The following is a 57,671-nucleotide window of genomic DNA, read 5'->3' as shown; positions in this document are numbered from 1 at the left end:
AACAAATATAAGGATGAATCAAAGAAGAGAGAAAAACGAGAATCAACCAATAAGAAAAAGAAAATTTTCTGTTAAAGTATCCGTATAACCCGGCCAAGATGACCCAATGCGCACAAAGGGAATAATGCCCGTGTAATCGCCAAAGAAAACAAGGAGCCAGGCAGAAAAAAAAGGTAAAAAGAAAACGAAGCCGTGAGGAAGATACAAATAAACCTAATAATTTAGAAGCAAAGTAAGACTGCAGCAAAAAGCACAATAGTATCCATATTCCGAAAAATTGGAACTGCGTAGGCAACAAGGAGTTAAATAATTTAAATAAAATAGAAAACAGAGGAATCGAATCGGAATAAACGATAGAACTGGAAATTTCCAATCCATAATAAGGATTGAGACCCCAAGGAATCTGAAACAAATCGGAAGTTCGAAAAAACTGCCAGCCGATCCAAGACATGGCAGGATCTCCATCCAATAACCATGAAACATAGGTTACATCTAAAATTTTCCCCTTAGTCAGAAATAAAAAACAACATAAACCGGGAAAAACTCGAATAAAAAGACGCATTCGTAAATCGTATTCAGTTCAAAGCTTCATACAAAGCTAAATATTGTTTTGCGATCTCTTCAGGTTGGAAAAAAGCGGAGTTCTTCATACCATTTTGTCGATACGCTTCTCTTAAGGAAGGTTTCTCAAGTAAATTTCTAGATTGTTCCAATACTTCTTCCAAGGATTGAGGATCGACAAGCACAGCGCCGTCCTTTCCTGTCACTTCTGGAATGGAAGAAACGTTAGAAGCAATCACTACCGAACCGACCTTCATCGCCTCTAGAACGGGAAGCCCGAAACCTTCATATAAGGATAAATAATAGAAGATCAATGCGTTTTTATAAAGTATAGGAAGGTCTTCCAAACGAAGATAACCGGTAATGATGATATCTTTTTTATATTTATGTTCGGAGAACTCTCTATTGAAATCGGAATTTCCCCAACCGTAATCTCCCGCCAAAACCAACTTAATATCTTTATATTTTGTTTCCTGCTTCAATAATTCGAAAACGCGAAGCACTTGGATCAGATTTTTTCTTGGCTCAATCGTGCAGACGGATAAAAGATAAGGCACGTTTCTTAATTGAAGTTTATCTATGATTTCAGTGGAGAAAGAGGAAGATTCTTTTTCAAAAATTTCATGACAAAAATTATAAATCACATGGGAACGATTCACGAATTCAGGATAATATTCCAATAAATCCTTTTCCGTATGTTTGGAAACGGATACAACTGCGCTTGCGTTTTCCCTTAGGTAGTTCAGCTTTTTTTCGTTTCTAATTATATTCACTTCCGCATGAAACCCAGGAAACTTGACCGTAGTTAAATCATGAATCGTGGAGATATCTCTGGCTTTTCCAGGAATGTCGAATAATAAATCTTGTCCGTGATATACATCGTAATCGTTCGTATTAAATCCACGCAAAGAATTCAGTCTTCTGTCAGCATATCTTAAATAACGATGCAATTTAGGTACAAAAGGAGAAAGGTTTTGAAAGTATTCCTTCTGGAAAATCAAGTTCGATCGACTTTCCTCCAAAGCTTGGAATAAAAATTTAGCTTCCTCATCCTCGATTTTCTTATGATGCCACAAGAAATGAAAATTATGTTTTCCCGAATTTACCTTTAGTAAGGACTTATATAAATTTAAACAATAATATCCGATACCGGAAAGCGGATAATTTAAGGAAGATGCATCTAATAAGATTTCCATTTCTGCTTTGATTCTTTTTCTATATGGGAAATGTTAATTTCAGCATAACCTTGCGATTGTACCAAAAGATGTTCGTAGTTTTTTGAATAGTCTTTAGCAAAGAACATTTTAACGTTCTTTGCTAGATAATAAAAAAATAGAACTATACTTACAATTTCTATACATAAAAATTTATATTGTTTATTTCGAATCCGGTTACGAATTTCTCCTCGTAGACGATCCCACAAAATTCGAGGATAATACCTCCAAATCATGGACAATGAGAATGTTTTTGCAATATTGATCCAAAAATTTCTTACAGTCAACCAATAGCGAAATACTGGCACGGAAGAGGAAGAACCTGAATATTCATGAAAACATTTAGCCTCTGAAACAAAAGTAATGTTCCCATTCAAAATACGCCGATACCTTAAGCAAAACTCTAGATCCTCATAATAGGCGAAATAATCTTTATCTAAATAACCTACGCGGCTCAATATACGGGTTTTGATGAGCATTGATCCCCCGCTCACCGCCAAAACTTCTCCCGTCTGCCTCTTTACATCATCTACATATTCACCGAAATCGCGATCCCAGCAATAGCCTGAAAAATTCATTACAACACCGGTTGAATTATACAACCTCGGCATATTTTTAAATGCGATCGTCGACCCTAAGATATCACTTGTTTCATAACGATCCGCTGCTGCAACGAAAGAACGCAGCCAATTTTCATCGGCAATCATATCATTATTAAACAATATACAGTAAGGAGTTTGTTTTTCTAAAAAGTATTTCAGACCTTGATTGCAAGCTCCTACAAAACCCATGTTTGCTTTATTTTCAAAAATCCGAAGATCAGGAAACCTTGCTTTTAATTTTTCTAACGAACCGTCCTTAGAACCGTTATCGATGACAATAATTTCATATTGAAAACTTTCCGGCTTCTGAATGGATTCTATACAGTGAATTGTTTTAACTCCGGAATTCCAATTGATAAGAACAATTCCTACTTTAGGATTGATATGATTCAAAAGTTTCTTTTGCCGTCCTTTGCCAGTTGAAATTTTTACTTCTTTCGTATGCCTTTTCCGACTTTAGACTTACACTTTCTTTATTTTCCTTCAATTCAATCATAGCATCGACAACAGCGTTCACATCGTTCGGAGCGACAAGCCAACCACAATCCCCTATCACTTCGGGCATAGAGGATGTATTCGAACAGATTACGGGAACTTTTGATTTCATAGCTTCCAAAATGGGAAGACCGAATCCTTCATAGACGGAAAGATAAAGAAAACCGGATGCATAATGATACAATGTAGGCATGTCAGAAAGATCCAAGTAGCCTGTGAAAAATATGGAATCGGAATAAGGATGTCTATTAATGCAATCGCTTAACTCCTTATTTTTCCATCCCCACAAACCGGTGCACACGAGAATGGAATCCGAATCTCCAGTTCTATCTTTATAGTTTTGATAAGACTCCAGAACTTTTATGAAATTTTTTCTCGGTTCGATTGTAGATACGGATAAAAAATAGGGCCGATCCGTAGGGATTGAATATTTAGAAAGGACTGCTTGTTTGTCTAATAATTGAATATCATCAAAGATCGGATCACAGCTTTGATAAACAGTTTTGATCTTATTTTCAGCTACGCCATAATAACGGATTAAATCGTTTTTCGTAGAATCGGAAACGGATAAAAATAAATCAAAAGCGTCCAAATTTTTAGATTTCGCAATTTCTTTACCAACAGACATCCGATCATGAAAACCGGGAAGGATGACGGATGTTAAATCATGAACCGTTAAAATCTTCCTTTTCACTTTAGGAGATACGTGAAAATACCAATCGATTCCATGATACAAATCCAAATCTTCAGTCAACCGAAACAATTCATCTTCCAATCGACTGAAACAAAGTTTAAAATAAGATTCTGAAGACAATATCCCTTGGAAAAATTTGGTTTTGATTTTATTTTCAACTCTTCGAAGGAAACGGTTTCGAAAATAGGAAGAGAGAACGAATCTTTTTTCCTTGTCTCTCAAATAATCGGAAAAGGATCTATCATGAATGTAGTCATCCTTTAAAAAATAACAATATTTGTTCTCAGGATAATATTTCTCTAGATGTTTGGCTAGAGAAAAAGTATAATTACCGATCCCCGTAAGTGGAAAACGCGCTACATATGCGTCGATCCCTATCTTCATCCGATCCAACTAACGCACATAAGATATCAATTTCTTTAGAACAGAACGTAATTTACTCGTCCATCGTTTTTCGTTTAAATAACGTTCCACTCTGATACGATAATCGGAAAACATTTTTTTCCGACGTGTTCCCATATCCGATTTAGAGAAATATTCCTCAGCACTTCGAATTGCTGAATCGATCTTCATCTCCAAGCCAGAATTCTCTTTCGAAAAAGATCGGGACCAAAGTGAAAAAATAAATTCAGGGGACAAATGATTCATACACGCCAAATCGCCTCTTTTACAGACAGAAAGAGTTTCCGCACCTTTGCCTGATTTATGATAACAACCCAAACAATCCAACTCCTCTACGGAAGCGATGAATGTATTTTTCGGGCGAGTCACTCTATAAAGAGGATTTGTGGATCCGAATATAGCTATAGTATTTTTTCCTAATGCCTGGGAAATATGCAACAATCCCGAATCAATTCCGATAAAGGAATCGGAAAGAGAAATGATTCCCGCAACTTCTTCAATGTTCTTTGTTTTTCCTGCCAGATTGATGCAATCAACAAGAGGATTTTTTTTGTCAGACAATACGACTACTTGCATACCAGTCTCACGAATCAAACCAATCAACGACTGAAAATGAGCCATCGGATAGTTTCTAAGAGAATGACCGGATTGTACCTGTAAGGTGACAAATTTCGGAGTACAATTTTCTTTTTCTAATATTTCCTTGCTTCTGACAAGGGAAGACTCATTCAAAGACCAACTAATTGTACGATCTTCCAGGCGAATGTCTGCACAGAAAGCATACGAATCCAGAACATGCACTTCCGGATTCGATTCATAATCCATATAAATGACTCGATCGAAATCCTTCTCGAAATTCTCAAAATCAATATCTGAAAAAGAAATCACTCGATCCAAATACTCATTTGGCCGGATCAGACTGATATCGGTAACCAAATAAGTCTCGTGACCGGGAAAGTTTTTTTTATACTGCTTGATGACGGGAAGAGTTAAAAGCACATCTCCTATAGCAAAATGGCGAATGAAAGCGGTCTTTTTCAAATGAGATTCGATATATCTATTTCAAAATTCGATTCAAAACAGATTGAAAAGAAATTGCAATTCGAACGATTTTCGCGTTTTTCAATGCTTTCCAATCTAGGAATTCCCGATATGATTCGGAAGAAGAAAGTAATTTTTCTTCTGAAACGGGCAACTGCTTGGAAGAAGATCTTGATGCATCGACAATGAATTGATATGTTTCCGATTCTTCAGACAAAGAAATCGCTTCTTGTTGTATTTCAGAATATCTATCTTTTTTAAAATCGAATTCTGTTTCGAATATACCGATCTTTACCCTTTCCAAATGATCAATCTTATATCCAGTTTCCTGAAAAAGAGAGTAAATACTCGACTTAGTGAAAAATCGAATATGAGTGTTATCCAACAATCCTTGACTTTGGTATTCGAATCTACCGTTTAATAGCTGTAAGATAATCGAACCGTGTGCAATGTTTGGGATCGATGCAAGAATTCGACCGTTCTCTTTTAGTAATCGCAATGATTCAGAAAGAGGTTTTTTAGGGAAATATAAGTGTTCCAATACATCTGAAAATATAATGAAGTCGAATGTATGATCCACAGGAAATTCTTTTTTAAAATCAAGATGATCGATATCCCCGATGATCATTCTCTCACAAAAAAGCTTAGCGCTATTGGCTAATTCTTCACTTATCTCCACACATACTATTTTACAGCCCAGATTTTCTTTCAAATAGCGAGTCATATATCCGCCTGCCGGACCGAATTCTAAGACATTTGAACCTGGAGTTATCTTTCCGATAATTTTAGTCAGAGAAGAATTTTCGTTTTGCAGATCGATAAAATTAGAATAATCGTGCTCTTCGTTCCTCATGCAGTTTTGTTCCTTCGCAAAAAACGTTTAAGAATAAATCGAAGTCCTCTCATAAAAATGGGAGGGAAAAAATCTCCGATGGAAATGTTATATCTTCTTTTATGCGAAACCTTGTAAAGGGTTTCACCCGGGGAATAAATCCAACGATCCAAATGAATTACAGAATGAAAAGACAAGTCTTCACTTCTGAAAAGTGAAAAAGGAGAATGATAATAGGCGAACGCAGAATCCAATTCATTTGCAAGTATATTCTTCCTGAAACTTCTATCGATATGACTCAATGCATATTTAAACTTTTCCTTGGAGAAAATCACAAGTGCAGAGTGAGGATTCAGAGCCACTTTTAAAGAATGCCCCTCAAACTGTTTCATTTGCAAAGTCCATCCAGGCAAAGCTTGAATATCTACACAATAGAGATTCCCAGAATCATCTGTTTCCAAGCGGTTAGGAAGAAGTATCTCGTTTACGAAAGAAGTCTTATCGAAACGGACGATATTTTCGAATGTCTCTTTCGTAAGAAAAGTATCATCTTCCAAATTTATGAAATAATCATATTCATCTATTTTATCAGCCATTCTATCGATGGACTCATAGATCATCAGCAAAGGAGTCGATCGAATGTAAGAAAAATCAAGATCGATCGGAACCAAAGAATAGTCTTTCATTCCGCAAACTACAACATCAATACCACCGAACGATTTCATTTGATTGATTACGGATTCGACATGTTTTTTTCTAACGGAAGCTCTTTTAGCTACTTCCTCAGGCTCTACTCCGGGAGGCAAAGATGACTTTCCCGTAAAAAACTCATTTTGCCCGAAGTAATGATTGATATGGCAAAGTATTTTCATGTATTAACTTAACTTATATCCTCGAACAAGTCTGTAAAATTTCTCCATTACGAAGAGCAGAAGTTGTATCGAATGAGACAGAACGGGAATTCTTTTGATTAGATTGGAAAGACGAACCACTCGACTCATTCTATAACGAATGCATTCATTTTCTAATGATAAATATGTTTTGCACATTTCTATCTGCAGAGGAGTAAGGTATTTATTTAACATTCTTTCTCTTTCATCTGCTAATAGTTTTTGATTCGCAGGGGAAGAGCCGAACCCTCCCGTATTGAACTGCGCAATTCTAAGTGGGAAATATCTCCAGGAAGAATCGTTCATTCCTAACGCGCGGAAGAAAAAATCAACATCGGCAACGATGCGAAAAGCTTCATCGTATGTTCCATATTTCGAAAATAATTCTCTTTTGATAAAACAAGTGCAATGCCAAAGAACTTCCAAAGCTAAAAAAGGAAAAGTAAGTCGATCGGGGCTTTTTCCATATTCAATTCGATTGCCATAATCAATGGACATATCTCCGTACAATAGATCCTCATTCGGATTTTTAGAAAAAATATTTTCCAATACCTTCTCATCAAAAAGAAAATCCCCACTGTTTAAAAACTGACAGTATTCTCCTTTCGCAGCAAGTATCCCTTTATTCTGTGCATTATAAATTCCCTTATCTTTTTCACTTACCCAATGAGAAAAATGAGAGGATTCGGATTGAATCAATTCCAAACTACCGTCGGTGGAACCGCCATCTATAATGATGTGTTCGAAATCACGCCAAGTTTGCGACTTAACGGAATCGATGGTCCTTTTAAGACCGACTTTATCGTTGAAATTGATTGTGATAATGGATAGTTTTGGCATTAAATTGAATCTTATTGTGACGATTATTTGATCTTCTTTTCTTGAATGATATACATGGGTCGGGATTTCACCTCTATGAACATTTTACCTATATACTCTCCCAAAATCCCCAACATCATCAACTGAACCCCACCTAACAATAAAACACTAACGAGAAGAGAAGTCCAACCGGATATAGCGATATCCGTAAAAAAATAAACATATACCGCATAAAGGGAATAAGCAATTGAAAATGCAAAAAGAGAAAATCCGAGGATCGTAGCCAAATGCAGAGGCTTAGTACTAAAAGAGGTAATACCTTCTAAAGCAAACTGGAACATTTTCTTAAATGTATATTTGGTTTGCCCATGTTCCCTTTTTGCCGGAGTGTAATCGATCGGAAATTGATTAAAGCCTATGTAGGAAATCATACCTCTGATAAAAAGAAACTCCTCCTTCAATGAGGCGACTACATCTACAACCTTCCGATCCAGTAAACGAAAGTCTGCCGCACCAGAATCAATATTTACGCCAGATAAATAATTCAAAGAATGATAAAACACTTTAGCTGTGATTTTCTTAAAAAAAGAAACTGATTCATTGTCGATTCTTCTGGTGTATACAATATCGAATCCCTCTTCCCATTTACGAATCATTTCAGGAATCAATTCGGGAGGTTGCTGCATATCTGCATCAATAGAAATTACCGCATCACCTGTAGAATGATCTAAACCAGCTTTGAGTGCTTTTTGATGACCGTAATTTCTGGAAAAGGAAATATAAAAAACCTCTTTAGGATATTTTTGCTGTAACTCCCTTATTTTTTTCAAAGTGGCATCTTTAGACCCGTCGTCCACAAAAATCAAACGCAAATCATATACAGGCGGACATACATTATGAATACGCTCGTATATACGCCACACATTGTCTTCCTCGTTCATACAAGGAATCACAATATCTATTGATTTCTTCTTTACCATTTGATTATTACACTCTTATATGTTTTGCATCTTTTATTCAAATTTTCCGGAATTATATCGGTATTAAATTGAGTAAAAATACAGTTATATGTTCCTGTTTCAAACTGCCGACGTGGAATTACATTATATTCTTCGATTCCAGTTTCCGATCGAAGATTCAAATCGGAGACAAGGCCTGCTTCATGTTCGTTTCCGGAAGAAACATTCTCCATCCATAATACTTTAGGAATATCAATCCTCAACTGCTTGCTATATCTCAATGAGGAATCAAAAAATTCGAAATCATAAGGTTGATTCACTGCGATCACCCAAACAGAGTCAGGTTCTTTATTTGCATAAGAAGACACAGAATTCAACTGATTCCAAAATTGAGAAGTCCTTATCGCATTCTTCTCAGATTCCTTGCGCACAGAGAGAGCATCTAAAGGGCGAATCAAAAGAATCATCAATATTGATAAGAAGACTTGGAGGGCCAGTTTTCTATCTGAAAAAAAGGAGGCGGGGTATCTTAACAACGAATACAAAGCTACCAAAAGTGTCATTTGAATCAATATAATTCCCGGAAAATCATAACGATTGTATTGCGGCCAATAACCGGAATAAAAAATAATATTAAAAATAACAGTTAAAAAGAAAAAGATCATCAGAAATAAGCTTTTCCAATCCATTTTTCTATGAGAAACAAGTCGATACAATCGGAGCACATAAAACGTAACGACTAAAACCGAAAAACTAAAGATCACATACGAATTTAAAAACAATCTTTTCAATAAGGAAGATTTTTGCTGAGGATCTTCCATTCCGTATATATCTGCAGTTTTAAGAATGTAAATCGCAACGGAGGAGAAAACAATCAAATTGAAAAATACGGAAAGAATCAGAAGTAAAAAGTTCCAATTCCATTTATGTCTATGCCGCCAAAGATAATACAACAAAACGGGAGTTAAAAATATAAAGTTTTCTTTGGAACCAGCAGCAATGATATCGCCAAGTGAAATCAAATACACCCAGAGATGAGAATGTTTCATTCTTGACTCGCATATAATTCCATATAAAAACAACGAAACTCCCAAGGTGCAATAAATTTCACCGGGACCTAATCGAGTGAATATATCCCCCCAGTAACCGAAAGAAACAAACCAAATAACAATTAACAAGGAGTTGAATACGGAAAAATATTCGGAAAGCAATAACATACAGACAAAAAGAAAAAAGGCAAAAATAAACAAACGAAACAGATACCAACCGAATACATCTGGTTGCAAAAGAGTCTCTGCCATACGGATCATATAATATGCCGGTCTATATCGGGGGAAGTCACCGAATTTTCCGACTTCTGAATAAGTCCAAACAGTATCAAAAAACGACCCTTTCTCCGATATATATTTATCGTTTAAATAGAATACTTCATGGTCATCAATGATTCCCCAACTTGCTTTGAGATTTTGACCGAATAAAAACAAAGTTAGAATGACAGAAAAAAAGATAAAAATAAATCTATTAAGCTTCATTTGGGAGGTATTGCTGGAATGTGAAAACAAATAGATTAACATCGCAAACGTTACCTTAAAGTTTCTCTCAAGGATTCGAAATCGGAAATTACCTTACTTCTGTATTTCGATTTCAATCGAATGAGTAAATCGGGAAGTCTTTCCAAAATGTAAGAAATTGATTTTTCATCTAAATCAATTTTACTCATTACATGAAAATCGGGAGAAAAAGAATATATCTTACGATTATATATCTCGGCGAGTTTTTCCAAAGTAGTTCGATTATAAAAAGCAATATGCTGCCCTGTCTCGAATCCATAATACCACCAAGAAGAGTCAGGAATCGTATCACCATAAAGTAATGTGGAAAAAAGGAAAACATCGGGATCATACAGACGCATGATAGAATCTATCTGCTGCCTAGGCTCAGAAAAATGTTCCAATACTTCAAAGGCAATCAGGGCAGGGTATTTTTTCTGAGAAGACTCAAACCCTTTTGCCACCAAATTCTGCGAATAAGGATCGCTCCAATAGGCATCCAATCCTATATCACGTAACATTCGTACCATAATTCCGTATCCTCCTCCAAAATCCAAAATCGGAGAAAGATAAGGCTTAAGTATCCTACTGAGTATTCTTTTCACAAGAAAGAACGGAAGTTTTGTCCATACGGAGAAGAAACGGAATGAAGAGGAGATCGCAGTCAACACTGCAAGAACCCTCTCCGCTAAAATAAAATTTCTTTCCAAAATTCCTGTATCGGTGATTGCAATCGAATCCTTGTATGCCTCTTCTAACCAAAAATAGGATTCTGTCTGAATCAAATCACAAGAAGTGCATCGATGGTAATCGATTTCATACTTATTTAAAATCCTTCCTCTGAATTTTTTTTCAGTAGAAGAACCGCAGAGCCTACAATCCAAAGATCCTCCTCAAACGTGAAAACAAGCGCACAACAAAAGCTTTTCTGGGAGGTAAAAAAGTATCTCTTGAAAATCGATCGAACATTTCATTGATCCTTAATTTAGAAGGATGAACCAACGGAAAAACAAGTTTTTCCCTTTTCATATTTGCAAAAGCGCTTTCGGAAGAAGAAACTGTCGTATGTGTTGCATTTTCACCGAAACCTAAATTAGACACCAAATTTACGTTAGGCATGATTGACATACGTCTCAATTTGAAATTCGTATAAGTCCATTGATGATCCCATGTATCTATTTTTCCTTCCTTTACGGAATCAAAAATATTTTTCCAATAATAGAATTCGTAAGGAGTGAGATAGGAGCGGATACTTTCCAGTCCGGAGGAATAATCGGAAAGATTGACATCATAATCTTTCCAGGATCTTCTCCAAGAACCCCACCCCCAGATATGATTGTATCTTGAAAAATAATAACTTTCCTTCAATTGAATCTTTCCGAATGAAAAATTATCTCCGCTTACCATAGAGATTCGCTCTTCATCTTTATATCTCACCAACATCTCTTCCATAAAAGGGAAAAAACTGGGATCAGGTAGACAATCGTCTTCAAGAATGATACCCGTCTCTTCCTGCTCAAAAAACCATGTAATGGCGGAACTTACGGCATTTTTACAGCCTAAGTTGGATGTATTGTATTTTGTTTTTACATCGCAATCCCAAGCGATCTTATTAAAAATACTTTTTACCGATTCACAAAGTTCAAAATCAGTCTCTCTTGTTTGGCGAGGACCATCTACAGCAATGTAAAGTTTCTCAGGTGCATATTCAGAAATGGATTGAAATACTATCTTTGTTTCTTTCGGGCGATTGAATGCGATTAAGAGTATTGGTATTTTTTTTAAAGACAGAAGAGAAGCTCCAGTTTAGGATTTCAAATAATCGAAAATATCATTTATTGTTTCTTGCAAAGGGATTGTATTTATATCCAAACTTGCACCGGTATAATATCTCTCTAAAACAAGATTTTCCCTTCCCTTCCTCAACTCATCTTTAATCTCAGGAGGATAAAAACCCAACATATTTTCAACAATTGATTTTGGGTAAGGAATGAAACGTCCGTAATGATTGCCGTTACTGATGCAAACAACCTTATCCACTCCCGTTGCCACGGCAATATGTACTCCGCTACTGTCATAACAAATGGAGGCGGTTGAGTTTCCGATTTGATCGATCAATTGAACTAAACTTGTTTTTCCACACATATTTTCCAGATTAGGAAAATCAGAAAAAGGAAAAAGCTCTAACATTTGTTTTTCCTTCGGTGAACCGAGTAAAACAAACTTCAGGTTTCGATCATGGCTTGCTAATTCCTTAAGGAAAAGAAAAAGTTTTTCTTTTTCAAATTGTTTTAAGGAACTGCTTGCACCTAAAAAAATAGAAACATAAGGTTTCCCATCTATTTTAGAAAACGAGATGGACGGTTTCGAAATTTTAATCTCCTTTTCTAAAAGAAGCGAGAAAAACTCCCTATTTCTGAGGAATTCGAATTCATACAAAAACTTTACAGGAAGCAAAACATCAAAAAAGTCATCCGAGCGTTTTTTTGCGTCCGTCCCGATATTCGTATCATCTCCGAAAGAACTGATCTTTTTGCGAGCTGGAGTTCTTCTCGAAAAGAAATCGCACCAAAAATCCCTGGAATGAGTCGGTTGAAGAAAAAGATCTGCGGAAATCAAAGAAAGACGAATCAAAAGCCAGAAAAGATACAAATGATTCTTATGCCGGCTACGATCGAACCAAATTGCTTTTATCGCAAAATCAGCATCATACGCTTCATAAATTTCTTTCCATTGAATATTTCCGAATATATAAAAATCATAATCTTTATATGCAATATCGGCTTTCAACACAGAGAGAAAATTTCTGAATAGGATATAATCTCCGATCGCATCAATTTTCATCACCAAAAGTCTTTGTTTTTTGCGGCCGACTCTAAAAATAGAAACGAACTTAAAGAGAAAAAGTAAAAGAGATGATTTCATGAATATAAAACTCTTTTAATTCAAACTCCACTCTTGGTGCAAAAGGATATAACCATGCCCTCTATCGAATGTCCTGCCTGTACCGAAAAAGTCCCCTTCTTCTATGTGAAAATTACCTGCGGTAAGGACAAAATCTTGAATGATATTATCTGTTCTCAAAATAACATGATGATTATAACTTCCAGGCATAAGAGGAATATTCGGAAGTTTGCATCTAAGAACGGCAGAATCTCTGTCTGTGGGAACATCAAATTCGATAGCTTTTGATTGAGTGTTTAGATCCGTTAGGGTATAATCGTTTTGATCCTGAACTTGAAATGCAGCTGAAATTTTCTTATAGGGAATTTTATTTCTAATCCTGATTTTCGCAGCGATCACAAGACTCTCTCCGGAAAGAAAAGTTGTTTTTCTTTTCCCTGCTTCGTCTTCGGTCCAAGTTTCTTCGAAGATAATTTGACCTTCCCCTTCTCGATCTTTTCTTTCGGATAAATTCTCTTCTAGTATCGATTGATTGTCCTGAAGGTATTTAGAAATCGTATCTTCCGTTTTTCCATCGTAATGAATTTGACCCTTTTTTAAATAAATCGTTCTGGTACAAAGACTAGAGATTGCCGCCATATTATGACTGACAAATAATATAGTTCTACCGGATTTTTTGGAAACTGACTCCATCTTTCCCAGACATTTTTTTTGGAACTCTAAGTCTCCGACTGCCAATACTTCATCAACAACAAGTATATCCGGCTCTAAATGTGCCGCTACGGCGAATGCTAACCTAACATACATTCCACTTGAATATCTTTTAACGGGAGTATCGATAAATTTAGAAACTCCCGCAAATTCCACAATCTCATCGAATTTAGCGAATATTTCTTTTCTGCTCATCCCCAGAATAGCGCCATTCAAAAAAATATTCTCTCTTCCTGTCAGATCGGGATGAAAGCCTGTGCCTACTTCTAAAAGGCTGGCGATCTTACCGTTGATCTTAATTTTACCATTGCTCGGAGAAGTCACTCTGGAAAGAAGTTTCAATAGTGTCGATTTTCCCGCACCGTTTCTTCCAATGATTCCTATAACTTCTCCTTTTTGAATCGAGAAGTTAATATCCTTTAGCGCATAAAATTCAGAAGTATCTGAGGTTTGCTTCTCTTTAGTTGCATCAATCAAAGAGTTAGGATCTTGTTTTCCTCTCAGCTTCGCCCACCAAGATTGTAAATCTTTGGTAATCATTCCGTGAGACATCTGCCCTAAAATATAACGTTTGCTTACTTTCTCAAATTGAATTGATAGCGATTCAGAATTCATAATTATTAAACCGTATCCATAAATGATTTTTCAACTCTATTAAAAAGAAGGATACTCAAAACAAGAACAGTTCCATTGATGATAAAATTACAAAGTAAATCATCAAGAGTCAAAAGAGTATTTTGAAAGTAAATGAAACGAAACCCTTCAATAACCGGAGTGATAGGGTTCAACATATAAATACTTAAGTAATGTTTAGGAACCTGTTGGATAGAATAAGCAATCGGAGATGCAAACATCCACAATTGAATTCCGAACCTCAGAATGAATCGCAAATCCCTGTATTTGGTCGTCAAAGAAGAGATCATAATTCCGAAAGAAAAACTAATCAATGCTAAATATAAAACAGCAAATGGAGTTAAAAAGATCCAAACGGTAAAAAAAGGAACTTGATTTTGAAAGTAATAATACGCATAAACTGACAAAAACAAAGCGTATTGAATAAAAAAAGAAATCAAACCGGAAAGAGTTGTACTGATAGGAACGGTCAATCTGGGAAAATAGACTTTTCCAAAGATGGAAGAATTTACGATGAATGTGTCAGAGGTTCGATTCAAATTCTCTGCAAAATACATCCACAAAATGTTTCCACTTAAATAAAAGAGAAAAGGAGGAACGGTTCCTGTAGGTAACTTTGCGATTTTAGTAAATACTACGAACAAAACGACTGAAGAGACAATCGGCTGCACTAAATACCATAAGGGACCTAAAATCGTTTGTTTGTAAAATGATACGAAATCTCTTTTTACGAAATAATAGATTAAATCTTTATACTGCCATAATTCGGACAGATTTAGATGAAAGATTCTTGTTTTAGAATCAATCAAACTAAAGGATTCACTTTCGAGTTTATTAGACATTGAACACCGTGTTGCGGATAAAATTTGAGATCTTCTGTAAGTTAAGCTTATAAAATAGGATGATTAAAAAAATTGAAGGTAAGATTGGTCCTGTTGTAACAGGTTGAAAAATACCATATATCCCGATAAAGGAAAGAGCGCTTAAAATCGACAAATGAAACGGATTTTTAGAAACCAGTCCGTTTGAAAAATAACTTAAACAACACCCGAAAAGAATTCCGTAAAGTATTACAAAGAGAACTCCGCCGTCTCTATACATAGAATAAAACATGGAACCGAATGCATTGTAATATTTACCTTCCCATTTTTGATTCCAGCCGACCACTCTGTTTACCATCAATTCGCCTCCAATGACATCGGATTGAGAATTGACCTTATAATTAAAACTTCTTAGGATTACCGCTGCATATTTTTCAAGCCCACTGAATGTAGAGCGACCGTAAGTGTATTTATGAATTCCCGACTCAGGATTATCCAGTTCTTGGCTAAAGATTGTGAAAGAATTCGTATGATAATCGATTACGAAACGTTCCATAAACCCGGAAATAGGAGAAGTGCTTTTATTTCTCTTAATGGAAACGGATACGGAAAGTAAAAAAATACTTAAAAAGACAAAAGCACCTAGCAATAAAGATTTCCAGCTCAAAACTTTTTTCTTAATGAACATCTGATACAAAACAATTAAAATCAAACTGTATAAAATATAATGATAACCGAATCTTCCTGCACTCATCACCGAATCCATAACAATGAGAATATAGGAAATAGCCAAAACCCGGCTTCTTTTTAGATAAATATAAAACGAAAAACCTAAGAACAAACCGAGTAACAACAACGGCCCCGCTAGTAATTCGTAAATAGAAGAAATTACATGGCTATTAAAAAACAATGCGGAGGAACCGGTGTTTAGGCCATAAACCTCAGAGCGATAAAAATTAATCTCATAAACATACAGGAGCAGATATAAACCTCGAATGCAAAAGAATACAAACAGAGGGAAAAGAAGAAAAATCTGGAATTTAAAAAATAAAGATTCTTTATTGAGAACTTCCTTTTTCAAAAAAGTCTCTGCATCTATCGAGAAATAACGATAGATTTTCTTTGAATTAAAAAGAACCGCAAAAGAAGTTAAAAAGAAGAAAAAAACAAGGTACAATAATTTTGCATAATCCGAAGGAGGAAAAAGACCTGTTAAGGAAAACTCGGAAAGGGCGAGCCAAAAATACCACCAAACGAGAATTACAACAATGACCAGGGATTTTTTTCCCATTTGAGTTACGGTTAAGGTAACACAGAAAACAAAAGATAAAAATATCCAGAATAAAGACAGATCCATTCTTACTGCAACTCAGACTTTAAGTGCGATTACCTTGCGCCGAACCCGGTTAATATAGTCTTTACTGTTTTAAATACGATCAATAGATCCAACCAGAATGAGAAATTTTTAATATAATAAAAATCATACTGAAGTTTAATTTTCATTCCGTCGACTTCTGCAGCATACCCCTGCTCCACCTGAGCCCAGCCGGTGATGCCGGGCCTTACGATATGCCTGTATGCGAAAAAAGGAACATCTCTCTCGTACCACTGGGAAAGTTCGTAAGATTCTGGCCTTGGACCGATAAAACTCATTTGCCCAAGGAAGATGTTGAAAATTTGAGGTAGCTCATCAATGCGATATTTTCTTAATATTTTTCCGAATTTCGTGATTCGAGGATCTTCCTTTTCGTTCGTGAAACCGCTCCCTCGAAGTTCAGTGTACATACTTCTAAATTTAATCATCTTGAAGATACGACCCCTGTATCCCATTCTCTCCTGCACAAAAAAAGCATTCCCTTTTGATTCCAATCGAATGATAAGCGATATCAAAATAAAAAAAGGAAGGAGCAGCGGAATCAGAATCAGGGCTCCTAAAAAATCGAAACAACGTTTGGTAATTTCATAGAAGGAAGATGGAAGCAAACTTCCGAATTCATTTTCGCTCAAATGATCGATCTTCACTCTTCCCAAAACGGCTTCCCTGATTTTTTTAGTAGAATAAACGGGAATGCGGGAAAGAGTGCAAGCGGCTAAGAACTTTTCCCAACTGGGAGTCATCTCACTCGAATTTAAATCCGCAACGATCGCATTAAACCTTTGGCTTTCTAAATCCGGCTTTTCGATTACCTGAAACAGAGCACCGTGAGTGTGTTCGAATTCCTTCGGTTCACCAAACGGAAGCAAGGCGTATCTTACCAAACGATATCTTCTTCCTAAAAAATATCCGATATAACACCATAAAAGTGAAATACAAAAGCCGACCACAAACACCTGAATCGAATAAGTTGCCCTAAAAACGAGAATGAGCCCGATAGGAATGGCAAAACAAATGGTGGTTACAGGAAGAATATAGGCGACCGTTTCCGAGCCAGGAAGCCGAAATAAATTTCTCAAAGATATAGTGGAAATGAGAAAGGAAAGTAAACATGCAACCAAGGAAGTGATGATATTAGGATCTTCAGAATCCCAAAAACGCCAACCCCAAATGGGCACTGCAGTACAAAGAATTAATACAAAACCGCCGGACAAAAATTGGAAGCTATAACTCAGTAAGATGCGTTCAAACCAACGAGAATGCCGTCTTGTATATTCTTTCACTTCCATTCGAACCAGCTTACTTTAAAATTGTCCTGATCACGTTATCTACGGAGAACTTCGACTCAAGCAATGAGAATGATTTTTTTCCCATCTTTTCCCTTTTGGAAGCATCAAGAAGAATGTTTGCATTATGATAAAAAGAATCGATATCTCCTGATTCACACACAAGGCCTGCACCGGCCTCCTCTAAAACGTCCTTCAGATCATTTCCGGAATTTACAGCACCTAATATAGGTTTACCTTGCTCCATATACCCCAAGATTTTCCCCGGAAAATTATGAGTTTTATGATCTTTATGCAAGGTAAACAAACCTATATCGAACTCGGCCAGCATTCTTCTATATTCCTCTTGAGATACAGATTCCAAAAGAATTAAATTTGTTAGATTTTCAGTTTTAATTGAATTTTGAACTAAAGAAAATTCATCACCGGAACCTACCAAGACAAACGCAACGGAAGAGTTTGTAGAAAATCTTTTTGCCAGAGAAATGATGTTCGTCATATCTTGCGCCAAACCGATGTTACCACCATAAAAGAAAACAACTTTACCTTTCAAACCTAACCGTGTGCGATAAAAACTAGGAAAAAATTTTTGTTCTTCGATTTTTACCCAATTAAAAAGAACCTCTGCATTCGAATAAGAAGGAAAATATTTTCTAAACCATTCTAAATTTTTAGGGGACTGCACACCGATACGAGAAGCCGCTGAATAATTTTTCTTTTCCCAGTATTTGAAAAAACGAATCAGTAAGGAGGATTCTTTTAGCATCCCTTGGTCAATCACCCATTGAGGGAAAAAATCTCTTAATATCAAATAAGAAGGACAATTCCATTTTTTCTTTAATTTTGATACGAGACCGGACCAGAAGATTGTAGGAGAATAATAGATAATGAGGTCTTGTTTCTCCGAATTAAAATTTCCTTTTAAATAAGACCAAGAACGAAAGGACAATAATAACTCATTGATCAGCCGAATCGGTTTGGATGCATTTTTCAAAAGACCGGAAGGAAATCTGAGAACATTTATGCCTTCATAATCTTCTTTTACAACGGGTGTATAATGATCTCCGCCCGGAGTAACCACAGTTACATTATGACCATTTTCTTTCAATCCAAGAGCAAGATCGTGCATCATTTTAGCCGCAACTTTCCTACTGTGCGGTAGATAATCGTCAACGATAAGACAAATTTTCACGATTTAGGATTTATGCCAAACGGTTCGATTGATATAACCTGTATAACTTTGGACCAGTTTAACGATCTTTTGAGAAACATTTTCTACCATATAGTCGGAAACATAAGCATGGCTTTTAGAGTTTTTTTGATTCTCTATTGTAATCCGAACGGAATCTAAAATCTCTTCTCTTTTGAGCCCGGACATGATCAAAGTCCCTACATCCATACCTTCCGGACGTTCATGGGTATTACGAATCGTTACTGCAGGTAAATTTAAAATAGAAGCTTCTTCCGTGATGGTTCCACTGTCGGAAAGAATACAAAGTGCATTCTTTTGAAGAAAAATATAGTCCAAAAAACCGAATGGTTTAAGAAATAAAATTTTAGGATTCCACTCTTTTGTATCCAAAGCTTCCAATCTCTTTTTAGTTCTTGGGTGAGTGGAGACGACTACCGGCAGATTATATTTTTCCACAAGACCTTGTATGGACTCCAATAGCTGCACTAAATTCTCAGCAGAATCCACATTCTCTTCCCTATGAGCGCTCATTAAAAAATATGAATTAGGTGATATCTTCAGTTCGGATAAGATCCGAGAGGAGTCTATTTTCGTTTTATAATAATTCAAGACCTCAAACATATGAGATCCGGTTTTAATGACTGTCTCCGGTTTGATTCCTTCGTTCAATAGATAACGTCTTGCATGTTCCGTTAAAACAAGATTGATATCACTCAAATGATCGACTACTTTCCGATTCAATTCCTCCGGAACTCTTTGGTCAAAACATCGATTGCCTGCCTCCATGTGGAATACCGGAATTTTTCTTCTTTTCGCTGTAATAACCGCTAAACAAGTATTTGTATCTCCGTATAACAAAAGAGCGTCAGGATTTTCTTTCTCGAAAAGTTCATCCGATTTCTGAATGACTTCTGAAATCGTCTTTGCTACCGTTTCAGATGCAACATTCAAAAAATAGTCAGGTTTCCGAATTTCCAAATCTTGGAAAAATACCTGATTCAGCTCATAATCATAATTTTGCCCGGAATGAACGAATATATGATGAAAGTTTTTATCTAATGCGTCAATGACCCGACTCATTTTAATGAGCTCCGGCCTAGTTCCTACGATTGTCATTACCTTAAGCATTCAAACTTTCCTGAATGTAATCCAATTTCGTAAGCAGCTCTTTTATCTCCGTCACGTTTAATCTTTTTGTATTATGAGAAGTGTAATCATCCAGCTCGGAAAGTTTTTCTTCGCCTTCTACAAAATATTTTTTATAATTCAAATCGCGATTATCCGCCGGAATACGAAAATACCTTCCCATATCCTCAACCTTTGCCATCTCCTCTCTAGAAACCAAGGATTCATAAAGCTTCTCTCCATGTCTGGTTCCGATTACCTTGATCACATTCTGCTTATTGAATAATTGTTTTAATGCAATGGCAAGATCTTGAATTGTAGATGCAGGAGATTTTTGAACAAAAATATCTCCTTGTTTCGCATTTTCAAATGCGTGAATCACCAAATCAACGGAGTCTTCCAAGGACATAAGAAACCTGGTCATATTAGGATCGGTAACAGTCAGAGGTTCATTCGACTTTAACTGTCCTATAAATAAAGGAATAACGGAGCCTCTGGAAGCCATAACATTCCCATATCGTGTAGCACACAAAATAGTCTCGTTGGTCTCAATCATCCTGGATCGAGCAACCATTACCTTTTCAGCCATTGCTTTGGATATACCCATCGCATTAATGGGATATACCGCCTTATCCGTACTAAGAACTACAACCCGTTTTACTTTATTTGCAATTGCGGCATTAATAACATTTTCCGTTCCGATTACATTCGTCTTAAGGGCTTCCATAGGATAGAATTCGCAAGAAGGAACCTGCTTTAATGCGGCAGCATGGAACACATAATCAACGCCGACTAATGCCTGAGAGATGCTATCCGGATCTCGAACATCTCCTATATAAAACTTTAATTTGTCATTTCCGATGGAGATGCGCATATCTTCTTGCTTTTTTTCATCCCGGCTGAATACTCTGATCTCTTTCACATTCGTATTCAAAAAACGCTTTAACACAGTGTTACCGAAAGAGCCCGTCCCACCTGTGATCAATAAAACTTTATTATCGAACATAAACATTTCCTATGTATTTTTCTCCAGATGATTTAAGTTCTTTCACTAAAGTTTTCCAATCCTTAGGACGAAACCCTGTTGCGTTTTTGAATTTATCGCAATTTAAAGAACGGTCAATGACAACATGTTCGCTGGCGATAATCTCGTTTTTCTTATTATATTCTTTCGCAAGCAAAGCTAGTAAATCGTATTTAGAGATTGGATCCGCTGATACATGATAAAGTCCCGATAAACCAGGATTAGGAATGATCCATGTATCGATGATTCTCCCTATCTCATAAGTAGGAAAACCTGAGAAGATAGCTTTCTTATAACCTTGCACACTACCAGACTGACTGAGAAACCAGTTTACCAAAGAATAGGAAGAACTCAATTCATGCCCAATGATTGAAGTACGTATTGTAAACACATGATTTTCGGAAGAAATTTCTCCAATTTCTTTGGATTTTCCATACAAATCTTCGGCATTAGAAAAATCCGTTTCTGAATAATTTCCTTTTTTTCCGTCAAAGACACAATCCGTACTGAATAGAATCAATCTTGCGTTAACCAATTTACATAATTTGGAAAGCCGATGAGGAAAAATAGAATTGATAGGTAAAACAACAAGAGGATCATTAACTGTATCTTTATGCTGTTTTATTAAGCCGATACAATTGATTACTATATCAGGACGCACATGATTAAAAACGGAAACCAACTCATCAACATTCAAAACATCTATATTGGTGATAATCCGCCGTCCCTCTTGCTCGGAAAAATAGCGCAAATTAGATGAATTCCTTGCAGTCCCTAATACATGATAATCAAAATTCTCAGATAGGACTCGAAATATGGCATTTCCCAACATTCCTGTAACACCAAGAATGAGAATTTTTTTTGTATCTTTTGCGGATTTTATATTATTCATATCGACTTATGACTTCTAAACGAAGGCCTTCATGGTCAGAGTCAAACCTTCCACCAAACTAATAGAAGGTTCCCAGTTCAATTTTTTTCTGGCTTTCGAAATGTCCGCAACTACATTCGATATTTCCTGTTTTCTTTCCACTGCTTCTGAAGAAACAGGCAAATCCGTGTTTTGAATTTTCTGAATGGTCTGAATCACTTCTTGAACTGAATAAGACTCTCCTGAGCCTATATTAAAAATATCAAAACCATTCCGAATAGGGATACATTTCATAATAGCGTCAACAACATCATTTATATAAATAAAATCACGTTTCGGTTTCAGATCCAATACCCTAATTTCTTTTTTACCTAAAGCTTGTTTGATTAAAGAAGGAATCAAAAACTCAATTCTCTGCTGAGGACCATATACATTAAATAACCTCAGCACAGTCACATCTTGTTGAAAGTATTTCGATCGAAATGCGCAAACCTGTTCTGCTAAGAATTTTGACAATGCATAAGGATTATTCGGTTCCACAGGATGTTCTTCATCAACAGGAAGACTTTTGGGTATTCCATAAAGATAAGCGCTAATATAAATCAGATGTGCATTTACTTTTTTCGCATAATCCAAAGCAAGGCTAGTTCCCATCACATTCGTATCAAGAAAATGAGAACTATTCTTCCAACTATCAGGAACGAAATTCTGACCCGCTAAATGAACAACACAATCAACATCGTTCGGAAGGTTTTCCCATGTAGAAGGAGATAACATATCTCCTTGCGAACGAGTCAGCATATAATATGGAATTTTATCTTGATCCAGTCTTGCCACTAAGGCTTTTCCAATAAAGCCGTTTGCACCGGTCAGTAATATCTTATTCATGAAAGAATTTTGGCTTCATCATATCAAAATCATCGATTGCTTTCTCATAATCGTCCGGTCTACCGATATCCATCCAGTATCCCGAATGAGAAATCACAGAAACCTGCTTCTTTAACTCGATCAATTTTAACATCAAATGATCGAACCCGAAAACTTCTCCCTTGGGAACGAAAGTAAGGGCTTCTTTATTTACTATATAGACTCCCATACTTACCTCGAACAATTGACGTGGCTTTTCTCTAAAACCGATGAGATGAGAATTTTCGTTCGTATCCAATACACCATAATCAATCAACTGTTCTCTTTTCTTAGATGAGATTGTAAAAATAGATTTTGATGCAATATGCCGATTCATTAGTTCCTGAAAATTTAGATCCGTTAATACATCTCCATTCATTACTAAAAAATTTTCAGGTAAATCCGGAATTAACTTTAATGGCCCCATTGTTCCCAACGGAGAATCTTCCAAAGAATAATCGATTTTAGTGTTCCACTTTTTCCCATCTTGAAAGAAAGCTTGAATCAAATGAGCTTGGTGATTTACCGCCATTGTTATATGGTCAAAACCGGACTGAACCAACTGTCTCACAATAACTTCAAGTATAGGGTAATCTCCGATAGGCATTAAAGGCTTAGGAAGAACCGTAGTATAAGGTCTCAAGCGGGTTCCCTTCCCTCCCGCCAAAATGACAGCTCTCTTAGACATTATAAATATCCGCCTTATATCCTTTTCTATTTTCAGGATTTTTAAACCATTCAATGGTTTCTGTTAAACCTTTTTTGAATCCATCCAATCCTTTATACTCGGGCTCCCAGCCAAATAATTGTTTGGCTTTACCATTTGCAGCCCACAGTCTTTCTACTTCACTCTTATCTGGACGAAGTCTTGCTTCGTCAGTTTGGATTGTGATAGTAGTTCCGATGATTTCTGAGATAAACTTGGCAGTATCACCCATAGTTATCTCAAAACCGTTTCCGATATTCACGACTTCACCGAAACCTTGCGAAGCATTCAGAGCAGAAAGAAAACCTCTAACTGTATCCCCTACGTAATTAAAATCCCTAGTGGGAGATACGGAGCCTAATCGAATTTCTTTTTTTCCGCTCAATATTTGTGTAATGATAGTAGGAATAATCGCTCTCGCAGATTGTCTTGGCCCATAAGTATTAAAAGGCCTTACCGTAATCACTGGAGTTTGAAAGGATGTATAAAAAGAATATGCGATTTGATCCGCACCGATTTTGGAAGCGGAATAAGGAGATTGTCCTCTTACAGGGTGTTCTTCAGTAATAGGGACAAACTGTGCGGTTCCATACACTTCACTCGTAGAAGTATGAATCACTTTACTTAAATCAAAATCACGGGCAGCCTGCAGGACATTCAAAGTTCCCTTTATATTCGTATCAATATAGGCGTCAGGAGAATGATAAGAAAAAGGGATTCCTATCAAAGCAGCCAAATGCAAAACTGCATCTGTTCCCTTAATAGCAGATCTAACTCCGTTAGGATCTCTTATATCTCCCACAAATACTTCAAATTTACCCCTTACATCATCAGCGCAATGATCCAACCAGCCCCAAGAATTAAAGGAATTATAATATACAAATGCTTTAACATCGTAGCCAAGTCGAACCAATGTTTCAGTTAAGTGAGAGCCAATGAAACCGTCGGCACCGGTAACAAGTATTTTTTTCAAGGTAAGTTCCTTACTATTAAATTTTGATAGAAAGACAATACGTCGACTTAGTCGGCACCGATAGCAGTGCGAATTCGATTCACATAATGTTCCACTCGATATTCTTTTCGAGCTAAACTCAAATTCGATCCGGCAATTTCAGCCAATCGTTCTTTTTGATTCAATAAATTAGCCAAAGCTTGTGAAATAGATGAAGTAGAATTTTCCTGAATCAAGAATCCATTTACATCATCTTTAAAAACATCCAAGATACCGCTTTGTCCTGTTGTAATAACAACACAACCTGTAGAATATGCTTCTAAAATCGAAACAGGCTGACCTTCAAAAAACATAGTAGGCAGAATAAAAATATGTGCCTCTTGAAAAAGCTGCTTTTTTTGATCGTCACTGATTACTCCGTGATATTTCACCCGAACATTGTCTTTAATCTTTTCTTCAAAAGAAAGTCTCTCTTCTTCCGAATCAAATCTCCCAGCAAAGTCCAACGAAAAATGTTGAGCGATAGAATCATCAAGAGCTAAAAATGCCTCTACTAAAAGAAGATAACCTTTCAAGGGAATCATATTACTTATGAATAAAAGCCGTAATTTATCGGTATCTGCAAACTTCCTGGTTACAGCGGACGGCTCTATAAATAGTTCGTCTTTCGCAAAATTTGGTATAATATGAATTTTGTTTCTAGCAGTCAAACTGCCAAAAATCTCAAGATGAGATTCTCCCGATATGATCACTCCAGCCATCTTACTAATAAAAAAAGAATTCAATTTATGAAGCAGCGGGTATTTATCAAATAATAACTTTTTTATACTTCCTCCATGTAGATGGATAAAGCATTTGGATAATAGATTATAACAGATAAGATAAATGATAATATCTTTTAAATTTCCTGCTAAAGATTCAGATATCGTAAAATATACGACATTAGCATTCCTTTTTCTCTTAAACGCTTCGATAAAGACTCTAAAAATTTCCTTCATTCTCATCCAAGAAACAAGACCGTCTTTTAAACCTTGTTTCTTCAAATCGACGGTAAGAAGATGATTTGTCCGAGAAAGACCATTGTGTAGAACCCCACAAACAAGGGAATGACCATTGATAGGAGGAGGGAGAGGACCTATGAATAAAATGTTCATTTATTAAAAAAGTAAAAATTTATTTTTGATTCTTATTCTGATAAACATCTACTTTTCCTAACCCACGAGGAATGATGATCCTTACAAAATTTCTCAAATGTTTATCCAAATAAGAATATATTCTTCTCAATTTCTGTTCAGGCCTTGCGCTGAAACTAGTAACGTTAAAATACTCTTCACCAATTGGAGAAGTTGGAGAAAAGTAATAGTTGGACACGCAAATTCGATTTTGATCAGCAGTGACAGGACTCACTGAATGCCATGACCACGGATTTGTCTCCATAATAACAAGCCTATTGAATTTACTGATAATAGTTACTTGTTTTTTAACCGATTTATCCCATAATTCCAGATTACCGCCACTATCCAATTTCCAATCTGGATTTACATAATATAAAAGGTTCAATGTTCGATAAAGAGTACGAGTTAGCTCATGGGAATTATCAATATGAGGATTCAAGTAATTTCCTTTTTCCATAAGGCTCAAACCCCCTGCATAAAGTGAAGGATCTGGTTTTTGATGGACTATATCTGTAATTTCTTCAACGACCCTGATTACTTTTTGATCTTGAATAGCAAAGGTAATATCACGCAATAAAGGATCGAAATCATCAAACTTCTTTGATGTATATTTTTTCTCCCGAAAGCTGGACATAAACCTCATTTTCTCTTTCGTGGGAAAACGATTATAAATTTCTCTGGCGATTGAATCAGGAAGAAGATCGTCTAAATAACAATATCTCACTCCGACTTCTTTGTTTGAATTGAGAAAAAAATTCTTTAGTTCTGCTTTAGATTTTTCCAATCTTTGAACAATCAGCTGCACCAGTTCGTTTAATTCTATGTCCACTTTCCGAGCCCTCTTCTCTTATATAAAACTTTATTAACCATAATTATTATATAAATCCGTTTTGACTTCCCGATTCGGATAATTGATTAATACAGCCTTATGTACACCTTTATATATAAACAAACTACCTGCAGCAACACCGACAATTCCCAGTTTTGCTATAGCTTCTCGTATATGATCAATCGAACCAGCTCCTCCTAAAATTGTCATCGGAACAGTACAATGCGATTGAATATTTACAAGTAAGTCCAGGTCATAACCTTCCATCATTCCATCTCGATCAATGGAATTGATTAAAATTTCGCCAGCACCTAGTTCGATCGCAGTCCGAACCAGTTCCTCTGAAAATCTCCCCGTTTTTTTCTTTCCATTATAAATAGAAAATTCGTATTTTTTCGAAAACATAGGCTTTTTAAGATCCAAAGCAACTACAACACTTTGATTGCCTAAGTAAGCCGCCATTTTGGAAATCATATCAGGATTTTCAATTAACAAAGAACTGACGATGATTTTCTCCACTCCGAAACCAAGGATTCGATTTGCTTGATCTAAATTCTTAATGCCTCCTCCATAACAAAGCGGCATTCTACATTCATTAGCCAATCTTTCAATCAAGCGGTAATCAGGCTCTTTGTGTTGTGTGCTTGCATCGATATCAATGACGGTGAGCTCATCCGCCTCTTTTTCATTGAAAATTTTAACTGCATTGATAGGGTCGCCGATATATCTCGGTTCGCCGAATCGAGTGGTTTTTACAAGACCGCCTTCCTGAACTAATAATGATGGGATAATTCTAGGTTTAAGCATAATATCAAATAGATGCGAAATTCTTCAGTAACTGAACGCCGTTATGGTGACTTTTTTCAGGATGGAATTGAGTTCCAAATATATTATCTTGGTTTACTGCGCATGTAAAATCAATGCCATAGTTGGCACTTGCAATTTCATTCTCCGAATTTTCACACTCAATATAATAAGAGTGCAAAAAATAGAAATGAGGATCTTCTTCCATACCTTTAAACAAAATAGAGGCAGGTTTCGTTTTGATATTGTTCCATCCTATTTGAGGAACAGTCAATCGATTCGAGATTGTTTCAAACTGAAACTTTTTGACTTTGGAATGAATCCAACCCAAACCTCTTTTTTTACCTTCCTCACTGGAATCTGCAAGGATTTGCATCCCAACACAAACACCTAAGATAGGAATTTTACGAACCAAAGCTGCTTTAGAAAGAGAATCTAATACGTTTGAGTTTTCGAGTTTTTCCATTACACTGTCAAAGGAACCCACTCCAGGTAGTATGATTTTACTTGCAGATTCTATTTCTGATTGAGATTTTATGACTTGGTAACTAAAACCTAAATTTTTTAGAATATTCGCAAATGCTTTTAAATTGCCTACGCCGTAATCCAATATCCCAATCATCTACTGTATAACTCTCTTTTCAATACCCAAAAATCTCATAATTTTTGTTCCAAGTGCAATGATCCCGCTTGTTGATTTATAATCTCTGTAGGATTTATTTTCTGACTCTTCTAACTTTCGAAGCTCTTCCACTGTAATATCCAATTTGGAAGCTATGTATTCGAAATCTCTGCGAGCAGTTTCCTCATCAAATGGAAGATGAGATATTTCTTTCAAAGCATCGTGTCTCGACTTTTGGCCAGTAAGGATCAAACTAGAATAATGCGCTTTTCTCTTATCAAACCCAAACTTTTTAGGAAGCCAATAACCTTCATAAAACTTTGTAAATCTGGATTCATAATGCTTATGACTGTATCTTTGCCATTGAAATCTGGTTTCCAATTCCTGGATCGCACCTTCTTTAGTATAAGGCATATAATTCAAAGGCTGAACTACTTTTAAACCTTTAAAATAACGATAGTAAAGTTTATACTTAAAGATACCAGCCAAAGGGAATGTTTTTAATTTTCTATTTCCAAATTTTTTATGTATATCTTTCAGTTGTCGCAAATCAGAAGCATGATAATGCCAGTCAAGAGGCTCTCGGATACATTCAGTGGAGTAATTACCTCCATTTAGAATATATTTAAAACCATGTTTAGCCGCATAATTGTATAAAGACGCAAAAAAGACATGATCCTGGGGGGTGTCCAAATGAGGAACACCAGCCTTAAAAAAAGCCAATTGTAGATCTTTCATCTCTTCCCAATTGACAACTTCAGTGATCAGGTCCAGTTTCAATCCATCAACAATCTTTTCTATATTGTTCACTGCTTCTTGGGAATTCCAACCCGCATCCACGTGAAACAAAAGGGGCTTTAATCCGAATTTTTCCTTAGCCAAATAAGCAAGATACGAACTATCTACCCCACCACTGATACCAAGAATACAATCATATTCTTTTCCTTTGCCTGATCGTTTGATCTCCTCAATCATCGTGGATAAAAGTTCGCTCTCGTTTAACTTTTTATCCCACTCAGGCTTAATATTCTCATAAAAATTACGGCAATGATTACAAACACCTTTTTCATCGAATTCGATGTTAGGATCTGTAGTATCCATCGCACAATTAGTGCAAACTTGAAATTTTCTATTGTCCAAAGAAGACTCCTTTACATCTATAACAGATGCTATTTTCAAAACATTGTCCGCGTCTTGACGAGCAACATTAGTATATATTTTTTTATGGAATGATTCAAAGAATCTGTTTCGATTTTGTTTAATTCAATTAAAGAAAGATCGTATTTTCTTTGCGAATAGTACACTTTGGCCCGCGTATAAGGTATCCACCAAGGTTTCAACCTTACGAGATCGGTAGGAAATTTTTCCTCTATTTGAGTCAAAATATCCAAAGTTCTTTTATCATTGGAAACATTGCCACCACCCGCCCAATAATTCCCCAAAGTCAAAGGGATCCGATAAAATTTCTTCTCATGACGTGCAATAGACAACCAAAAATCATAATCTTCCCAGGCAATATATTCTTTTCCTTCATTCAAAACACCGACCTCTTCAATGATCGATCTCTTAAATAAAACACTGGAATTAATAATAGCATTACCGTTAGATAAAAGATCATCAAAACTCTGTTTTGATAGTTCTTTGGTTTTCACTTTCTTGAATCGAAATTTTTGCGAAGAGGACGTAATTAAATATAGATCATGATAAACAATATCGACTTTATTTTTAACTGCGGATTCAATTGAAATTTTAAGTTTCTCCGATTCCCACCAATCGTCTGAATCAAGAAATGCAATCCACTCCCCTTTTGCCTTCGAAACACCTAGATTCCTGGACTTGGCGATAATTCCATCATTGTTGATTTTAAAAAGTCGGATGCGTTCATCTGAAAATTGATGGATCACTTCGTCCGTAGAATCTGTTGAATGGTTATCAACCACCAAAACTTCAAAATTTGTATATGTTTGAGAAATTACGGAAGTTAATGCACGATGCAAATCATCGGCTCTATTGTATGTAGGAATCACTACACTGATTAGCGGGAACTCAGCCATTATGAACTTTTAACGAAATTTTGGGAACAATAGTCGATTAATTCGTATATTTCAGGAACCTTATCCTTATGAGGAAGATATCCCAACGACTTAATCTTTTCTATAGAATATTTTAACTTACTAATTTTTGCATCCGGGTGAGGAGCAAGCCTTTCTAAAGTTAATTTTTTATTTAATCTTTCTTCTGCGAGATCCTTGATTAAGTTAGCCAATTCCCAAACGGATACTGCCCAATCTCCGCCTAGATTACAAAGTAAATGAGTTAAAGAATCATCGTTAATCACCCATTCCATTGCATTCAGAACTTCTGACATGGAAATAAAGTCTCTTTCCGTCATGCCGTCAGACCTAAGCACCAATTTATCGCTTAAGACAGCCTGCTTACATAGATCGTTCACTAGTAAAGCCCAACAATCCGTCTCGGGCAATAAAGGTGCTCCGAATGTATTCGAAAGCCTAACGATAACAGCATTTAATTTATTTTGATGTGAATGGAAAAGAATATAATCTTCTGCTGCCTTATGACTTGCTGCATAAGGATGCAGATTCGCAGTAAGCATCGATTCATCAACTGTCCCTTCTAAAGGACTTCCGTAAACATGTGCTGTTGAAAAATAGATAATCTTTTTTTTGGGATATTTAACACAAAGATCAACAAGCTTTGCAGTCTGCATTAAATTAATCTGATATGCATTAAACGGCTGTTCACCGCTATTTTTTGCATTCATTCCCGCAGTATGAATGATCACGTCTACTGATGGAAGTATATCTTCTATCGATCTAAAATCGTTCCAATCGGATAGAATTAATTTTTCATCTGGTATAAATCGACTAAGCGAGGAATTTCTGGTTACCAAATAGGAATCATATTTAGAACTCATTGCATTGAAGATTCTACCTGCTAAATAACCGGAGCCGCCCGTTATTAAAACCTTTTTCACGATTTATTTACCAAACATAAGGGATCTTCACGTCATTCTGATCCAATTTCGTGCTTTCTTTCGGATCATGGGGAGTATCGGTAAAATTGACAATTAAAGCGGTCTCTTTAGAAATTCCCTGGAAACCATAATAAATTCCCGATGGAATTTTAATTCTAGAATAACAATCAGGGCGTCCCAATTCAATTACACTGACTAAACCGTGAGATTTAGAATTTTCTCGTAAATCACAAAGAACTAATTTTATTTTTCCTACCGGAACAATAAAATTCTGCGTTTGTATTTGATGCAATTTCCACGCTTTCACAACGCCAGGCTTTACTTCCGAAAAATAACATTCTCCAAAAGCAGAAAAATCAGCGTCATCATTTCTAAAAAAATGCAGAACCGATCCTTTGGGATCGATAATTTCCCGCATAGAAACAATTTTTACGCCTTCTATACTTTGTTCCACATTATACCCAATTCATATTTCTTTCTGTAGCAAATTGACTGTATTGAAGTATTTGTTTCTTAGTAAAATCATAAACTGAGCCTTTAGGATGCAACCAATTCCGATACCACTCAACAGTGAAGGAAACGGTTTCCTCAATTTTTAAAACAGGCTTCCAACCTAAATAAAATAACGCTTTATCACAAGATAGCTTGAGTAATTTTGCTTCTTTTCCCAGATCCTTTATATTCTCAGGAACAAACCATTCAATTTCAGGCCATATCATTTTAATCTTCTTTAATAAATCTTCTACAGTTTCATTTACAATAGCATCAGGGCCGAAATTAAAGGCTTCCCCATTCAAACCACTTTGTCTTAAGTAAAGTTTTTGACCTAAATTAAGATAACCGCTCAGGGGCTCTAAAACATGCTGCCAAGGTCTTGTTGCCAAAGGACTACGGATTTCTACCGGCTTATTCGAGGACCATGCTTTTATGCAATCAGGAATGATTCGATCCAAAGCCCAGTCCCCTCCTCCAATTACGTTCCCAGCCCTTGCGATTCCGATACGTAAATCGGTATTTTGCAAAAAAGAATCGAAGAAAGAGGAAGCGATAATATCAGCACAACTTTTAGAAGCACTGTAAGGATCATGACCGGCTAACACATCGGTCTCGCGATACCCAAAGCACCATTCGTCATTTCGATATGCTTTGTCACTTGTAATTAAAACTGCAGTCTCTACGAAATTGCGTGTTTGCAAAATGGATAATAGATTCACCATACCCATAACATTAGTTTCAAATGTAGCAACAGGATCTAAATAAGATTTCCGAACCAAAGCTTGCGCAGCGAGATGAAAAATAATTTCAGGACGAAACTCATCGATTACTTTTGTTAACTGGGATAGATTACGAATATCTCCGAAATGGCTTTCCATTTTTGATGAAAGCCCCAAAAGTTCAAAATGATTCGGATCCGTAGGTATATCTAAAGAAAAACCAGCAACCTCAGCACCAAGCTCCAACAACCAAGCACTCAACCAAGATCCTTTAAAGCCAGTGTGCCCGGTGACTAATACCTTTTTTCCTTTATATACATTTTCAAACATAAGATTTCCTTATTTCCAAGGAGCGTTCCCAGCTGCCCATAAATCTTCTAACGTATGTTTATCTCTTATAGTATCCATACATTGCCAGAAACCATCGTGATAATATGCCATCAATTCTCCTGCTTTAGATAAACCCTCCAATGGAGCCCTCTCTAACATAGTCGAATCACCCTCAATAAAGTCGAAAATTTCAGGTTCAAAAACGAAAAATCCGCCGTTAATCCAACCCTCTCCTGCTTGAGGTTTTTCCTGGAACGCGGTCACCTGATTTGATTCAATTTTTAATTCACCAAAACGAACAGGAGGACGAACCGCAGTAACGGTTGCGATTTTTTTATGCGACTTATGATACTGAACTAATTTTTCAATATTAACATTGCTTACGCCATCCCCATAAGTCAGCATAAATGTTCCTGATTTTTTCAAATGATCCTTCAATCGGAGCAATCTTCCTCCGGTCATAGTGTTCGCTCCGGTATCAATTAAGCCGATATTCCAATCTTCAGCAGTCGGGTTAGAATATGTAATCGCACCGGACTTCAATCGGATGCTTAAATCACTCATTCTTGCATGATAGTTTAAAAAATAATCTTTGATAACTTCCCCTTTATAACCTAGGGCAAGAAAAAAATCATTATATCCATACTTCTCATATATTTTTAGAATATGCCAAAGAATAGGTTTCCCTCCGATTTCCACCATAGGCTTCGGTCGAACAGTTGTTTCTTCACTAAGGCGAGTGCCTAATCCACCGCATAAAATTACAGTATTCATGTATTGACCTTATCGTTCTCCAAATTCAATAGTCCTCGCCACTCTTTAAAATCAGAATGGAAATTAAAAATATCACTTTGACGCTTTTTCATCTTCAAAAATTCGGGATCGCCTAACGCAATAGATAGCTCTTCAGTAGAAGAAACAAATGCTACATCCTTATATCCGAATAAAGGACTTAAATTAAGGCTTTCCGGATCAAGTGAAGATATAACAGGAATGCCTAAATAATAGGCTTCAATGCCGGCAGAGGTAATGTTACTCGAATACACAACGTCCATAGTTTCCAGCAAAAGACTTACGTCTTGATGAGATACAGAGTAAATCATGCCTGGGAAATCTTTGGTTTCAACGGGACATGCAGGATGAGCTTTCACTATAATTTCAAAATCAAATTTATGGGCAACATCCTCAAGGATCTTCATTTGAAATTGTGCAGCAGAAAGCAGGTAATCCGTTAAAACTAATAATCTCTTTTTAGCATTCTTTACAGTTTTTTGAGAAATCGTTTGCAACCCTAAAAACCTCAATGCCTCAACAACTCTCAGTTGCCTATCTTTATAGCCGGACTGAATCAGCATATTCTCGGCAATGTGCCCATTTACAGCAATGTAATCGGGCATAACCGCATCGATTGCAGAATCTTTTGATTCTGGTAATACATAACGAAGATCCCAGAATCTTACAGTAGAATGGGAAACTCCGATAATTCTCCCAAGCTGACGTTTTTTCCAATGATAGACCAAGGCTTTCTCCCATCCTTGATTTTCCAAAAGATAAATACAGGCTTCAGAAGAACTTTTTATCTCAACTTGCTTTTTAATAAAGTAATAGAAAAATAAATTTTGGATGCAGATGGATCCGAATAAGGATGATTGAAACCCCTCTCTAAGCGGGAGTAAAACAGGCAACAGACCAAGTTCGCTCCGAACTTTTATTAAATTAAACTTATAGATAAGTCCCTGGAGATAAAGACGAATATAAGAGCAAATAACATTCAGTAAAAGAATGATAGAAATGTTTTCTATGAGAACATGAGACTCTGTTTTGGAATGTAAAGAATTAAAGGTATCGACATTCTTCACTGCAGAATTAGCATCAGGTATTGCCTTATGAGGAATAAAAATGTGATCGTATTGGACTTTTTTTCCGGAATCTCGAAAGATTTGTAACAATTCGCTCCAATAATTTGACTCGAACCGATCAGGCGCATTCGGATCCTTTTTTAAATGAAATAGATAATCGAAAACATGAAAAGAAGGCTGTTTATCTTCTGTTTTTCGCTGTCGATTGATACCTCCATATAATAGAACGAAACGAACTAAAGCAGCGAAAGCTTTTAAAAATTCCGGTAAATAAGAATAAATGGTTCTAAATAAAGAAACGGATGTATGTCCTATTTTTATGTCCAACCGACCTATTCTTTTCCCGTTTTCTGAAGCATACACTTTGAGCAAACGAACAATAGAGGAAGGTGCGCTCGGAGAATACTTTATTAAAGTATATGTTTTATTCTTTAAAAAGTCTTCCAGTACGAAAGTTTTAACTGCATTTGTCAGTTCAGTCGATTTGCCATAATTTTTTTCATAAGGTAAGCTCATCCACCAAAGACTGAAAGTATCAGTTATATAAAGCAACTCTTCAAGAGTTTTACCCAAGATACGTTTTTTACCAACTGAGTGAATAAAGTTTACATAAAGTGATCTATATTTTTTCGGCTCTTTTTCTAATTCGGAAGGAATAGAAAAAAAATCTTTGTCATTTGTTTGAGAAAACGAGTTCCATAAAACAACTTGTCCGTCAAATTCAGGCGGAGGTGTGCGTTCGAACCAAATAAGAAGATTCAATTTTTCTAAGCTTATAATTGATTTTGATATTCTTCTTCGGGAACGGGATTAAGAAGCGGCTCCCCATTAAAAAATCGAATTACTTCCATGGCTGAACCGGACTCCATAAGCAATCGACAATCAAAAGAACATGAGCCCATATGTTCCGTAAGTATAATATCCTCTAGTTCCAGCAGATTACCTTTATAAGGCTCTTTTTCAAAAACATCAATCGCTGCGCCACTTATAACCTTCTCTTTCACCGCATGATATAAATCGTCTTCATTGACAATGCCTCCTCTTGCGGTATTGATCAGAAAGCTGTCTTTTCTCATTTGGGAAAACTCTTTATGAGTGATCATATTTTTTGTTTTCCGACTGAGCGGAACATGAAGACTGATTATATCAGACTGCGCATAAATTTCATCCTTACCCACAAATGAAAAGTCGACACCTGTGCCGGAGAGGAGAGATGTTATCTCGCTTGTTTTATCTTTCAAATCATTTAATAATAACTTTTTAGGTTTAAACTCTTTCAATAAACGGATAACATTAGAACCGACCCGACCTAGACCGATCAAACCAATTGTAGATTCGCCTAAACGTTTGCCAGTAAAACGAGACCACCCGCCCTTTCTCAGCTCAAAGTTTGCTAAATGAACTTTTCTAGTTAAAGAAACCATAAGCCCGATTGTAAGCTCTACGACCGCCATAGTTACAGCGTCTGGAGTATAAGCTACAGTAATGTTTCTCTCTCTACAAAGAGCCAGTGGAACAGAATCCAAACCGATCCCAACTCTGGAAATTATTTTCAAATTCGGATTCTTTCGAATTAGAGGAGTTAAATCTTCTGTGCCGGCGATAATGCCATCTACATCTTGAGCGATTTCAGCGACTTCCTCAGAAGTCAATTTGCGTTTTAATGGATTAAGCTGAACTTCCCAGCCTGTTTTTTCCAAAAGTTGGAGAGGAGTCGAATCGTGTAATCCGAAGGGATATGTAGATATAAAAATTTTTTTCATAATCATTAAGTAAGAATTTATTATAATTTTGCAATTACCCAAGTATGGGAGCTAAGTTTATTGCGTCTTAAAAAATCCTGAAACTCGGCAATGGTCTTATCTCCTCGTTTGGAAATTAATCTTGTGAATTCAGTAACTAACCCACTCCCCAAAACAATATCTATATCAAGCTCTCCCGGAGTTATAATTTCAACTTCAGAAAAACCCACTTTTTTAAATAACTTTTCGAAACCTTCAATACTAAGGAAATTAATATGATGAGGAGGAAAAATACTATTGGATCTTTCTTGAAGGGTTAAAATATCAAAGCCTTCATATCCTAAACCAGTCAACAATGCATAGCCTCCACTCTTAACAAGTCGATGAATAGATATTACGAATTGTTCGGGAGAAAAAACATGCTCTATCACTTCGGAAGATATAACCAAGTCAAAACGATGGCTCCATTCCGCTGAAGATTCTGCAGATGCATTTAATGTAATAATACCTTTTTCGTTTGAGATTTTTGCCATTTCAGGTGAAGGCTCAATTCCATATAGCTCTGCTTTTTCAAAGTTTTTTTTCAACTCTTCAAGAAAGATTCCATATCCAGAACCAACATCGCATATATTTCGAGGAAAGAATCCTTTCTCCGAAAAAATATTAAAGATTCTATTTGCTTTAGGCTTGAACAACTTCTCTCTTCTTGGTTCAGCGACATGGGGGAAAAATTCGTTAGACCAAAACTTTGAAGATTCTGCCGAATCATAAAAACGATCCAATACTTCTCCATCTGGCCTCGGATTACAAAATAAAGTACCGCAATCATGACATAAATCGTATTTATAATTATTTTTCGTTATATGGAGCTGGCAATTATCGGAAAAACAAGCAGGACAAGCAATTTTCACAAATTTTGTTACATCAAGTTGCCTAGAATCTATCTCTGCCAACCGTAGGTATTCCTGTAAGAGCGCTTTGGGACGAATTTCACTTTCTTTCATATTTTCCTTTTGCTCACCTCTTTCGGAAAGATACTTTTTTTTACCGTTGCAGGTACTCCGCCTGCAATCGAATTTTCAGGGATAGAACGAGTCACGACGCTTCCTGCGGCAATGACTGAATTATCGCCGATTGTGACTCCTTTAAGTATAACCGCTCTTGTACCAATCCAAACATTCTTTCCGATGATAACATCTGAATCTAATTCCAGACCAGGATTTGTAAGACGATTTTCTGGCGGGAAAATCGAGTGAAAATCGGAATCCATAATACAAACGTTTGCAGCAATGATCGTTCCATCTCCAATGGAAATCGTTTTCGTTCTTGCTGTTATTGATACCCCGTTCACACCTACACCGTTACCAATCTTAATTTGAGCGGAAGGAGAAAAAGTCTTCAAACATGTAGGTGCCATAATCGTAGAGGCGCTAGCTCGAAAAGAATTACTAACCGAGCCGAAATGATCTCCGATTTCGATTTTGCTACCTGGCGATTTATATATAATTATCTTTCCAAAAATTCGATATCCTTTTCCGACCTCAACTCTCCAAAAGAAAGATTTCAACAGGAAAGTTAGATTGCTTACCAACAAAAGAATCTTGATATATATTAGAGACACCGCATAAGAAAATATCTCAAATAGATTGTATCTAGTTAGCTTAGACATATATAAGTTTCGTATCAAGAATGAATACTATGCAAAATTGGATGCAAAATAACCACGAACCAATAACTTATTCTTTTCATCAAAAATAAGTTCATATAAAAAAAGATTCCCCTTCCCTTTTGTAAGAATACATGTTACATTCTCATTCGTATTTTTCTTATCCTTACTTAATAATTGAAGATATTTATCAAAAGACTCTAGTGGAAACCGGAATTCGGGGAAATTAATTTCTAATTCTTTCCTCATGATATCATACTGAAGTTGATCAATAAAACCAAGATTCAAAGAAATATAATTGGCAAGATCCATTCCGATTGTTACGGCCTGGCCATGATTCAAATAATAATCCGTTAATGCTTCCAAGGCATGCCCAAATGTATGCCCATAATTAAATACTCTTCTCGGCCCTTTATCAAATTCATCCTTTTCTACCATTTCTTTTTTTATGGAGAGACTTTCTTTAATATATGGTTCAATCAAGCCTCTATTGGCTAATATTTCATGATACTGGGAAACCATACGAGGAATGTAATCTGAATTTTTGTAATAATAATAATGAAAAATTTCACCTATGCCCGATTTAATATCAGATACGGAAAGAGTATTTAGAAAGCTAGTATTGATATAAATTTCTGAAGGAGGATTAAATGTTCCCAGCAAGTTTTTAACTTGGTCAAAATTAATAGAAGACTTACTACCAATGCAGCTATCCGCTTGTGCGAGCAAAGTAGTAGGAAAGAAAATCCAATCAATACCCCTAAACAAAATCGAAGAAATAAACGAAGCAATATCTTGTATTACTCCTCCGCCTACTGCGACCAACTTAGAGGATTTTTTAATACCATTATCAACCATGATCTTAATAAGGGTAAGGCAGAATTCTGGAGTTTTGTTCAATTCATTCGCTTCAATTAAAATCACATTTTTTTGTTTCGCTGGCAAAAGATCGGAAAGGAACTTTTCATGAACATTTTTATCAACGAAAAAAAAAGTATTGTTTGTTTGAAATTGAGAGATTAAACTATCTGTATCTTCTGAAAAATAAACAGAATAAGATCTCAGAATGGATTGAATTTTTAAATATTCAAACAACTGTGTACCCGCCATCAACGATTATGTTTTGTCCGGCAATATAAGTATTGAACCCACTAGCTAAAAAAAGAGCAACATTCGATATTTCTTTCGGTTCGGCCATTCGCTTTGCAGGAACTAAATCAGATAAATTCTGTCTTTCTTCTGGCGATAAATTCTTTTTCGTAAGATCGGTCATTACAAAACCAGGAGAAAGAGTATTTACTAATACTCCAAATTTAGCTAATTCAATAGCGGAAGATACAGTCAAGCCTTTGATGCCAAATTTTGTAACGGAATAAACTGATCTTTTTTCCTTACTCAGTTTACCGAAAATTGAAGATATATTTATAATGCGACCGTATCCGGCTGTTTTCATTTTCTTCGCAACAAGTTTTGTAATTAAAAAAGGGATCTCCAGATTCACCCGCATCATCTCTGAAAAATCTATTTCCTCAACATCTTCCAAATAATTCAAACGATTAATGCCAGCATTATTAATGCAGACATCGATTTTATTTTTTGATTCAAGAAATTCAGTAAAACCTTGTTTCTGTTTATTATTACAAAAATCAACATTATAATATTCAAAATTACCATTTTTCACGAAACCGGGAGAATCTTTGCCAGTACCGGTAACGATCACAGAACCACCTAACGATTCAAAATCGACAGCGAGTTGACGACCGATACCTCTCGTGGCTCCCGTAACCAAAATAGTCTGTTGATCAAATCTAATATTCATGTCTTCTTTATATATTTATCATCCCAAACTTTATCAGCGGAATAAATATCATACACCAATTTCATAGTATTATATGCATCCGTACTAGATCCGGTTACTACTTGTTCATTTCTCAAAATGACATCAGTAAATTCATTGATTTCGTCTCTCCATGAGTTATCTTCCAGATACTGTATAGTTTCCGTCCTTGGATTTCCACCAGACTCTAGTTCTTTACGATAGATAGTTAATAATTCCTGCCCGTAAGATTTGGAACCAGAAAGAATTCCCGATAGAACCAATGCGCCTTCCGATAGGTTAATTTGAAGATTAAATTGATGTCTCCACTCCGTTGCCGTGGATTGAAATTGTACAATCACATCTGATTCCGATTTCATCAAAGCGAATGCATTATCTTCCACAGTCAAATTCCAATAGTCGTTCGAAATGAAACTCTTCACTTCTTTCATCTCTCCTGCGAAGAGACGAATCAAATCAACCATATGAATGCCTTGATCAAGTAAAATTCCCCCGCCAGCAATCTCCCTTTGTGCTCTCCAACCATTTGCAACATTTACTATCATGGATTTACCATAAATACCACGTATATTGATCACTCTTCCCATATCACCAGAAGCAACGATCTTCAAAGCTTCTCTCACAGAATCATGATATCTGTGATTAAAGCCATACTTCAACTTTAACGAAGAGTTCTTTTGCTCTGCGGCAATTACTTCGGAAACTTCTTTTAAATTCCTACCTGGAGGTTTTTCGCAGAAAACATGAAAACCTTTATTCAAACCGAGAATAGTTGCCTCTGCAGCAACATCATTAGTAAGACAGACGAATAAAACGTCCAAGCTTTCCTCAGATATCATCTCGTGAAAGTTGGTATATACTTTTATAGAATTGTTTTCAATAAACCCTTTTTGCAATGTGATATCGCATACAGATACAACTTGCAAATGAGGGTTCAAATTAATAAAATGATGTCGTCTTTTTCCGACAACACCGTAACCGGCAATGCCTACTTTTAACTTTTCCATGAAACTACTTTAAATATTCCTTTAGGAAAGAATCTTTTTTAAGCACTTCTTCCACACGAGCAACATCTCCAGGCACATCAACTCCGATCATTTGACCTTCCGTTAAAACCATACGTACCTTATATCCGTGTTCTACTGCGCGATTCATATCTACAGATTCGATCAATTCAAGGGGAGTCGGTTCTAATTTTGCAAACACATCCAAAAATTCTTTTCGGAAGGCGATGATTCCCAGTTGTTTTAATTTCAAAAAGGAATCATCGGAAGTTTTTTTTCGAGAGGGAATAGGCTCTCTTGAGGCATAAAGTAAATCCCAATTCTTATCTATAACCACCTTAGGAGCATTAGGGCTTTGAAATTCATCTTCATCAACGATTTTAGTCACCAAATTAGTGCAATAAATGGCAGGATCTTCCAACATCGGCCTTACCAGATCATCAATCATCTTCGGCAATATCAACGGCTCATCCCCCTGGATAACAAGGATTATATCACCGGTAAGATAGTTAGCTGCTTCAGCCACACGATCAATACAACCTCGATGAGTATCGGCAGTCATTACTGCCTTACCGCCAAATGACTCAACTCGATCTTTAATGACTTGGTCACACGTAGCGATCACCACTTCATTTACTGCCTTCGACATCTCTGTTCTTCGTCGAACGTGCTCAATCATTTCCAAACCTAAAATAGGCATCAAAGGTTTATTGGGAAATCGGGATGATGCCATCCTTGCAGGAAGAACCGCAGTAATTTTCATAAGGATATACCTTTCAAATTTAATTTAGATTTTTCATTTAACATAACTGCATCCGTTGAGTATGCGATGAATTTTTTTCCACTTTGAATTTCCATATCTAATTTTTCTGGATCAGGTGAAATGAGATGTGTACCTAAAGGTAATTTTGACTTTGCCGCTGCTTCCAGAAACTTTCGAACGACTTCCAAAAATTCAGGATGATCAAATTGTCCCGTCAAATTCATCGATCCCGACAAATCATAGGGGCCAATCATTGCTGCATCAATTCCCGGAACAGAAAAAATTTCATCAATTTCGCGTAATGCGTTAATATTCTCAATTTGAATCACCCGAACTAAGTCTGTATTTATTTCATTTATATATGTAGAGAAAAAGTTTCCATATAGATTCGACTGGGAATACCCAACTCCCCTAGTTCCATCAGGCGGATAACTGCTCCATTTCACAAAATCAACAACTGCTTGTTTGGATTCTATCATAGGAACAATTACACCTCTAGCTCCCGCATCTAAGGCTTGTTTAATGTCTTTCGGATGATTTTGAGCGACTCTTACCATTGGAAGGGAATTGTGTAGAGATATAGCCCTGAAGATATCTGGTAATTGATTTAAAGAATAGGATCCATGCTCTAAATCGAGTGCAATCCAATCGAATCCATTTGCCGCTAAAATTTCAGCGATTATCGGGTTAGGAATTTGCATCCAGGTACCAACTGTATGACGACCGCTACCTAATTTTTGTTTAACTAGATTCATTTAATTAGTTTGTTCGAGTTGTATCGCATACTCGTAGAGTAAATGATGAATCACTTCATGCACACCCTCTACTAAACCGTATTTGCCTTTTTCCGTTTTGACAAAGAGAACCTCGTCTGCAATTTTTAGTGCTTCTCCACCGTCAAAGCCAACCATTGCAACAGTCTTACATCCCTTTTGTTTTGCAAATAACAGGCCATTCACGACATTAGGACTGTTTCCGGAACTGGATATCCCGAAAGCAATATCCCCTTCTCCTATAAAATTTTCCATCTGTCCGACAAAAACACCATCATAACCATGTTGGTATTTTCCTGGATAATCCCCTTCGGTAAACGGCTCTTTGCCGTCATTTGCCTGCGCAGTCAGCCAAGCAGGGTTATCTAGACCAAAAACTTTATAAAATTTTTGGTTTTTCTTTCCGGTAATTTTAGTTCCTTTCCCAAAATCACAAGCCAAGTGAGATGCAATTCCATGGCTTCCGCCATTGCCAAAGAAAAAAATGTTTTTTCCGTTTTCCTTTGCTTCGTATAACATTAAACTTACACGAGAAATAGCGTCAAGATCTAAGTCTTGAATCAAGGCAAGGACTTCTTTTTGAAACGATAACGAGAATTCTTTTGCTTTTTGAAATGATGTCATTTACGATCCTTTTTTAAATGATAATAATAAGGGAATAATTTCAACGTGTCTCAGTGATATAATGGATTCCAAGGGTTATTGTATAGATCAACTCTACAGATGCAATCTCCCCATTTTAAGAGCTTTCTAATTTATTCTTCCATCTCACTTGCTAAATCGCAAGGTAATAAAGTTCCAAAGCTTTTTTAGGAGAAAGAGAAGTAACAGGAAGTGGTTTTCCTTCTTTAATATTCTGAACAACTTCTTCTTTTTTTTTCCCTTTTGCAATCAGTAGAATAAAATCGGAAGAGTTGATTCGTTCCTTAGACAAGCTAATCCTTTCTTTTGGAAGCTTGGGAGAGTCAAAAACAGGAACGACCGATTGATCTGCCGGATGATCTTTTCCAGGAAAAAGACTGGCAACATGCCCATCTTCTCCTAAACCAAGAAGGATTAAATCCAGAGGTACAGAAAAATCAATAATTTTCGAATATTCTAAAGCACCTTTCTTCGGACCCAAATAGGAAGGCATTATGAATACTTGCTGTTTTTTTATAGGTATGTGATCTAATAAAGTTTCCTTAGCCATTAGGCTGTTTAAATCGGGATGGTTTTCAGGAACACACCTCTCGTCTCCGAAATAAAAATACCATTTAGACCAATCAGTATGCAATGAACGCAATCTGGAATAAATTAATTTCGCAGTATCTCCACCAGTCAGAACAATATGAAAGGATTGTTTTTCTTCTAATTTGGCTTTCGAGATGGATTCAATTCTAGCAATACAATTCGACAGGAATTCTTCTTCATTTAAAAAAGTATGAATTTTCATTGTGATAGTGAACGAGAGGAAAATGCCTCACTCCAATCAGAAAACCAGTTCGTATCCATTTTGCCATATTCATTTAAAAAATGAATTCTGGCATTTTGCACTTCTTCAGAATTCCACCACACGTCAATCTTCGAGTATTCTTCTTTTAAAAAATTTACTGCAGAGAGGTAATGATTATGATAAATTCCAACGTTCTGTAGAATCAAAAGATACTGTCTAAATTTTTTAGAGTAACCGAAGTGATTTTCCTCGAAACACAACAACAAAGGAATATTTGCAGCTAAACATTCAATATACGAAGTAGCCAAATGGTCAATCACAACAATTTTCGACCGAAACATTAAATCAGTTAAAGTTCCACCGGAAGAAATTTTTGGCAAGTAAGCATGATTTTTGAGAAATTCAAGATTATTCCAACCAAAGCCGACTGATGCACGAAAAACTAAATTTTTTTTTAAGTCTTCTGGTAATTCTAAAATGAAATTTGCCTGCGATTTCAGATATTCTAACTGAGATTCCGGCCTTAAGGTGCTATGATAACGAATATAATATGCAAAATGTTCCGTCGAAACATACAGAATATCCTTTTTGTCTATATCCGAATATTCTTTTCTAAGCAAATTCAACTTTGTCAAATAAGGAGATGGCAAAGAAATGATTTTATTTGATTTCGAATTCTTCCATCCCCAAGATACAAAACCATTACTTGATTCAAATTCTATTTTTTCGTGAGGAAAAATCAGATATTGATCATAACCTCCTCCATGTTGCACGGAAAACCATTTTCCATTATTTCCAGTATAACGGGAAATTAAATCGGCAAACCTAGAATTATGGACATCAAAACCTACCCAAACACCGCCCTTTTCTAAAGAAGGCCTATTTGTGAAAATATCGGATGGTATGTGCTTAAGAATATTTTCCTGAACACATATCTCAAATTCATTCTGAGGAGAAAATGAATCCAACGTAAGCGAAATACCGGGATAAATTCTTTTTTTTAAGAATAAAAATGAGAAGGTAGAAAAAAATCTAACTAAAGAAAAACTAGAAAGAGAAAGACCCAGCTTATCTTTCCAACTTAATCCTTTACATTCTCCGAAAACAATACCAAAAAAAAGAAAGAAAAGTTGATAATGTAAAAAATAATGAATTCGCTCTTTTAAAGTAATTTCTCTTGTAGCAGTTTCCACAACCGAAAGAGAAATTTCTTCAAGCTGTAGCTCGGGTAAGTTTAATTTCTTTGCCAATTCAGAGTATAAGATCAAATTATATTCATGATCTTTTAATTTCTCCATGGCAGACTCACAACTTTCAGGGCGGAAGTTACCAGAGGGCCTGATTAGCTTTACTTTAAGATTCTTTTGATCTATTTTTTTTAGATTTAAATAACGATCATGATAACAGCACAACCAATGCACTAGCCAGTATGTTGTTCGAATCTTCCAGAATTTTTCGGATTCACTTAAACCGCAAAATTCATTCAAAAATGCAGATAATTGTTTTATAAGTCTGTCATGTAAATCGGAAATATAATTCCAATATTTCTTAACATCTTTCCAATCGTTGTAAGGTGAAGGAAGAAGTTCGAAACTCTCCTGTTCATAGAACTTTCTAAATTCGTTTTTGCTAAAACACCAAGGCCCGAGGTAAATAGCATTTTTTTCGTCAGATTCTGACTTTGGCCAAAAATCCGCATAGCCAGTTAAAATAAGCGAACGCAAACCTAAGTTTTCCATAAAACAAAAAACAGTTTGTCTATTTTCTTTTCCAAAAGGAATCGCTATAGCCTTTTAAAGTTCCGAACGCAGTTAAAGAATCTTCAATTTGCACTAGCTTAAAATTACTTAAATTTTCCTTATAGTCTTCTAAAGTAGTAGCTTTTAAAACACCATGTTCCCCTTTTTTAGAAGCGGTTTCTTTGCCTTCCATTCTTTGCTGCAAAAATACAGTCTTTGCAGACATATTCACAATAGAAAGATAATTGGAAACAACATCAGGTTCCATCTCCTGGAAACTTGCGGCATTCCAAAACAAATCTATTTTATGATTCTTTAATATTGGAAACTTCCAATTACCAAAAAAATAAATTTTCCCCTTTTTTGCTAAATCAATGTTATCCATTGAAAGGGTATCTTGAAAAGGAACTACATCGTTAGGAAACAAAGTAGATAGATATGTTTGAGATACATATAACTGAGGAGGGATATCGAATAGAAGAAAGATCATATCCGGATAAAGTTTTTTTAATACTTCTACTTGTTTTCCGGCACCGCTTCCCAACTCGGCGATCACTTTCACTTTTGATAAATCAATATTTTTCTGGCAAAATAGATAGCGCAGATAATAATAAAGGACGGTTAAAGTATAGTTTTTCCCATCAACGGAAATTACATCTTCCGGATTTCCAATCAAAGAAGACGAGAAAGAAGCTAAGGGCTTTGCCTTAATCTTCTTTGCCAAAAGATCCACCCTTTCCCACAAAATCACCTTTAGTTGAGAATAATCAATATTATATGCAGGAATAATAGGAAACGCAAGATTCAACTTGCGATTTATGAATTCAATAAACTTAGCCCAAAAAGGCAAAGATCGAACATAACGATTATTAAAATACTTATTCGCTCTTACATCAATTGCACCATTCTTAAAATCATAATCCGTTGCACCAAACGTTTCCAAGATGGAGTATTTTCTTCTTCTAAAATCGAATAACCCCGTTTTACTTAACTCATTCAAAAAAACTTTTTGGTGAAGATACCAATAATTTGTAGGGCGATATATCTCAGGAGCTTTTTCCAGCTCCTCCAACATCAATTTAAGAACTTCCGGTTTATCAATCACTTGCATATTTTTTCCTGACAAATATTAAAACTCAATTATTTCATCCGCATACTGAAGCGTTGATTTACGATGCGTGACGAAGATAATTCCCACTTTTCCTTTCAATGAAGAAGCTAAATCTTTCATGAAAGATTCTTCCGTATCCGCATCCAATGCCGATGTAGGCTCATCCATTAATATAAAATCATAATTTCCCAAAAGAACTCTTGCGATCGAAATTCTTTGCTTTTGACCACCGGATAGATTTGTACCGCTTTGTAAAAGCTCTTCATGAATATCTCTGGATGAAACGAAATTAGATGCCTGAGAAATATTTAAAGCGTAATCGATATCTTTTTCATCGATTACGCGATCAATTCCCCATACTAAATTCTCATAAATAGAGCCATTCAGTATCAAATTCTCTTGCGTTAAATAACCTAATTTCTTATGAATTTCTGCCATATTAAAGCTACTCATCTCAGCATCATTGATCCAGATGGATCCTGAATTCGGCAGCAAGATGCCGGATATTAAATCGAGCAAGGTTGATTTACCTACTCCCGTTTGACCGGTAATCGCATAAAACTTTCCTTTTTGAAACTCGTAATCGAAGTTTTTTAGAAGATCTCTCTCTGAATTAAAACCGAATGTAACTTTCTCAAGACGGATAGTTTGAATTTCATTTCGAGAAAGACTGGATGTAGATCCCACTGCCGTCCGTTTATCTGCAGAAAGATTTTCCAACATCGACTCAATCGCAATTCTGGACACAGAGGAATGCACAGCACGATTGATATTATCAGTCAAAAGTTTTACTTCAGGCAATGTTCTAACTAAGATTGCAAAAATTACGGAAAGACTTTCTATGGGAGTCTTAAAGACAACAACACTGATGTAAATGATAGCAGCGAATATAAAAACAATCAATACCTCAGAAAGTCTTGCAGTAAAATCGGATAGAATCATGGACTTAAAATAAAGTCGAGGCAGTGAATTTACATATCTATCCAAATAAGAAAGAATTTTATTCTCATTAGAATTTGTTTTAATATACTTAAAAGCTTTTGCAATTTCTATCAAAATCGAGTTATAAGAAGAAAATTCTTTTACGTTTACCTGCCCTAATGCCATAAGAATCTTATAGAAAGGGAAAAATACAACAGTATTCAAGAGAACAAGCCCGACAGTAACCGAAATTACCCTCCAATCCACAAAAAAGGAAAATGTCAAAAAGAAGATAATATTGATTAGATTGGCGAGAATCATAAAATCATATTTGATAAGAATTTTATAATTCTCAATCTCTCTTGCCCCTATGCTAACGAACTCCCCGTGATTCAATGTAGACAAGGAAGACCACGAAGAATTTAGAACTTTCTTAAAAAAATCAATTCTGAGACTTACATCCAATTTTCGGAGAAAATTATGCTGATAGTATTGAGACAGCAAAAGGAAAAAGGAGGAGAGCAAAACAGAGGCAACTATAGCTAAGATAACATTAGGAAGGTTAAAATCAAAACCCAAAGTTGTAAATGCAAATTGCACCTTCTCCAAAAGAGCATCATTGTTTGCAACCGGCTTTCCTTGATTCAATGCAAGCAGAGTAGCAGGATAAACTAATCCGAACCCAAGCAATTGCGTGCTGCCAGAAATTACGATTCCAAACAGAAAGATGATAGAACTGAAAGGATATTTGATTACAACATAAACAAATTCCAAAAGAATTTGTTTATAATTTGAAAATTGAATCATTCTATTTTTTGAAATGTCCAAACACTTTCTTAATCGCAGTAACTACGTCTTCTACGTCCTGCATTGTCATTACAGTAGAAAGAGGTATGGAGAAAATTCTTTTCGATACTCTCTCACAATTAGGAAAGTCATTAGGATTAAAACCGTATTTTTCCTTATAAAATTGTTGTTCATAGATAGCTCGATAATGCGTAGCGACACCGATGTTTTCTTGAATCAATGCAGTCATAATTTCTTCTCTACTCGCACTCAAAACTTCAGGATTGATTAAAATAGGAAATATATGCCAAGTGCATAAATCCCCTTCGTTTTGTTCCTTTAAGGAATGAGGAAGCTCCAACCCTGTTTCATCTGCAAGAAGCTTAAAATAAGCATCGGCAATCACTTTTCTCTTTTCAGTAAACTGCTCAAGCTTTTTCAACTGCTGGATTGCCATACTTGCGTTGATGTCCGGCATATTGTACTTATAACCCGGCACAACTATATCATAATGAATTTGTGAACTTTTCGTATAACGCTGCCAAGCCCCCCTACTCATTCCATGAAGTCCGTAAACACGAATGGTATCTGCAAGTTCCTCATCATTCGTAGTAAGAACGCCCCCTTCTCCAGCTGCTATGTTCTTTGTCACATACAAACTAAAAGACGTTAGATTCTCTCCTGTTCCGATTTTTTTGCCCTTATATTTTGTTCCAATCGCATGAGCGGCATCTTCGATGACAGCGATACCGAATTCTTTAGCCAAAGCGTTAATCTCATCCATCTGACAAGGAGAACCAGCATAGTGTACAGGTAAAATTGCCTTTGTTTTGGAAGTAATTTTAGAGCGAATAGAACTCGGATCTATATGAAAACTATTAGGCAGCAAATCAGCCAAAACCACTTTCGCACCGACATGCTCAATAACATTTGCAGTGGCTCCGAATGTCATTGGTGTAGTAATTACTTCATCCCCAGGGCCGATTTTATGCGCAATCAAGCTCAAATGCAAAAGCGCAGTACAACTGTTTGCTGCAATGGCAAATTTAGCTCCGGAGTATGCTTTTATGTCTGCCTCAAATTGTTGTACGCTTGGCCCGGTACTAAGCCAACCGGACTTCAGACAACTCACGACAGCTTGGATTTCCTCTTCTCCTAAATCAGGAGCGCCATATACCAAAAAAGACTTACGTACCGGTTCCCCACCATGAATGGCAAGTTTAGACATTTTTTTCTTCCTTAAAGATAAATTTACGGCTATCTTTACCGCAGTTAAATAAAAGATCCAATATAGTTACATTCCCGACAAACTCACCATTTAACTGAGGATAATCGGGATACTCATATTCCTGATAAATCAAAGAAATGTTTTCTGATTCAAATTTCTCAGGGACAATATAATTTTTGGCACTGGGGCCGGAGATATAAGTGGTGATTCCAACAGATTTGCAAATACTAATCAGCTTATCTTGTCTTTGACCCTCGTTATTAATTTGCGAAGACCGAACAAACTTCGTTTTTATGCCTAAATAATTAGAAATCCATTCTATAGATAAAATATCTAATTCAGAAAGATTACTTAATTTCCCCTCATACAATAAATCGAGAAGTTCCTTGAACTCTTTAAAGTAAGGAGCTTTTGCATAATTATGCGTAATCGCATTTAAATGTTTCTCGAACCATTTTGAGGAATTATCGATTTCAACTTCATGAATCAATTGTCCGAATTTGCTGGTCTGAAATACAGGAATTGTCAGCCATTGCAATCCGGTTTTAGTCTTGATCTGATTTCGATTTCTCCAATCTCTAGGAGTGTATTGAACATCGTCTAGAAAAACAAAAACGTCCGCCTTACCGATTAGTTCGAAGTAACCTCTCCAAGGGATGTAGTTTGGTTGAAGAATCACCCCAATCATTTTGCCACCGCAGACTCAATCAATTGAATCACTCTATTTAACCCATTCCCATCAACTAATAAAGAAGCAGCTTTTCCAAGTTGTTCTCTTAAAGTATGATTCAATAATAATTTTTTTATTGAGGATTCTATTTCCGAATCACTCACATCATCAAAAGTACCAAGCAAGATGAATGCATCTTGAGACATTTCAAGCGCTGTTTCTTTCTGATGCTGATATTGACAAATCACAATGGAGGGAAGTCCCTCTGATAAACATTGAAAAAAAGTAAGTCCTCCTGCAACAATGGCAAGATCGGAATTAGCTAAAATTTCATTAAAATGATCCGGATTAGAAAACAATTGAACTCTGGAATCTTTCAGCAAAAGATCGGAAACTTCCTCTTTTACAAAAGAAGAACCTACTATCAAATTGATTTGAAATTCACCGGGAATATTTCCTAAAACGGAAAGAACTCGTTTTGAAATTCCGCCGAAATCAAATCCCCCAAAGGAAAGAAATATTTTCTTTATAGATTGCCCTTTAGTAGGCTTGAGCGGTGAAGGAATTACAGTATAGTTCAATCCATCATATTTTCCTTTACCTTGAAGCAAAACAGGATTGATACAGAATGTAGAAAATTCTTTTGAATCGTCGAAATGATCGAAACTTAAAGTTTCAATATTTCTGGAGAAAAAAGGATATAGCTCACTTCGAGAATATTCATATAAATCAACTACAGCGAATTTAGGTTTCAAATCATCCAATAAGCTGTTCATTTCTTCTTTATCTTTAATTAATAAAAGAGAATACCCTCTTCTGTTAATTTCATTATGTCCGGGTGAAAAATCGGAATGATCCAGAGAAACAAAAACTAACCGATACTTATTTCGAAGCTGATCGGCAATCAAACAAGAGCGATAAATATGACCCATTGCCACATCCGCTCTTGTTCCTCCGTCGACACGAAACAAAATCAGATTCATTTATTTGCGTCGTAAACTATCTCTGTATTCTATCTCTTCCTGTTCCGAAGCTTGTGGCTCCAACTTACCATGCCCTAAAATTTTACGAATCTTTTCGGATTCGGTCACAATTTGACCCAGTTCTTTTGGTTCCGCAGAAATTTCCCAATCAATACCTTTCAAGCCGCGATCGACTGTATAATGTTTTTCGATCACTTCCGCCCCCGCAGCCACCGCCAAAAGCGGGACTTGAACACCTATACTGTGATCAGAATAACCGATAGGAAAATTATACTTGGATTTGAGTGTTCCGATTGCTGCCAAATTTGCATCTTCATCCTTCATTGGATAAGAAGAAACGCAATGAAGCAATATAAACGGGGATTTATTTTTTGTAAAAATAGAAACTGCAGTTTCAATCTCAGATTCACTAGCTGTTCCCCGAGAAAGAATAACAACTAATCCCGATTTTGCGGCAGCTTCTAATAAAGTAGTATTGCAGACATCGCAAGAAGCGATCTTCAAAATTGGGACCCCCACTTCTTTTAGCATATTCAAATTCTCTACATCAAAAGGAGTCGCAAAAAACAAAATATTCTGTTTCTCTGCTCTCTCTTTCAGCGCTAAAAATTCTTTTTTACCGAATTCTGCGGGCTTCACCAGAGTAATTGCTTCTTGATTGTCCCCGAATCTCTCAGTACTATCATAAGCCTGAAATTTAATTGCGCTTGCTCCTACCTTTGCAGCTTCATCAATCATCTTAAGCGCCAAATTGAGATCGCCTCCGTGATTTAAGCCAGCTTCTGCAATGACAAAAACAGGATTGTTTCCACCGATTGTTATATTTCCTACTTTAATTTCTTGGCTCATATTTTACTTATTCCTTATTTAAAAATTTCACTGATTCGAGAATGCATATCTTCGGTTAAATTGATTTCCAAGCTGGAGATTTGATCAGAAAGCTGAACCTGAGTCCTTGCCCCCAAAATAACAGAAGTTAATTGTTTAAGTTTTAAAATCCATGCGATGGAAAGTGCGGAAGTAGAGACGCCTAAATCCATTGCAATTTCATGCAATAGACTCACTCTGTCTAAATTCTTTTCAAATCTGTCTCCAGAAAAATGATCATTCCCGGAACGATTATCATCTTTTGAGAATTGGCTGTCTTTTTTAAATTTTCCAGACAACAAACCTTTAGATAAGGCACCGTATGCAAGAAAACCGAGCCCAGACTCAAAGGCTAATTTTAAGTTACCTGTCTCTGCTTCTCTTTGTATTAAATTCAATTCATCTTGAAGGCAACAAAGCTCTATCTTCTTATGAAAAGATTCAATCAAAGGAGCAGTAAAATTAGACAACCCTATGTAACGTATTTTTCCTTGAGACTTTAAGATTTGTAATGCTTCGATTGTTTCGTCAATGGGAGTGTTAGGGTCAGGTTCATGAAGAAAGTAAAGGTCGATTTTATCCAAATTCAAGCGGGATAAACTTTTTTCAGCAGCCGACAGTATATAGTTTTTAGAAAGATCAATTCGCCTTGTACCGTCAGGATTCCAAACAACCCCTACTTTAGTTGCAATAACTAAATTGTCTTTTCTATCTTTAGTTAAACGGGCAACAAATTCTTCCGATTTTCCTTTCCCATAAGCATCTGCTGTATCGATAAAGTTAATTCCCGAATCAATTGCGGAGAGGAATGTTTTTTCACTTTCTCTTTCATCTACCTCTCCCCACCTAAGACCGCCAAACAACCAAGTTCCGATTGCTAGTCTGGATATGTTTAGGTCGGTTCCGGGAAGAGTGATATAGGATTCAATCGCCAATGGTAAATCCGCCATCAACCAATAGATTTTGTCCTGTGATGTAACCCGACATAGAAGAAGTAAGAAAAAAGATAGCGCCGATCAAATCAGTAGGCTCGCCCATCCTTCCTAAAGGAGTTTTATATACATAGTTTTTGATAAAGTCTGGATGCTGGTTATCAAAAATCCCACCTGGACTAATGCAATTCACTCTAATTCCATAAGGAGCTGCATATCGTGCTAAGTATTTGGTAAAGTGAATGATTCCCGCTTTAGTAATAGCATAAACTTCCGGACTATTTCTACCGGAATCTCCGTAAATTCTCATATCAGCAATGGAAACACCATAAATAGATCCAAAGTTTAATATGATTCCCTTGATATTTCGTTCTTTCCAAATACGAAAGATTGCCTGAGACAAAAGAAAAGTCCCGTTCAAATTTACCTGCACAACTCCATTAAATTGTTCCTCTGTTCTTTCTTCAAAGGGAGAGAACACTGAAATACCTGCGCAATTGATTAAGATATCAGGAATAGAGTTTTTTTCGATTAACTTTGCAAAGAAGGACTCAACTTCTTTTTTATCAGTGATATCCGTTTTAATCCATTCGAAACGATTGGGATCGTGCTGTTTTTGAGGTGGTTCAGGATCCAAACAAATTACTTTTGCAGAAGCTTGCAGATAAGATTCCACAATTTCAGATCCGATTTGGCCATTACCACCCGTAATTAGGATTAATTTACCGTTGAACTCTTCTGAAAAATTTTTAAAAATCATTACTTTGTGATTCCTTCTAGTTTTGGAAAGTATTCTTCAGCAAATGCTCTGTCATTTCTATCCCAGGGCATGATATGATAATCTTTCAAAGTTTTCTGCATCTTTGGCTTCAAATGCAAAGCAAGATTATAACAAGAACGAGTGTATTCCATCAGTCGAGTCATAGGAAAAGATTTATGATTATTTTTCTTTCTGTCACGAATCAGTGCATCGATTTCCTTCGCTAATCGGAAAGAAGAAGGTTCGGATTTAGGATAACCGAAATAATCTGAAAGTATTTTCTTAAGCTTAGGACTATTAGAAGGAGACGCCTTCAAAGAAAGATTACCGTCATTTGCTTTCTTTGCCAAATCAACGAATTCTTCCATTGATTTAGGTTTGTATGTATAATCATAGATTTCGCCTCTTACATCGATCAATTCTTTTCTAGGTTGATGATATTCCAGTCGTTCTTCAATCAAACCTTGAACACAGATATAAGGAACTTTACTGATAATGGATTCAATTACGGAGCTTGAGTAACAAAAAACATTTCCACCTCTTTTTTGCAACCAGCCTGCAAAAGGGGTGTCTTTATCTAAGGATAGATAAGGTTTATATTTTTCCTTAAAGTAAAGTATATCATTAAAATTTTCAAGTGTATAAGATCGGAAATGAACCGGTAATTTTAGATCGAAGCACCAAATATCCAAAAACTCCAAATAGACCCTTGCAAATGCGGCAGAAGTCCAAAATAGATCCTCATACCCTCCTTTAACGGAATAGTATGTCCCTCCTAAATTTCTACCCTGATCCAAAAGCAAAAAAACATTTCTATTATCGAAAGTAGTGATTCCTGTGAAAGAACTCATCATGGCAAGTCCGGATCGACTGCCATGACCGGAATCATCTAAATAAAAATCGTATCTAGGACAACCGATTGCCTCGACAGATTCTTTAGGATAAAGTTTGGCTCCTACGACCCAATCCTTTAGCTGCTCTCCCCAAGTGAATACTTTGGAGATGTTTTTAGTATATGCATTTCCAATGGATGCATCTCCCCCTCTCATATGATCGATCATTGCATGTTTCAACATGCCTGAACTTTCAGGGTGCAATAATACGAATACAGTATGTTTGGCGGCCTCTTCCATCTCCTCTGGAGTGAATAATCCTCCCGGGTGAGTCAGCAAAACCAATTCCGGTCGAAATAAATAATAAAGAGATTTGGAAGTCAATCTACTTCCTAAAATAGTATTGTATCCTAATTTTCTTAAAAAGAATGCGATTAAGAATGCAGAACCGGAATCTCTTCTTTTATGATCACAATGAATCAAAACAGTTTTGGAAGAGAAAGAGTTAAAAATTATATTGTTTAGGATCATTCTGTATAAGCTTTATGATGAACGGATTGATTTTGAATTAACTCTGGCTTGGTTTCAACCAAACGAATCAAATCGGAGTAGGAAAAATGCGGAGAGGATAAAGAAGACAAAACCAATTTTAAAGTTTCGTAATCCTCCATAGTATCAATAGTTAAGCGGAACTTGGAATCGTCTTTATGATTTGGATATTCGAAAAACAAAAACTCTTGAGTGTTTTCCTCTACATACGGAACAATATGTTCTCTTTCATGAGGAAGTTTACAAACAGAATCAAGCCTACGCAGAAGATCGAAGCTCAAAATCTCTATGTCCATTCCTCTTGCGAAAGTCCTTTGGAAACAATTCGTAAAAAACTCTACTCTTCCCTTATTATAAAGATAAAAATCGACCATATAATCGACAATGGAAGGATCTATAAAAGGACAATCTCCCGTCAAACGAACGATCACGTCCAAATTATGAAGTTTCGCGGCATCTAAATATCTTTTGATAAGATCATTGCTAGAACCGCGAAAAAAAGAAACAGAATTCTCTTCCGCTATTTGAACGGTTCGATTATCGATTTCCTCCTCCGTAGTAAGGACAACTAAACTCTGTTTGTATTTGGAGCGTTTCAACCTTTCCAACATCAAACCTAAAACCGTAGTATTTCCCAAAGGAAGTGCGATTTTTCCGGGCAACCTTGAGGAACCCATGCGAGCTTGAATTAAAATCCCTACCTTCAAATTTTCGCCTCTACATAACGATACTTTTCCAGAATCGCAAAGAATGATTCAAAGGAAGAAAATAAATTTTTGCTTTTATAGTGATGATCCACAAGCCAAGTAATCTCCAGCAAAGAATAACCTAACGTAAGATAATTTAAGGAAAGTTCTGATTTAGCGAAAAAAAGAGGGTCTTTTGAGGAAAAAGAAAGTAACAGTTCCTTTTCTTTTTCGGATATCGTAGAGAAAAGTTGATTTCTGTACAAAGGTCCTAAATATGTTTTTTGATATTTAGGAGTCTTGGTATTTGTTTTAACTTCTAAAGCAGAACCGAAACTTTTCTTATAGAGTAGATCGGCAAGTTCGAACATTTTATTTTTCTCGAAAGAAACATCACCGAAGGCTCTTCTTTCAAAATGATTCAAAAAGTGAGAGATGATGAAACTATCCTTCTCTTTGTTTCTTCCTAAGACCGCAGACTCCTGATCATCTAAAAAGCCGAATAAATCTTTTTGAACGGACAAACCATTTAATAAAACAGCCCGATCACTCTTTCCGTTCAAAGAAAGAGCATATTCAGGTAACGACTGTACAACGACAGAAAAAAAGAATTCCAAGGTTTCTTTTGAAATCTTATCGGGAGTATCTTCCGGCCTATGATAAAAACGATCCGGGTAAGTGTTGAGACATGTGGAAGGAATTTTTACAGTAGAATCATTTAAAATATAATGATCACTTCCTCCCGTATAAAAAACCTTTTGAGCCCTTGCCCAATAAACGGGCTCCCCTACCATACGATACTTGCCAGCACGAGCCAAACGATCCATTTGATCATGTAAAAATAAATCCAGATCGCAAACCAAATGGTGAGGAATTTCGTCTACGATCATGGTAGATCCGGCCAAATTTTGATCCCCACCTACCATATCCAAGGAAATACCCGCAACAGCCTTTCTTGTGTTTTCTATAAATTTAGAAAAATATGCGATTGTTCCCCAATACTCGACAGTAAACAAAAATCTCAAAGACAAGGCAGGAGTATTTTTTGTGAAAAAACGAATGAGCTCGATGAACATCGCAGGCCCGGAAGCATTGTCATTCGCAGAAGGTTTAGGATGGCATAGATGAGTAACAAAAAAAACTTCTCTTTCATCTTCTCCTGAAATGCTTACTTCCAAGACTTTCAAAGTCCGATTTTGATTGAAGGCTATCTTCGCATCTTCTCGATTATCTTTCCAATGAGACATCCCGGAAGGAAGCTGCCAATTCCAGTAAGTTCCATCTGCCGGGAAATCCAATACGTTCCATTTACAACCAGTAGTTTTAATCTGAGAAACAACATAGCCCAAAGAGGAATCATATTCTTCTGAACCGGGAAGTCTGTCAAATTCGCAAAGGGCTACTATATGATCGTAAATTTTATCTGCTGAACTGGAATACATTGTATTTGGAAAATGAAAGATTTATTTCTGAAGATTAACAGTGATTCGTCGTCTTCCGGCGATTTCTCTTTCTACTACAGTAAAATCCTTAAACGGAAGACCTTTCAAAAGATTTGATAAATAAGTTATAGTGAACGGAAAATACAGATAAGAATTTCCATCCGCTTCAATCTCTTGCGGGACAGGATTTTCATCATTATGAAAAGGAAGTTCAATAAAAACAGTTCCATTCGGCTTTAAAAGCCGGAACAATTCATTGAATGTTTTCAACTGATCTTCCAAAGAAGTCAAAAAATTTAAACTTGCCCAAACGCAAAAACAAAAATCGAATTCTCCGTCCGGATAAGGAATACTCTTCATATCTCCGATCTTAAATGTAGAAAGATCTCCTATTTTTTTTTCGACTCTTCTTTTTTCGGCTTCCTGGATCAACACAGGAGACAGATCCACTCCGGAAACATTCCATCCCTTTTCCAGTAATGGCAATGTTAAACGGCCGTATCCGCAACAAAGATCTAATATCCGTGTATTCTTATCTTTGGCAGAAACAA

The 57,671-nt window shown here is 36.2% G+C and carries 58 protein-coding genes (2 of these 58 running past the window's edge); all 58 read right to left on the bottom strand.

The window, feature by feature from the left end; translation table 11 throughout:
• Positions 1 to 562, bottom strand: the start of a protein-coding gene (locus EHS15_RS12945) for a DUF6311 domain-containing protein (protein ID WP_135760995.1). It extends 1,040 nt beyond the left edge of the window; the window shows 562 of its 1,602 coding nt (coding positions 1–562); the start codon lies at positions 560 to 562; its stop codon lies beyond the left edge, outside the window.
• A 13-nt stretch (positions 563 to 575) separates the two neighbouring features.
• Positions 576 to 1,757, bottom strand: coding sequence for a glycosyltransferase family 4 protein (locus tag EHS15_RS12940; RefSeq protein WP_135760994.1), 1,182 nt, complete (start codon positions 1,755 to 1,757; stop codon positions 576 to 578).
• On the bottom strand, positions 1,742 to 2,770 hold the full coding sequence (locus EHS15_RS12935) for a glycosyltransferase family 2 protein (RefSeq protein ID WP_167884232.1): 1,029 nt from the start codon (positions 2,768 to 2,770) through the stop codon (positions 1,742 to 1,744). The genes EHS15_RS12940 and EHS15_RS12935 overlap by 16 nt, the downstream gene beginning before the upstream one ends.
• A complete protein-coding gene (locus EHS15_RS12930; protein WP_135760992.1) occupies positions 2,751 to 3,950 on the bottom strand; it encodes a glycosyltransferase family 4 protein in 1,200 nt (399 codons plus the stop codon). Before EHS15_RS12930 ends, EHS15_RS12935 begins: the two co-directional genes overlap by 20 nt.
• 9 nt (positions 3,951 to 3,959) lie before the next feature.
• On the bottom strand, positions 3,960 to 4,967 hold the full coding sequence (locus EHS15_RS12925) for a glycosyltransferase family 9 protein (protein ID WP_135760991.1): 1,008 nt from the start codon (positions 4,965 to 4,967) through the stop codon (positions 3,960 to 3,962).
• Between the two features lie 58 nt (positions 4,968 to 5,025).
• Positions 5,026 to 5,862, bottom strand: a complete 837-nt coding sequence (locus EHS15_RS12920; protein ID WP_135760990.1) for a class I SAM-dependent methyltransferase — start codon at positions 5,860 to 5,862, stop codon at positions 5,026 to 5,028.
• Entirely contained in the window at positions 5,859 to 6,713 is an 855-nt protein-coding gene (locus EHS15_RS12915) for a hypothetical protein (RefSeq protein ID WP_135760989.1), read from the bottom strand. Before EHS15_RS12915 ends, EHS15_RS12920 begins: the two co-directional genes overlap by 4 nt.
• A gap of 3 nt (positions 6,714 to 6,716) precedes the next feature.
• A complete protein-coding gene (locus EHS15_RS12910) occupies positions 6,717 to 7,571 on the bottom strand; it encodes a glycosyltransferase family 2 protein (RefSeq protein WP_135760988.1) in 855 nt (284 codons plus the stop codon).
• A gap of 23 nt (positions 7,572 to 7,594) precedes the next feature.
• Positions 7,595 to 8,530 carry a glycosyltransferase family 2 protein gene (locus EHS15_RS12905; protein ID WP_135760987.1) on the bottom strand — a complete coding sequence of 312 codons (936 nt, stop codon included), beginning with the start codon at positions 8,528 to 8,530 and terminating at the stop codon, positions 7,595 to 7,597.
• A complete protein-coding gene (locus tag EHS15_RS12900) occupies positions 8,524 to 10,041 on the bottom strand; it encodes a hypothetical protein (protein ID WP_135760986.1) in 1,518 nt (505 codons plus the stop codon). Before EHS15_RS12900 ends, EHS15_RS12905 begins: the two co-directional genes overlap by 7 nt.
• A 50-nt stretch (positions 10,042 to 10,091) precedes the next feature.
• A complete protein-coding gene (locus tag EHS15_RS12895) occupies positions 10,092 to 10,943 on the bottom strand; it encodes a class I SAM-dependent methyltransferase (protein WP_135760985.1) in 852 nt (283 codons plus the stop codon).
• Positions 10,933 to 11,502, bottom strand: a complete 570-nt coding sequence (locus EHS15_RS12890; protein WP_246052202.1) for a glycosyl transferase — start codon at positions 11,500 to 11,502, stop codon at positions 10,933 to 10,935. Before EHS15_RS12890 ends, EHS15_RS12895 begins: the two co-directional genes overlap by 11 nt.
• 363 nt (positions 11,503 to 11,865) lie before the next feature.
• Positions 11,866 to 12,984, bottom strand: coding sequence for a glycosyltransferase family 9 protein (locus tag EHS15_RS12885; protein WP_135760983.1), 1,119 nt, complete (start codon positions 12,982 to 12,984; stop codon positions 11,866 to 11,868).
• A gap of 15 nt (positions 12,985 to 12,999) precedes the next feature.
• Complete coding sequence (locus EHS15_RS12880; protein WP_135760982.1) at positions 13,000 to 14,289, bottom strand: ABC transporter ATP-binding protein; 1,290 nt, start codon at positions 14,287 to 14,289, stop codon at positions 13,000 to 13,002.
• A gap of 5 nt (positions 14,290 to 14,294) precedes the next feature.
• Complete coding sequence (locus EHS15_RS12875) at positions 14,295 to 15,149, bottom strand: ABC transporter permease (protein WP_135760981.1); 855 nt, start codon at positions 15,147 to 15,149, stop codon at positions 14,295 to 14,297.
• On the bottom strand, positions 15,142 to 16,419 hold the full coding sequence (locus EHS15_RS12870; RefSeq protein ID WP_167884231.1) for an O-antigen polymerase: 1,278 nt from the start codon (positions 16,417 to 16,419) through the stop codon (positions 15,142 to 15,144). The genes EHS15_RS12875 and EHS15_RS12870 overlap by 8 nt, the downstream gene beginning before the upstream one ends.
• A 95-nt stretch (positions 16,420 to 16,514) precedes the next feature.
• Positions 16,515 to 17,792, bottom strand: coding sequence for an exopolysaccharide biosynthesis polyprenyl glycosylphosphotransferase (locus EHS15_RS12865; protein WP_135760979.1), 1,278 nt, complete (start codon positions 17,790 to 17,792; stop codon positions 16,515 to 16,517).
• A gap of 10 nt (positions 17,793 to 17,802) precedes the next feature.
• Positions 17,803 to 18,981 (bottom strand): glycosyltransferase family 4 protein, encoded by a 1,179-nt coding sequence (locus EHS15_RS12860; RefSeq protein ID WP_135760978.1) that lies wholly within the window; start codon positions 18,979 to 18,981, stop codon positions 17,803 to 17,805.
• A 3-nt stretch (positions 18,982 to 18,984) separates the two neighbouring features.
• Entirely contained in the window at positions 18,985 to 20,109 is a 1,125-nt protein-coding gene (gene wecB / locus EHS15_RS12855) for a non-hydrolyzing UDP-N-acetylglucosamine 2-epimerase (protein ID WP_135760977.1), read from the bottom strand.
• The gene (locus EHS15_RS12850; RefSeq protein ID WP_135760976.1) at positions 20,102 to 21,112 is read right to left on the bottom strand and encodes a polysaccharide biosynthesis protein; all 1,011 of its coding nucleotides are present in this window, start codon (positions 21,110 to 21,112) and stop codon (positions 20,102 to 20,104) included. Before EHS15_RS12850 ends, wecB begins: the two co-directional genes overlap by 8 nt.
• Positions 21,102 to 22,022, bottom strand: coding sequence for a dTDP-4-dehydrorhamnose reductase family protein (locus tag EHS15_RS12845; protein ID WP_135760975.1), 921 nt, complete (start codon positions 22,020 to 22,022; stop codon positions 21,102 to 21,104). The genes EHS15_RS12850 and EHS15_RS12845 overlap by 11 nt, the downstream gene beginning before the upstream one ends.
• Before the next feature lie 15 nt (positions 22,023 to 22,037).
• Positions 22,038 to 22,889, bottom strand: a complete 852-nt coding sequence (locus EHS15_RS12840) for an NAD-dependent epimerase/dehydratase family protein (RefSeq protein ID WP_135760974.1) — start codon at positions 22,887 to 22,889, stop codon at positions 22,038 to 22,040.
• Positions 22,882 to 23,595 (bottom strand): sugar phosphate nucleotidyltransferase, encoded by a 714-nt coding sequence (locus EHS15_RS12835; protein WP_135760973.1) that lies wholly within the window; start codon positions 23,593 to 23,595, stop codon positions 22,882 to 22,884. Before EHS15_RS12835 ends, EHS15_RS12840 begins: the two co-directional genes overlap by 8 nt.
• Positions 23,588 to 24,586 carry an NAD-dependent 4,6-dehydratase LegB gene (locus tag EHS15_RS12830; protein ID WP_135760972.1) on the bottom strand — a complete coding sequence of 333 codons (999 nt, stop codon included), beginning with the start codon at positions 24,584 to 24,586 and terminating at the stop codon, positions 23,588 to 23,590. Before EHS15_RS12830 ends, EHS15_RS12835 begins: the two co-directional genes overlap by 8 nt.
• A 47-nt stretch (positions 24,587 to 24,633) precedes the next feature.
• Complete coding sequence (locus EHS15_RS12825) at positions 24,634 to 25,719, bottom strand: glycosyltransferase family 4 protein (protein ID WP_135760971.1); 1,086 nt, start codon at positions 25,717 to 25,719, stop codon at positions 24,634 to 24,636.
• 19 nt (positions 25,720 to 25,738) lie between these two features.
• Positions 25,739 to 26,569, bottom strand: a complete 831-nt coding sequence (locus EHS15_RS12820) for a 2OG-Fe(II) oxygenase (protein WP_425460645.1) — start codon at positions 26,567 to 26,569, stop codon at positions 25,739 to 25,741.
• A gap of 33 nt (positions 26,570 to 26,602) precedes the next feature.
• Positions 26,603 to 27,376 (bottom strand): AglZ/HisF2 family acetamidino modification protein, encoded by a 774-nt coding sequence (locus EHS15_RS12815; RefSeq protein WP_135760970.1) that lies wholly within the window; start codon positions 27,374 to 27,376, stop codon positions 26,603 to 26,605.
• A 4-nt stretch (positions 27,377 to 27,380) separates the two neighbouring features.
• Positions 27,381 to 27,995, bottom strand: coding sequence for an imidazole glycerol phosphate synthase subunit HisH (gene hisH / locus EHS15_RS12810; protein WP_135760969.1), 615 nt, complete (start codon positions 27,993 to 27,995; stop codon positions 27,381 to 27,383).
• Positions 27,996 to 29,096, bottom strand: a complete 1,101-nt coding sequence (locus tag EHS15_RS12805; RefSeq protein WP_210416354.1) for an N-acetyl sugar amidotransferase — start codon at positions 29,094 to 29,096, stop codon at positions 27,996 to 27,998.
• Between the two features lie 74 nt (positions 29,097 to 29,170).
• A complete protein-coding gene (locus tag EHS15_RS12800; RefSeq protein WP_135760968.1) occupies positions 29,171 to 30,049 on the bottom strand; it encodes a glycosyltransferase family 2 protein in 879 nt (292 codons plus the stop codon).
• Complete coding sequence (locus EHS15_RS12795; protein WP_167884230.1) at positions 30,049 to 30,990, bottom strand: NAD-dependent epimerase/dehydratase family protein; 942 nt, start codon at positions 30,988 to 30,990, stop codon at positions 30,049 to 30,051. The genes EHS15_RS12800 and EHS15_RS12795 overlap by 1 nt, the downstream gene beginning before the upstream one ends.
• A gap of 7 nt (positions 30,991 to 30,997) precedes the next feature.
• Complete coding sequence (locus EHS15_RS12790; protein ID WP_281277634.1) at positions 30,998 to 31,444, bottom strand: dTDP-4-dehydrorhamnose 3,5-epimerase family protein; 447 nt, start codon at positions 31,442 to 31,444, stop codon at positions 30,998 to 31,000.
• A 1-nt stretch (position 31,445) separates the two neighbouring features.
• Positions 31,446 to 32,534, bottom strand: a complete 1,089-nt coding sequence (rfbG, locus tag EHS15_RS12785; RefSeq protein ID WP_135760966.1) for a CDP-glucose 4,6-dehydratase — start codon at positions 32,532 to 32,534, stop codon at positions 31,446 to 31,448.
• Between the two features lie 9 nt (positions 32,535 to 32,543).
• Positions 32,544 to 33,308, bottom strand: coding sequence for a glucose-1-phosphate cytidylyltransferase (rfbF, locus tag EHS15_RS12780; protein ID WP_135760965.1), 765 nt, complete (start codon positions 33,306 to 33,308; stop codon positions 32,544 to 32,546).
• The gene (locus EHS15_RS12775) at positions 33,305 to 35,155 is read right to left on the bottom strand and encodes a TIGR04326 family surface carbohydrate biosynthesis protein (RefSeq protein WP_167884229.1); all 1,851 of its coding nucleotides are present in this window, start codon (positions 35,153 to 35,155) and stop codon (positions 33,305 to 33,307) included. Before EHS15_RS12775 ends, rfbF begins: the two co-directional genes overlap by 4 nt.
• An 11-nt stretch (positions 35,156 to 35,166) precedes the next feature.
• Positions 35,167 to 36,162: a phosphoglycerate dehydrogenase gene (locus EHS15_RS12770; RefSeq protein WP_135760963.1), complete on the bottom strand. Its 996-nt coding sequence runs from the start codon at positions 36,160 to 36,162 to the stop codon at positions 35,167 to 35,169.
• Between the two features lie 14 nt (positions 36,163 to 36,176).
• Complete coding sequence (locus EHS15_RS12765; protein WP_135760962.1) at positions 36,177 to 37,139, bottom strand: class I SAM-dependent methyltransferase; 963 nt, start codon at positions 37,137 to 37,139, stop codon at positions 36,177 to 36,179.
• Positions 37,136 to 37,537: an acyltransferase gene (locus EHS15_RS19455; protein ID WP_281277633.1), complete on the bottom strand. Its 402-nt coding sequence runs from the start codon at positions 37,535 to 37,537 to the stop codon at positions 37,136 to 37,138. Before EHS15_RS19455 ends, EHS15_RS12765 begins: the two co-directional genes overlap by 4 nt.
• A 294-nt stretch (positions 37,538 to 37,831) precedes the next feature.
• Positions 37,832 to 38,911, bottom strand: a complete 1,080-nt coding sequence (locus EHS15_RS12755; RefSeq protein ID WP_246052141.1) for an AroB-related putative sugar phosphate phospholyase (cyclizing) — start codon at positions 38,909 to 38,911, stop codon at positions 37,832 to 37,834.
• Positions 38,889 to 39,620: an SDR family NAD(P)-dependent oxidoreductase gene (locus EHS15_RS12750; protein WP_135760960.1), complete on the bottom strand. Its 732-nt coding sequence runs from the start codon at positions 39,618 to 39,620 to the stop codon at positions 38,889 to 38,891. The genes EHS15_RS12755 and EHS15_RS12750 overlap by 23 nt, the downstream gene beginning before the upstream one ends.
• Positions 39,617 to 40,645, bottom strand: a complete 1,029-nt coding sequence (locus EHS15_RS12745; RefSeq protein ID WP_135760959.1) for a Gfo/Idh/MocA family protein — start codon at positions 40,643 to 40,645, stop codon at positions 39,617 to 39,619. Before EHS15_RS12745 ends, EHS15_RS12750 begins: the two co-directional genes overlap by 4 nt.
• A gap of 4 nt (positions 40,646 to 40,649) precedes the next feature.
• Positions 40,650 to 41,405, bottom strand: coding sequence for a 3-deoxy-manno-octulosonate cytidylyltransferase (gene kdsB / locus EHS15_RS12740; RefSeq protein WP_135760958.1), 756 nt, complete (start codon positions 41,403 to 41,405; stop codon positions 40,650 to 40,652).
• On the bottom strand, positions 41,402 to 42,160 hold the full coding sequence (locus EHS15_RS12735; protein WP_135760957.1) for an HpcH/HpaI aldolase family protein: 759 nt from the start codon (positions 42,158 to 42,160) through the stop codon (positions 41,402 to 41,404). Before EHS15_RS12735 ends, kdsB begins: the two co-directional genes overlap by 4 nt.
• Positions 42,161 to 42,802 carry an SIS domain-containing protein gene (locus EHS15_RS12730; protein WP_135760956.1) on the bottom strand — a complete coding sequence of 214 codons (642 nt, stop codon included), beginning with the start codon at positions 42,800 to 42,802 and terminating at the stop codon, positions 42,161 to 42,163.
• Positions 42,803 to 42,953: 151 nt separating this feature from the next.
• Complete coding sequence (pgl, locus tag EHS15_RS12725; protein ID WP_135760955.1) at positions 42,954 to 43,613, bottom strand: 6-phosphogluconolactonase; 660 nt, start codon at positions 43,611 to 43,613, stop codon at positions 42,954 to 42,956.
• Positions 43,610 to 45,352, bottom strand: coding sequence for an LIC12162 family transferase (locus EHS15_RS12720; RefSeq protein ID WP_135760954.1), 1,743 nt, complete (start codon positions 45,350 to 45,352; stop codon positions 43,610 to 43,612). The genes pgl and EHS15_RS12720 overlap by 4 nt, the downstream gene beginning before the upstream one ends.
• A 19-nt stretch (positions 45,353 to 45,371) precedes the next feature.
• The gene (locus EHS15_RS12715) at positions 45,372 to 46,427 is read right to left on the bottom strand and encodes a putative sugar O-methyltransferase (RefSeq protein ID WP_135761473.1); all 1,056 of its coding nucleotides are present in this window, start codon (positions 46,425 to 46,427) and stop codon (positions 45,372 to 45,374) included.
• A gap of 54 nt (positions 46,428 to 46,481) precedes the next feature.
• Positions 46,482 to 48,191 (bottom strand): ATP-binding cassette domain-containing protein, encoded by a 1,710-nt coding sequence (locus EHS15_RS12710; protein ID WP_135760953.1) that lies wholly within the window; start codon positions 48,189 to 48,191, stop codon positions 46,482 to 46,484.
• A 1-nt stretch (position 48,192) separates the two neighbouring features.
• Positions 48,193 to 49,398 carry a DegT/DnrJ/EryC1/StrS family aminotransferase gene (locus tag EHS15_RS12705; RefSeq protein WP_135760952.1) on the bottom strand — a complete coding sequence of 402 codons (1,206 nt, stop codon included), beginning with the start codon at positions 49,396 to 49,398 and terminating at the stop codon, positions 48,193 to 48,195.
• Positions 49,391 to 50,086, bottom strand: coding sequence for a WbqC family protein (locus EHS15_RS12700; protein WP_135760951.1), 696 nt, complete (start codon positions 50,084 to 50,086; stop codon positions 49,391 to 49,393). Before EHS15_RS12700 ends, EHS15_RS12705 begins: the two co-directional genes overlap by 8 nt.
• On the bottom strand, positions 50,083 to 51,000 hold the full coding sequence (locus EHS15_RS12695; RefSeq protein WP_246052200.1) for a glycosyltransferase: 918 nt from the start codon (positions 50,998 to 51,000) through the stop codon (positions 50,083 to 50,085). Before EHS15_RS12695 ends, EHS15_RS12700 begins: the two co-directional genes overlap by 4 nt.
• A 51-nt stretch (positions 51,001 to 51,051) precedes the next feature.
• The gene (locus EHS15_RS12690) at positions 51,052 to 51,900 is read right to left on the bottom strand and encodes an N-acetylneuraminate synthase family protein (protein WP_135760949.1); all 849 of its coding nucleotides are present in this window, start codon (positions 51,898 to 51,900) and stop codon (positions 51,052 to 51,054) included.
• 14 nt (positions 51,901 to 51,914) lie between these two features.
• On the bottom strand, positions 51,915 to 52,868 hold the full coding sequence (locus EHS15_RS12685; RefSeq protein WP_135760948.1) for an aldo/keto reductase: 954 nt from the start codon (positions 52,866 to 52,868) through the stop codon (positions 51,915 to 51,917).
• On the bottom strand, positions 52,843 to 53,610 hold the full coding sequence (locus EHS15_RS12680; protein WP_135760947.1) for an SDR family oxidoreductase: 768 nt from the start codon (positions 53,608 to 53,610) through the stop codon (positions 52,843 to 52,845). Before EHS15_RS12680 ends, EHS15_RS12685 begins: the two co-directional genes overlap by 26 nt.
• Positions 53,610 to 54,974, bottom strand: a complete 1,365-nt coding sequence (locus EHS15_RS12675; protein ID WP_167884228.1) for a glycosyltransferase family protein — start codon at positions 54,972 to 54,974, stop codon at positions 53,610 to 53,612. The genes EHS15_RS12680 and EHS15_RS12675 overlap by 1 nt, the downstream gene beginning before the upstream one ends.
• Entirely contained in the window at positions 54,971 to 55,699 is a 729-nt protein-coding gene (locus EHS15_RS12670) for a cytidylyltransferase domain-containing protein (protein WP_135760946.1), read from the bottom strand. Before EHS15_RS12670 ends, EHS15_RS12675 begins: the two co-directional genes overlap by 4 nt.
• Complete coding sequence (locus EHS15_RS12665) at positions 55,696 to 57,120, bottom strand: DUF4910 domain-containing protein (RefSeq protein ID WP_135760945.1); 1,425 nt, start codon at positions 57,118 to 57,120, stop codon at positions 55,696 to 55,698. Before EHS15_RS12665 ends, EHS15_RS12670 begins: the two co-directional genes overlap by 4 nt.
• A 21-nt stretch (positions 57,121 to 57,141) precedes the next feature.
• Positions 57,142 to 57,671 carry the 3' portion of a class I SAM-dependent methyltransferase gene (locus EHS15_RS12660; protein WP_246052140.1) on the bottom strand. Its footprint extends 100 nt past the window's final position, so only the last 530 of its 630 coding nucleotides appear in the window; its start codon lies off the right edge, out of view; the stop codon is at positions 57,142 to 57,144.

This window comes from Leptospira idonii, assembly GCF_004770995.1.
Lineage (GTDB): Bacteria > Spirochaetota > Leptospiria > Leptospirales > Leptospiraceae > Leptospira_A > Leptospira_A idonii.
This window is presented reverse-complemented; position numbering and strand designations above follow the sequence as displayed.

Bases quoted from the DNA above. Each gene is read 5' to 3' on its own strand.
- wecB (WP_135760977.1), bottom strand. From the start codon at position 20,109: ATGCTTAAGGTAATGACAATCGTAGGAACTAGGCCGGAGCTCATTAAA.
- EHS15_RS12770 (WP_135760963.1), bottom strand. From the start codon at position 36,162: ATGATTATGAAAAAAATTTTTATATCTACATATCCCTTCGGATTACAC.
- EHS15_RS12690 (WP_135760949.1), bottom strand. From the start codon at position 51,900: ATGAGCCAAGAAATTAAAGTAGGAAATATAACAATCGGTGGAAACAAT.
- hisH (WP_135760969.1), bottom strand. From the start codon at position 27,995: ATGATTGGGATATTGGATTACGGCGTAGGCAATTTAAAAGCATTTGCG.
- EHS15_RS12870 (WP_167884231.1), bottom strand. From the start codon at position 16,419: ATGGGAAAAAAATCCCTGGTCATTGTTGTAATTCTCGTTTGGTGGTAT.
- EHS15_RS12890 (WP_246052202.1), bottom strand. From the start codon at position 11,502: ATGTTGGTGAGATATAAAGATGAAGAGCGAATCTCTATGGTAAGCGGA.
- rfbG (WP_135760966.1), bottom strand. From the start codon at position 32,534: ATGTTTGAAAATGTATATAAAGGAAAAAAGGTATTAGTCACCGGGCAC.
- EHS15_RS12910 (WP_135760988.1), bottom strand. From the start codon at position 7,571: ATGCCAAAACTATCCATTATCACAATCAATTTCAACGATAAAGTCGGT.
- EHS15_RS12720 (WP_135760954.1), bottom strand. From the start codon at position 45,352: ATGGAAAACTTAGGTTTGCGTTCGCTTATTTTAACTGGCTATGCGGAT.
- pgl (WP_135760955.1), bottom strand. From the start codon at position 43,613: ATGAAAATTCATACTTTTTTAAATGAAGAAGAATTCCTGTCGAATTGT.
- EHS15_RS12825 (WP_135760971.1), bottom strand. From the start codon at position 25,719: ATGAACATTTTATTCATAGGTCCTCTCCCTCCTCCTATCAATGGTCAT.
- EHS15_RS12665 (WP_135760945.1), bottom strand. From the start codon at position 57,120: ATGTATTCCAGTTCAGCAGATAAAATTTACGATCATATAGTAGCCCTT.
- kdsB (WP_135760958.1), bottom strand. From the start codon at position 41,405: ATGAAAATTACTGCGGTTCTTCCTGCAAGGATGGCATCATCCCGATTT.
- EHS15_RS12905 (WP_135760987.1), bottom strand. From the start codon at position 8,530: ATGGTAAAGAAGAAATCAATAGATATTGTGATTCCTTGTATGAACGAG.
- EHS15_RS12940 (WP_135760994.1), bottom strand. From the start codon at position 1,757: ATGGAAATCTTATTAGATGCATCTTCCTTAAATTATCCGCTTTCCGGT.
- EHS15_RS12680 (WP_135760947.1), bottom strand. From the start codon at position 53,610: ATGATTTTTAAAAATTTTTCAGAAGAGTTCAACGGTAAATTAATCCTA.
- EHS15_RS12695 (WP_246052200.1), bottom strand. From the start codon at position 51,000: ATGGGTCATATTTATCGCTCTTGTTTGATTGCCGATCAGCTTCGAAAT.
- EHS15_RS12750 (WP_135760960.1), bottom strand. From the start codon at position 39,620: ATGAATATTAGATTTGATCAACAGACTATTTTGGTTACGGGAGCCACG.
- EHS15_RS12920 (WP_135760990.1), bottom strand. From the start codon at position 5,862: ATGAGGAACGAAGAGCACGATTATTCTAATTTTATCGATCTGCAAAAC.
- EHS15_RS12880 (WP_135760982.1), bottom strand. From the start codon at position 14,289: ATGAATTCTGAATCGCTATCAATTCAATTTGAGAAAGTAAGCAAACGT.
- EHS15_RS12900 (WP_135760986.1), bottom strand. From the start codon at position 10,041: ATGAAGCTTAATAGATTTATTTTTATCTTTTTTTCTGTCATTCTAACT.
- rfbF (WP_135760965.1), bottom strand. From the start codon at position 33,308: ATGAATACTGTAATTTTATGCGGTGGATTAGGCACTCGCCTTAGTGAA.
- EHS15_RS12885 (WP_135760983.1), bottom strand. From the start codon at position 12,984: ATGAAATCATCTCTTTTACTTTTTCTCTTTAAGTTCGTTTCTATTTTT.
- EHS15_RS12930 (WP_135760992.1), bottom strand. From the start codon at position 3,950: ATGAAGATAGGGATCGACGCATATGTAGCGCGTTTTCCACTTACGGGG.
- EHS15_RS12815 (WP_135760970.1), bottom strand. From the start codon at position 27,376: ATGCTTAAACCTAGAATTATCCCATCATTATTAGTTCAGGAAGGCGGT.
- EHS15_RS12840 (WP_135760974.1), bottom strand. From the start codon at position 22,889: ATGAATAAGATATTACTGACCGGTGCAAACGGCTTTATTGGAAAAGCC.
- EHS15_RS12710 (WP_135760953.1), bottom strand. From the start codon at position 48,191: ATGATTCAATTTTCAAATTATAAACAAATTCTTTTGGAATTTGTTTAT.
- EHS15_RS12805 (WP_210416354.1), bottom strand. From the start codon at position 29,096: ATGGATACTACAGATCCTAACATCGAATTCGATGAAAAAGGTGTTTGT.
- EHS15_RS12765 (WP_135760962.1), bottom strand. From the start codon at position 37,139: ATGAAAGAAAGTGAAATTCGTCCCAAAGCGCTCTTACAGGAATACCTA.
- EHS15_RS12915 (WP_135760989.1), bottom strand. From the start codon at position 6,713: ATGAAAATACTTTGCCATATCAATCATTACTTCGGGCAAAATGAGTTT.
- EHS15_RS12705 (WP_135760952.1), bottom strand. From the start codon at position 49,398: ATGTCTAAACTTGCCATTCATGGTGGGGAACCGGTACGTAAGTCTTTT.
- EHS15_RS12865 (WP_135760979.1), bottom strand. From the start codon at position 17,792: ATGGAAGTGAAAGAATATACAAGACGGCATTCTCGTTGGTTTGAACGC.
- EHS15_RS12850 (WP_135760976.1), bottom strand. From the start codon at position 21,112: ATGTTCGATAATAAAGTTTTATTGATCACAGGTGGGACGGGCTCTTTC.
- EHS15_RS12675 (WP_167884228.1), bottom strand. From the start codon at position 54,974: ATGATCCTAAACAATATAATTTTTAACTCTTTCTCTTCCAAAACTGTT.
- EHS15_RS12800 (WP_135760968.1), bottom strand. From the start codon at position 30,049: ATGGCTGAGTTCCCGCTAATCAGTGTAGTGATTCCTACATACAATAGA.
- EHS15_RS12730 (WP_135760956.1), bottom strand. From the start codon at position 42,802: ATGACATCATTTCAAAAAGCAAAAGAATTCTCGTTATCGTTTCAAAAA.
- EHS15_RS12735 (WP_135760957.1), bottom strand. From the start codon at position 42,160: ATGAATCTAGTTAAACAAAAATTAGGTAGCGGTCGTCATACAGTTGGT.
- EHS15_RS12755 (WP_246052141.1), bottom strand. From the start codon at position 38,911: ATGGCGGGTACACAGTTGTTTGAATATTTAAAAATTCAATCCATTCTG.
- EHS15_RS12715 (WP_135761473.1), bottom strand. From the start codon at position 46,427: ATGTTGGAGGAGCTGGAAAAAGCTCCTGAGATATATCGCCCTACAAAT.
- EHS15_RS12845 (WP_135760975.1), bottom strand. From the start codon at position 22,022: ATGAATAATATAAAATCCGCAAAAGATACAAAAAAAATTCTCATTCTT.
- EHS15_RS12835 (WP_135760973.1), bottom strand. From the start codon at position 23,595: ATGTCTAAGAGAGCTGTCATTTTGGCGGGAGGGAAGGGAACCCGCTTG.
- EHS15_RS12745 (WP_135760959.1), bottom strand. From the start codon at position 40,645: ATGGAAAAGTTAAAAGTAGGCATTGCCGGTTACGGTGTTGTCGGAAAA.
- EHS15_RS12685 (WP_135760948.1), bottom strand. From the start codon at position 52,868: ATGGCGGATTTACCATTGGCGATTGAATCCTATATCACTCTTCCCGGA.
- EHS15_RS12700 (WP_135760951.1), bottom strand. From the start codon at position 50,086: ATGATTGGGGTGATTCTTCAACCAAACTACATCCCTTGGAGAGGTTAC.
- EHS15_RS12875 (WP_135760981.1), bottom strand. From the start codon at position 15,149: ATGTCTAATAAACTCGAAAGTGAATCCTTTAGTTTGATTGATTCTAAA.